At 57.9% G+C, this 57,671-nt stretch carries 51 protein-coding genes (1 of these 51 only partly in view); 19 read left to right on the top strand and 32 right to left on the bottom strand.

Features of this window, described 5'->3' with window-relative positions; all coding sequences use genetic code 11:
- Positions 1-53: 53 nt before the first annotated feature.
- From ribB to ACA047_RS05900, 4 genes are all read right to left on the bottom strand, one after another.
- Positions 54-1,196, bottom strand: coding sequence for a 3,4-dihydroxy-2-butanone-4-phosphate synthase (ribB, locus tag ACA047_RS05915; RefSeq protein ID WP_497357526.1), 1,143 nt, complete (start codon positions 1,194-1,196; stop codon positions 54-56).
- Between the two features lie 118 nt (positions 1,197-1,314).
- The gene (locus tag ACA047_RS05910; RefSeq protein ID WP_497357524.1) at positions 1,315-2,814 is read right to left on the bottom strand and encodes a carbohydrate porin; all 1,500 of its coding nucleotides are present in this window, start codon (positions 2,812-2,814) and stop codon (positions 1,315-1,317) included.
- 330 nt (positions 2,815-3,144) lie between these two features.
- Entirely contained in the window at positions 3,145-4,650 is a 1,506-nt protein-coding gene (locus ACA047_RS05905) for a carbohydrate porin (protein ID WP_497357522.1), read from the bottom strand.
- 364 nt (positions 4,651-5,014) lie between these two features.
- Entirely contained in the window at positions 5,015-6,481 is a 1,467-nt protein-coding gene (locus tag ACA047_RS05900; RefSeq protein WP_497360238.1) for a carbohydrate porin, read from the bottom strand.
- 524 nt (positions 6,482-7,005) lie between these two features.
- On the opposite strand from ACA047_RS05900, the gene ACA047_RS05895 reads away from it, so the two are divergent.
- The 4 genes from ACA047_RS05895 to ACA047_RS05880 are packed head-to-tail and all read left to right on the top strand — an operon-like array spanning position 7,006 to position 11,268.
- Entirely contained in the window at positions 7,006-7,941 is a 936-nt protein-coding gene (locus tag ACA047_RS05895; RefSeq protein ID WP_497357520.1) for a VOC family protein, read from the top strand.
- 36 nt (positions 7,942-7,977) lie between these two features.
- On the top strand, positions 7,978-8,904 hold the full coding sequence (locus ACA047_RS05890; RefSeq protein ID WP_497357518.1) for a fumarylacetoacetate hydrolase family protein: 927 nt from the start codon (positions 7,978-7,980) through the stop codon (positions 8,902-8,904).
- Positions 8,904-10,358, top strand: coding sequence for an aldehyde dehydrogenase (locus ACA047_RS05885; RefSeq protein WP_497357516.1), 1,455 nt, complete (start codon positions 8,904-8,906; stop codon positions 10,356-10,358). Before ACA047_RS05890 ends, ACA047_RS05885 begins: the two co-directional genes overlap by 1 nt.
- 25 nt (positions 10,359-10,383) lie before the next feature.
- Entirely contained in the window at positions 10,384-11,268 is an 885-nt protein-coding gene (locus ACA047_RS05880) for an acetoacetate decarboxylase family protein (protein WP_497357514.1), read from the top strand.
- Positions 11,269-11,955: 687 nt separating this feature from the next.
- Here the strand turns inward: ACA047_RS05880 and ACA047_RS05875 are convergent.
- From ACA047_RS05875 to ACA047_RS05865, 3 genes are all read right to left on the bottom strand, one after another.
- Positions 11,956-13,326 carry an MFS transporter gene (locus ACA047_RS05875; RefSeq protein ID WP_497357512.1) on the bottom strand — a complete coding sequence of 457 codons (1,371 nt, stop codon included), beginning with the start codon at positions 13,324-13,326 and terminating at the stop codon, positions 11,956-11,958.
- A 285-nt stretch (positions 13,327-13,611) separates the two neighbouring features.
- Complete coding sequence (locus ACA047_RS05870; protein ID WP_497357510.1) at positions 13,612-14,136, bottom strand: nuclear transport factor 2 family protein; 525 nt, start codon at positions 14,134-14,136, stop codon at positions 13,612-13,614.
- A gap of 4 nt (positions 14,137-14,140) precedes the next feature.
- The gene (locus ACA047_RS05865; RefSeq protein WP_497357508.1) at positions 14,141-15,439 is read right to left on the bottom strand and encodes an acyl-CoA dehydrogenase family protein; all 1,299 of its coding nucleotides are present in this window, start codon (positions 15,437-15,439) and stop codon (positions 14,141-14,143) included.
- Positions 15,440-15,846: 407 nt separating this feature from the next.
- Between ACA047_RS05865 and ACA047_RS05860 the strand changes: the two genes are divergently transcribed.
- Positions 15,847-16,488 carry a TetR/AcrR family transcriptional regulator gene (locus tag ACA047_RS05860; RefSeq protein WP_497357506.1) on the top strand — a complete coding sequence of 214 codons (642 nt, stop codon included), beginning with the start codon at positions 15,847-15,849 and terminating at the stop codon, positions 16,486-16,488.
- 114 nt (positions 16,489-16,602) lie between these two features.
- Here ACA047_RS05860 and ACA047_RS05855 read toward each other — a convergent pair whose 3' ends face one another.
- From ACA047_RS05855 to ACA047_RS05845, 3 genes are all read right to left on the bottom strand, one after another.
- Entirely contained in the window at positions 16,603-18,093 is a 1,491-nt protein-coding gene (locus ACA047_RS05855; protein ID WP_497357504.1) for an MFS transporter, read from the bottom strand.
- Between the two features lie 94 nt (positions 18,094-18,187).
- The gene (locus ACA047_RS05850; protein WP_497357502.1) at positions 18,188-19,468 is read right to left on the bottom strand and encodes an acyl-CoA dehydrogenase family protein; all 1,281 of its coding nucleotides are present in this window, start codon (positions 19,466-19,468) and stop codon (positions 18,188-18,190) included.
- Between the two features lie 227 nt (positions 19,469-19,695).
- Complete coding sequence (locus ACA047_RS05845; RefSeq protein ID WP_497357500.1) at positions 19,696-20,217, bottom strand: hypothetical protein; 522 nt, start codon at positions 20,215-20,217, stop codon at positions 19,696-19,698.
- A 347-nt stretch (positions 20,218-20,564) separates the two neighbouring features.
- Here ACA047_RS05845 and ACA047_RS05840 point away from each other — a divergent pair, with 347 nt between their 5' ends.
- From ACA047_RS05840 to ACA047_RS05825, 4 genes are all read left to right on the top strand, one after another.
- On the top strand, positions 20,565-21,203 hold the full coding sequence (locus ACA047_RS05840) for a TetR/AcrR family transcriptional regulator (protein ID WP_497357498.1): 639 nt from the start codon (positions 20,565-20,567) through the stop codon (positions 21,201-21,203).
- 372 nt (positions 21,204-21,575) lie between these two features.
- On the top strand, positions 21,576-22,622 hold the full coding sequence (locus ACA047_RS05835) for an HlyD family secretion protein (RefSeq protein ID WP_497357496.1): 1,047 nt from the start codon (positions 21,576-21,578) through the stop codon (positions 22,620-22,622).
- Positions 22,623-22,624: 2 nt separating this feature from the next.
- Positions 22,625-25,366 carry a ribosome-associated ATPase/putative transporter RbbA gene (rbbA, locus tag ACA047_RS05830; protein WP_497357494.1) on the top strand — a complete coding sequence of 914 codons (2,742 nt, stop codon included), beginning with the start codon at positions 22,625-22,627 and terminating at the stop codon, positions 25,364-25,366.
- Position 25,367: 1 nt separating this feature from the next.
- Entirely contained in the window at positions 25,368-26,492 is a 1,125-nt protein-coding gene (locus ACA047_RS05825) for an ABC transporter permease (protein ID WP_497357492.1), read from the top strand.
- Positions 26,493-26,693: 201 nt separating this feature from the next.
- Here the strand turns inward: ACA047_RS05825 and ACA047_RS05820 are convergent, their stop codons facing one another.
- From ACA047_RS05820 to ACA047_RS05775, 10 genes are all read right to left on the bottom strand, one after another.
- Complete coding sequence (locus ACA047_RS05820) at positions 26,694-28,097, bottom strand: 3-oxoacid CoA-transferase (protein ID WP_497357490.1); 1,404 nt, start codon at positions 28,095-28,097, stop codon at positions 26,694-26,696.
- Between the two features lie 6 nt (positions 28,098-28,103).
- A complete protein-coding gene (locus tag ACA047_RS05815) occupies positions 28,104-28,523 on the bottom strand; it encodes a Zn-ribbon domain-containing OB-fold protein (protein ID WP_497357488.1) in 420 nt (139 codons plus the stop codon).
- Positions 28,520-29,674, bottom strand: a complete 1,155-nt coding sequence (locus ACA047_RS05810; RefSeq protein WP_497357486.1) for a thiolase family protein — start codon at positions 29,672-29,674, stop codon at positions 28,520-28,522. The genes ACA047_RS05815 and ACA047_RS05810 overlap by 4 nt, the downstream gene beginning before the upstream one ends.
- Positions 29,675-29,933: 259 nt before the next feature.
- Entirely contained in the window at positions 29,934-30,467 is a 534-nt protein-coding gene (locus tag ACA047_RS05805) for a VOC family protein (RefSeq protein WP_497357484.1), read from the bottom strand.
- 33 nt (positions 30,468-30,500) lie between these two features.
- Positions 30,501-31,058 carry a carboxymuconolactone decarboxylase family protein gene (locus ACA047_RS05800; RefSeq protein ID WP_497357482.1) on the bottom strand — a complete coding sequence of 186 codons (558 nt, stop codon included), beginning with the start codon at positions 31,056-31,058 and terminating at the stop codon, positions 30,501-30,503.
- A gap of 2 nt (positions 31,059-31,060) precedes the next feature.
- Entirely contained in the window at positions 31,061-31,891 is an 831-nt protein-coding gene (locus ACA047_RS05795) for an SDR family NAD(P)-dependent oxidoreductase (RefSeq protein ID WP_497357480.1), read from the bottom strand.
- Positions 31,891-32,616 (bottom strand): dienelactone hydrolase family protein, encoded by a 726-nt coding sequence (locus tag ACA047_RS05790; RefSeq protein WP_497357478.1) that lies wholly within the window; start codon positions 32,614-32,616, stop codon positions 31,891-31,893. The genes ACA047_RS05795 and ACA047_RS05790 overlap by 1 nt, the downstream gene beginning before the upstream one ends.
- A complete protein-coding gene (locus ACA047_RS05785) occupies positions 32,613-33,362 on the bottom strand; it encodes a carboxymuconolactone decarboxylase family protein (protein ID WP_497357476.1) in 750 nt (249 codons plus the stop codon). Before ACA047_RS05785 ends, ACA047_RS05790 begins: the two co-directional genes overlap by 4 nt.
- Positions 33,363-33,373: 11 nt before the next feature.
- Positions 33,374-34,627, bottom strand: a complete 1,254-nt coding sequence (locus ACA047_RS05780) for an acyl-CoA dehydrogenase family protein (RefSeq protein ID WP_497357474.1) — start codon at positions 34,625-34,627, stop codon at positions 33,374-33,376.
- The gene (locus ACA047_RS05775) at positions 34,624-35,886 is read right to left on the bottom strand and encodes an acyl-CoA dehydrogenase family protein (protein WP_497357472.1); all 1,263 of its coding nucleotides are present in this window, start codon (positions 35,884-35,886) and stop codon (positions 34,624-34,626) included. The genes ACA047_RS05780 and ACA047_RS05775 overlap by 4 nt, the downstream gene beginning before the upstream one ends.
- A gap of 486 nt (positions 35,887-36,372) precedes the next feature.
- On the opposite strand from ACA047_RS05775, the gene ACA047_RS05770 reads away from it, so the two are divergent.
- Entirely contained in the window at positions 36,373-37,158 is a 786-nt protein-coding gene (locus ACA047_RS05770) for a helix-turn-helix domain-containing protein (protein ID WP_497357470.1), read from the top strand.
- 295 nt (positions 37,159-37,453) lie between these two features.
- Here the strand turns inward: ACA047_RS05770 and ACA047_RS05765 are convergent, their stop codons facing one another.
- Positions 37,454-37,885 (bottom strand): SRPBCC family protein, encoded by a 432-nt coding sequence (locus tag ACA047_RS05765; RefSeq protein ID WP_497357468.1) that lies wholly within the window; start codon positions 37,883-37,885, stop codon positions 37,454-37,456.
- Positions 37,886-38,298: 413 nt separating this feature from the next.
- Between ACA047_RS05765 and ACA047_RS05760 the strand changes: the two genes are divergently transcribed.
- Positions 38,299-39,933 (top strand): carbohydrate porin, encoded by a 1,635-nt coding sequence (locus ACA047_RS05760; RefSeq protein ID WP_497357466.1) that lies wholly within the window; start codon positions 38,299-38,301, stop codon positions 39,931-39,933.
- Between the two features lie 450 nt (positions 39,934-40,383).
- Here ACA047_RS05760 and ACA047_RS05755 read toward each other — a convergent pair whose 3' ends face one another.
- The 5 genes from ACA047_RS05755 to ACA047_RS05735 all read right to left on the bottom strand — a co-directional run bounded on the left by ACA047_RS05755 (position 40,384) and on the right by ACA047_RS05735 (position 45,352).
- Positions 40,384-41,136, bottom strand: a complete 753-nt coding sequence (locus tag ACA047_RS05755) for a maleate cis-trans isomerase family protein (RefSeq protein WP_497357464.1) — start codon at positions 41,134-41,136, stop codon at positions 40,384-40,386.
- Positions 41,137-41,193: 57 nt separating this feature from the next.
- Positions 41,194-42,684, bottom strand: coding sequence for a bifunctional 3-(3-hydroxy-phenyl)propionate/3-hydroxycinnamic acid hydroxylase MhpA (gene mhpA, locus ACA047_RS05750; RefSeq protein WP_497357462.1), 1,491 nt, complete (start codon positions 42,682-42,684; stop codon positions 41,194-41,196).
- Between the two features lie 66 nt (positions 42,685-42,750).
- Positions 42,751-44,175 (bottom strand): MmgE/PrpD family protein, encoded by a 1,425-nt coding sequence (locus tag ACA047_RS05745; RefSeq protein ID WP_497357460.1) that lies wholly within the window; start codon positions 44,173-44,175, stop codon positions 42,751-42,753.
- 23 nt (positions 44,176-44,198) lie between these two features.
- Positions 44,199-44,732, bottom strand: a complete 534-nt coding sequence (locus ACA047_RS05740; protein WP_497357458.1) for a carboxymuconolactone decarboxylase family protein — start codon at positions 44,730-44,732, stop codon at positions 44,199-44,201.
- 134 nt (positions 44,733-44,866) lie between these two features.
- Positions 44,867-45,352 carry a flavin reductase gene (locus ACA047_RS05735; protein ID WP_497357456.1) on the bottom strand — a complete coding sequence of 162 codons (486 nt, stop codon included), beginning with the start codon at positions 45,350-45,352 and terminating at the stop codon, positions 44,867-44,869.
- On the opposite strand from ACA047_RS05735, the gene ACA047_RS05730 reads away from it, so the two are divergent.
- From ACA047_RS05730 to ACA047_RS05710, 5 genes are all read left to right on the top strand, one after another.
- Positions 45,341-45,718: a hypothetical protein gene (locus ACA047_RS05730; protein WP_497357454.1), complete on the top strand. Its 378-nt coding sequence runs from the start codon at positions 45,341-45,343 to the stop codon at positions 45,716-45,718. The genes ACA047_RS05735 and ACA047_RS05730 overlap by 12 nt on opposite strands.
- A gap of 145 nt (positions 45,719-45,863) precedes the next feature.
- Positions 45,864-46,775 (top strand): fumarylacetoacetate hydrolase family protein, encoded by a 912-nt coding sequence (locus tag ACA047_RS05725; protein ID WP_497357452.1) that lies wholly within the window; start codon positions 45,864-45,866, stop codon positions 46,773-46,775.
- Positions 46,776-46,817: 42 nt separating this feature from the next.
- Positions 46,818-47,453, top strand: coding sequence for an NADPH-dependent F420 reductase (locus ACA047_RS05720; protein WP_497357450.1), 636 nt, complete (start codon positions 46,818-46,820; stop codon positions 47,451-47,453).
- Between the two features lie 395 nt (positions 47,454-47,848).
- The gene (locus ACA047_RS05715; RefSeq protein ID WP_497357448.1) at positions 47,849-49,177 is read left to right on the top strand and encodes an MFS transporter; all 1,329 of its coding nucleotides are present in this window, start codon (positions 47,849-47,851) and stop codon (positions 49,175-49,177) included.
- A gap of 177 nt (positions 49,178-49,354) precedes the next feature.
- Positions 49,355-50,131, top strand: a complete 777-nt coding sequence (locus ACA047_RS05710; RefSeq protein ID WP_497357446.1) for a helix-turn-helix domain-containing protein — start codon at positions 49,355-49,357, stop codon at positions 50,129-50,131.
- 376 nt (positions 50,132-50,507) lie between these two features.
- Here ACA047_RS05710 and ACA047_RS05705 read toward each other — a convergent pair whose 3' ends face one another.
- The 3 genes from ACA047_RS05705 to ACA047_RS05695 all read right to left on the bottom strand — a co-directional run bounded on the left by ACA047_RS05705 (position 50,508) and on the right by ACA047_RS05695 (position 52,708).
- A complete protein-coding gene (locus ACA047_RS05705; protein ID WP_497357444.1) occupies positions 50,508-50,741 on the bottom strand; it encodes a hypothetical protein in 234 nt (77 codons plus the stop codon).
- 65 nt (positions 50,742-50,806) lie between these two features.
- Complete coding sequence (locus tag ACA047_RS05700; protein WP_497357442.1) at positions 50,807-52,000, bottom strand: MFS transporter; 1,194 nt, start codon at positions 51,998-52,000, stop codon at positions 50,807-50,809.
- A 3-nt stretch (positions 52,001-52,003) separates the two neighbouring features.
- Positions 52,004-52,708 carry a type 1 glutamine amidotransferase domain-containing protein gene (locus ACA047_RS05695; RefSeq protein ID WP_497357440.1) on the bottom strand — a complete coding sequence of 235 codons (705 nt, stop codon included), beginning with the start codon at positions 52,706-52,708 and terminating at the stop codon, positions 52,004-52,006.
- A gap of 154 nt (positions 52,709-52,862) precedes the next feature.
- On the opposite strand from ACA047_RS05695, the gene ACA047_RS05690 reads away from it, so the two are divergent.
- Positions 52,863-53,771 (top strand): LysR family transcriptional regulator, encoded by a 909-nt coding sequence (locus ACA047_RS05690; RefSeq protein WP_236188265.1) that lies wholly within the window; start codon positions 52,863-52,865, stop codon positions 53,769-53,771.
- A gap of 45 nt (positions 53,772-53,816) precedes the next feature.
- Here ACA047_RS05690 and ACA047_RS05685 read toward each other — a convergent pair whose 3' ends face one another.
- The 3 genes from ACA047_RS05685 to ACA047_RS05675 are packed head-to-tail and all read right to left on the bottom strand — an operon-like array spanning position 53,817 to position 55,554.
- Positions 53,817-54,656, bottom strand: coding sequence for an MBL fold metallo-hydrolase (locus ACA047_RS05685; protein WP_497357438.1), 840 nt, complete (start codon positions 54,654-54,656; stop codon positions 53,817-53,819).
- Between the two features lie 21 nt (positions 54,657-54,677).
- Positions 54,678-55,004: a hypothetical protein gene (locus ACA047_RS05680; RefSeq protein ID WP_497357436.1), complete on the bottom strand. Its 327-nt coding sequence runs from the start codon at positions 55,002-55,004 to the stop codon at positions 54,678-54,680.
- Complete coding sequence (locus ACA047_RS05675) at positions 54,997-55,554, bottom strand: sugar ABC transporter (protein WP_497357434.1); 558 nt, start codon at positions 55,552-55,554, stop codon at positions 54,997-54,999. The genes ACA047_RS05680 and ACA047_RS05675 overlap by 8 nt, the downstream gene beginning before the upstream one ends.
- A 158-nt stretch (positions 55,555-55,712) precedes the next feature.
- On the opposite strand from ACA047_RS05675, the gene ACA047_RS05670 reads away from it, so the two are divergent.
- Positions 55,713-56,615, top strand: coding sequence for a LysR substrate-binding domain-containing protein (locus tag ACA047_RS05670; protein ID WP_497357432.1), 903 nt, complete (start codon positions 55,713-55,715; stop codon positions 56,613-56,615).
- Between the two features lie 771 nt (positions 56,616-57,386).
- Positions 57,387-57,671, top strand: partial view of a M24 family metallopeptidase gene (locus tag ACA047_RS05665; RefSeq protein ID WP_497357430.1) — the 5' portion only. It continues 579 nt past the right edge of the window; the window shows 285 of its 864 coding nt (coding positions 1-285); its start codon is at positions 57,387-57,389; its stop codon lies off the right edge, out of view.

Below are 57,671 nucleotides of genomic sequence, written 5' to 3'. Positions count from 1 at the left end.
TAAGCGATGGCGCCAGGAAGGCACGCTTTCCGGGCGCTTACTCCACTGGAGTCTTACTGCGCAGCAATATCGATAGGACGCTCGTCGAGAACCGTTAGCCCGTACCCGGAGACGGCAACCAGACTGTGTCGATGGTTAGATAGCAGGATCACTTGCTGAACCCCAAGCTCAGCAAGCACCATGGCACCAGTGCCATAGTCGCGAAGCTCCCTGACTTCCGCGTCCCGATCGTCTTGGCCGCGAAACTGAACGGTTGCAGTAAATGCATCGGATCGTGGCTTGTTGATGATCACCACAATACCTGCCCCTTCTTCAGCGATCATTTCCATAGCCCGGGCAAGATAGGATGATTGCTCACAGACTTCACCGAACGCATCGGCAAAGATAGAGAGCGCATGCATTCGCACCAGCACCGGCCGGGTGGGGTCGATAATTCCCTTGACCAAGGCAATTTGCTCGCTCTTGCTGGCCTTATTCCAAAAGGCATAGGCCAACCATTCCCCTCCCCATTTGCTCTTGAATGTCGTGGTGGCCTTGCGCTCGAGCAAATGGTCATGGCGCAACCGATAGGCGATAAGGTCCCGGATCGTGCCGATCTTCATATCGTGCCGTTTTGCGAAAACGATCAGGTCGTCCATACGAGCCATCGTGCCATCGTCCTTCATGATCTCGCAGATCACACCCGAAGGATTCAGCCCGGCAAGACGCGACACATCCACGGACGCTTCGGTGTGACCGGCTCGAGTCAGCACGCCACCATCGCGGGCACGCAGGGGGAAAACATGCCCTGGGGTGGTGATATCTGCCGGACCGTTGGCAGCACCAATGGCGACGGAGATCGTACGCGCCCGGTCGCTCGCCGAGATTCCGGTGCTGACGTCTTCGCGCGCCTCTATTGATACGGTGAAAGCGGTTTCATGGCGTGTTCCATTGGAACGACTCATCGGTTCGAGTTTGAGTTGCTCGATCCGTTCTTCCGTCATCGCAAGGCAAATCAGACCTCTGCCATGGGTCGCCATAAAATTGACCGCATCGGGCGTAGCCATCTGGGCAGGGATGACAAGATCACCCTCGTTTTCCCGATCTTCATCATCGACCAGGATGAACATACGACCATTGCGCGCTTCGTTGATGATCTCCTGAGGCGAAGAAATGTAGGAGCGCGATTGAGCAGGCTGATTTGTATTTTCTTGCATTGTAGATTCTCCGTCGGCAATCCCCTGTGGAGGATGTTTGCCTGAAGTTCGGTGACATCGGAAACAAAAAAATGCTGCTCACCGGTTATGACCGGGGAACAGCGTATTTTTCATGCATTTAGAATGAAATCATTAGCTTTTCATTGAGGATCAGTGCCGCTGGAAGCTCGTCATTCGCTACTGTTCCTGGGTTAGTGACGTAAGAGGCGCTCGACATGAAATAGATGCCCGGACTCACGCGATAAGAGTATGCAATGGCTCCTTGAGTGGAAACTCTCGACGTGTTCTGAGCGCCTGCCGCTGCTACAACGTCCTGCAACTCTGGACTCTCCCAAGTTTTACTGAACCCAACCGAGGCCATATCGAATGGTCGGCTATCAAACGGCCCCACATAAAACAGATTAATCGCGAAATCCTTAGTAAAAATATTGCGATCCGATGGCGCAGCATCGACTTTAAAATCGAGATTCAGCCCGCCAGGGTTAGTGGCATTTTTGGTAAGCTGCACCGTAATACCAGCATAAGCTGCGTAGTTGTCGTCCGCGATTGACCCGTCGTATTTTTCATAGTCGGTGGTATTGTAGATGACGCCGGCCCTGGCCCAGACGGGCAAGCCACCATCGGCTGTCAATCCGGTTCTATAACCCGCTTCGTTGATATATATCGGCCCTGTGTCGTCGGTACCCCACCTCAAACCGGTAGGGTTTTCGTCCAACTCGACGATGGCACCGGAAGAGCTGATACTTCGCGCGACGGCGGAGTGAAGATAAAAATTCTTCGTCCATGGATCTCTGAATTTAATCTCTACCGTCGGTGTGGGTGTGTACACGCTCATACCCACCAGCGCTGGGATTGAGCTCTGCAAACCTTGCGTGGTAGATCCAGCGTTCCCAGTAAGGTTCATACCCACAAAATCTTGAATCGTCAGCAAATAGCCGGCTTTGAGCTCAACCTTGTTATCAAACAAGGGGACATCCACGCCCAACGTGGTCACCGCCGGGTCCATATCCGGCACCTCACCCTGCCCACCGCTGGAAGACATTTGAGAAATGATGCCGGTAAACTGAGAGCCTAATGGAAATCCGTTGCGGCCCAAATCATAGGTGATATAGACCGTGGTGATTTCATAGGCGCTAAGATTTTGCCCTGCATATTTTTGACTATTACGACTACTCGTACCCTGTCTATTCTTAGCATCGTAATCTATGACGGGAGAAAACGAACCGCGTATGCCCCAACCCGCGTCAGACAGCCCATCTCGAAGTCCGAATAAGGTTGGAGAAACACTATCGCACGTCGATGGCAAATAGATCGTGCTCATGATACGGGTGTTATATTGATCGTATTTTTGACAATCAGCACTGAGCGGCGCAAGTGCAACTCCCACAACGGCGGCCGGTGGAGGTGGCGTCTGCGTGCCCTCCTCTGTTTCTGCCACTGCCATGCATTCGGATGCCCCAAGGAAAGCAAATAGAGATGCCTGCGAAATCACCTTAAACGTAAATGGCGACCGTATGACTGCAAGGCAATTCTGGACCACCGTCTTCCTCATACTATTGATTTCGACCACAGTATTCTCCTTATTATTATTTGTGTCGTAATGAATACGAGCACTCATAATCCGCTCTGTGCCCGTAAAAAATAGGTGCATCTTTCACAAATAAGGCACATCAGATGGCTCTTGTCCGTGGGCGGCAAGAAAAGACTCGTTACTTCAAGCTGACGGGCCCGGTCAGGTCCAATGTTGTTCCGTGGAATGCACGCTTGCAGGCACGATACGTCCCCCTTCCGGCCGAGAGAGAACGCCTCGCGGCTTGATTGTAAATTCGCCGTCGCAAGCCATCGCCGCTGCCATCAACACGCGATGCGTCTGCATCGGATCGCGGTTCTTTTTCGATGAATGCTGCTCACTGGTTGTAACCGGCGAGCAGCCTGTTTTTTCATGTATTCAGAATGTAAAGATCACCTTTTGAGTGAGGATCAGCGCCGTTGGAAGCTCATCTTCTGCCACCGTCCCCGGGTTAGAGACTAAAGAGGCGGATGAGATCCAATATATACCGGGACTGACGCGAAAGGAGTACGCAATTGCCTTTTCAATGGAAATTGTCGACGTATCCCGAGCGCCACCTAATGCTACAGCATCTTGCAACTCGGGACTTTCCCAGACTTTACTGTAGCCCACCGAAACCATATCGAATGGCCGACTCTCAAAGGGCCCAACATAAAACAGATTAATCGCATAATCCTTATAGAAAATATTGCGATCCGATGGCGCGATATCAAACTTCATATCGAGGCTCAGCCCTCCCGGATTACTGGCATTTTTTGTGAGCTGCATTGTAAGGCCCGCATAAGCTGCGTAGTTATTGTCCGACATGGTCCCGTCATATTTCGAATAGTCGGTTGTATTGTAGATTGCGCCAGCCCTGGCCCAGACCGGCAGCCTACCTGGTCCAGGTTCGGTTTTATAACCAAATTCGTTGATCACCATCGGTCCTGTATTTTTTGTGTGCAACTTGAAACCGGTAGGGTTTTCGTCCATTTCTGCGAGGGCACCGTCAGGACTGGTACTACGCGATACACCAAAGCGGTTATAAAAGTTCTTCGTCCATGGATCTCTGACGGTAATTTCCGCCGTCGGTGTTGGCGTGTATACGCTCATACCCACCAGTGCTGGAATTGAACTCTGCAAACCTTGGGTGGTGGATCCGGCGTTTCCAGTAAGACTCATCCCTACAAAATCTTGAGTCGTTAGAAGAGTCCCCCCCTTGAGTTCAAGCGTATTATCAAACAAGGGAACAGTGATGCCAGCCGAGACCAACGTAGGGTCCATAGCGGGCGGCTCCCCCTGTCCACCGGTTGAAAAAATCTGGGTAACGGCGCCGCCAAACTGAGAACCCAATGGAAAACCGACTCGGCTCAAATCATAGCTAAAATAAACAGTGGTAAGTGCCGCAGCGCTCCAAACTTGCCCGGCGTACTTTTGCGTTGTCGAAGAACTGTACCTATTTTTAATGTCGTAATCCGTGGTGGGCATAATCGTACCTCGCAATCCCCAACCAGCATTTGCAAGCGAATCGCGAAAACCAAATAAACCTGGGGTAAAGCTATCGCACACCGAGGGCAAATAGGCCGTAGTCATCATGCGGGTATTATATTTATCGTATTTTCGACATTCCGCATCACCCAACGCAGCCCCCTCCAAAGCGGGGGCCACCGGAAATAGCATTGATTGCGCCACGGAAACTTCTGACGTCTGTACACCCCCTGTTTGTGCCTCCGCCATGCATTCGGATGCCCCAAGGAAAGTAAACGGAGAAGCCAGCAAAATTACCTTAAACGTAAACGGCCACCGTGTTGCTGCAAGACAATTCTGGACCACTGCCTTCCTATTGATTTTGATCACAGCGCTCTCCTTATTATTATTTGCTTCGTAATGAATACGAGCGCTCATAATCCGCTTTATGCCCGCAAAAAATAGGTGCATCTTTCACCTAATGCATTTCCGACGGCTCTTGTCCGTGGGCGGCATGAAGGAAGGTTCGTTGCTTCAAATGGCGAGGCAGTCAGGTCCCAAACGTTAATCAACGCAATTACGCTGCGTGAATGCAGGCATTACATGCGCCCCGCGGCCCCTTGCAGGCACGACACGCGCGCCCCTCTGGCCGAGAGAGGTCTCCTCAAGACTTGTTTGAACATTCGACGTCGCGGGCCATCGTCGCTTCCATCAGCGCGCGATACTCCCGCATTGGATCGTGTTTTTTCGATGAAGGCTGCTCGCCGGTCATGACCGGCGAACAGCCTGTTTTTTCATACAATCAGAAGTTAAACATTAGCGCCGCATTGACAATCACAGCCGCGGGCATCTCCTCTTCCGACACCGTTCCTGGGTTGGTGACGTAAGAGGCGGTCGAGATGAAATAGATACCCTGGTGCAGTCGATAAGCGTACGAAAGTGCTACTTGGCTGGTCTGTCTTGACGTGTCATGAACCCCAGTCGCTGCTACAGCGTCCTGCAACTCAGGACTCTCCCAGGATTTACTGTACCCCACCGAAACCATATCGAATGGTCGACTCTCAAACGGGGCTACATAAAACAGGTTAATCGCTACGTCCTTGGTATAGATATTGCGATCCGATGGCGCACTATCGACTTTCAAATCGAGGTTCAACCCTCCAGGGTTAGTGGCATTTTTGGTGAGCTGCACCGTAAGGCCAGCATACGTTGCATAGTTATCGTCCGACATTGTACCGTCGAATTTTGAATAGTCGGTTGTATTGTAGATGAAGCCGGCCCTGGCCCAGACAGGCAAGTCACCATCTGGTGTCATTGCGGTTTTGTAGCCAACTTCATTTATATACATCGGCCCTGTATCTTTGGTGCCCCACTTCAAACCAGTAGGGTTCCGGTCCAACTCCACGAGGGCACCTTCAGAACTGGTACTGTTCGTCATCCCGGAGTGAAGATAGAAATTCTTCGTCCATGGGTCTCTGATTGTAATCTCCGCGGTCGGCGTTGGTGTAAATACACTCATCCCCACTAACGCTGGAATTGAACTCTGCACGCCTTGTGAGACGGTTCCGGCGTTCCCTGTAAGGTTACTTCCGACAAAGTCCTGACTCACCAAAAAGTAGCCGGCTTTAAGCTCCAGTGCGTTATCAAGCAACGGCACCGTGACGCCCAAAATGGCTACTGTCGGGTTCATATCAGCCGGTTCGCCCTGCCCACCGGAGGAGTTAACTTGCGTAAGACTGCCGGTAAACTGGGAACCCAACGGAAATCCGTTTCGGCCCAAATCATAGGTGACATAAATGTTGCTGATTGTATAAGCGCTAAGATTTTGTCCGGTATATTTCTGCGGCGTAGAAGAGCTGTATCTGTTTTTAACGTCATAATCTACGGCGGCACTCACCCTGCCCCGTATACCCCAACCCGCGTCAGTAAGCGCGTCTCGAGTACCAAACAAGGTTGGCGAAATGGTATCGCAGGTTGTCGGTAAATAAATCGTGCTCATAATACGGGTGTTAGTTTGATCGTACTTTAAGCAATCAGAATTGACCGGCGGAAGCGTCGCCCCCTCCAAAGGCGGAGGGCTGACGATTTGTGTTGATTCTACCGCGGGCGCTACTGGCGTCTGTATACCCCCCTGTGTTTGCGCCTGCGCCATGCATTCGGATGCTCCCAGAACGGTGAACACAGTCACCAGCAAATTGACCTTAAGCGTTGACCGCGACCCTGTTGCTGCAAAGCAATTCTGGACCGCTGACCCCTTTTTTTCGTTCATTTGGACCACAGGTTTCTCCTTATTATTATTTGAGCAATGCACATTATTATTTGCTTGAGTAATGCACACTATTGCTTGAGTAATGCACACTATTGTTTGGGCAATGCATTATTGCTTGAATAATGCACATTTAAATAATGGCGAGTACCGCGCCCCTTCATAATCCGCTCTATGTTTCCGAAAAATAGGTGCAACTAATCACGACATTCGTCTCAGACGATTTATTCCTCATGAACTATAATTTTATTATAAAAAGGAGAGACTCTTTACTTCGCTCCGGCTGAGATAACGTCGAGAGAGCGACACTGTCGTGCAAGCCATTGATTTCGCTGCTGCCCGCGCTTGTTTTCCGATCCCGTTGTTTACGGAAAAACGCGCTTTCGCCAGCAGTATTGATACACCTATATCCCATCGATATTTCGATGCCTAATCGCTATTGGCGACCAGCAGAGTCATGGGATTCAGTTGCAGCCAGCCAGGTGAGACCTGGCGTGCTAGCTGTAACGTGTAACGAAAGGAGGTGAGTGTTGATTACCGTTAAAGACATTTCATTTGTGCGCTACCAGGTCACCGATCTGGAGTCCATGGAACAGTTTTTGGTCGACTTTGGCCTGCATCAGGTTGTGCGCACCGAGCGCGCCCTGTACATGCGGGCCGCTGGCGCCGAGCATCATTCGCACATCAGTGAACTCGGCGACAAGAACGCTCCCGTAGGCTTCGGCCTGAAGGCGCAGTCGCTCGCCGATCTGGAGCGACTCGCCGCGCACCTGAATCTGAGCGTCGAGGACAACCCCGAGCCCGGTGGAGGCAAGCGTGTGCGCTTCATCGATCCTGCGGGATTCGTGGTGGACGTGATTCATGGCCAGGCGCGCCATGCCCCCTTGCCGGCGCGCGAGCCATTGGCGATGAATCCGGCGGTGCAGCGCCAGCGCTTCGGCCAGAAAGTGCGCGTCGCATGCAGGCCGAGTTCGGTCATGCGCCTGGGACACGTTGCGGTGCTCGTGCCGAACTTTCAGGAAATGCTCGCGTTCTATCGCGACGTGCTCGGCTTCCGCATCTCGGACACCTACTGGGCCGGCGTTCAGCAGAACACGATCGCCGCATTTCTGCACTGCGGCCTCGGCGAGCAGTGGACTGATCATCACACGATCGCAATGGTGGCTGCGCAAGACGGCGTGGCGCGTTTCGACCATTGCGCGTTCGAGGTACTGGATCTGGACGACCTGTTCCAGGGCGGCGAATACCTCAAGGCACGCAACTACAAACATTCATGGGGTGTCGGCCGCCATGTTCAAGGCAGCCAGATCTTCGATTACTGGCGTGATCCATTCGGCAACAAGATCGAGCACTGGACCGACGGCGACCTGGTCAATGACGGCATGCCCGTGGGCCACGCTGAAATCTCCAACGACGAAATGAGCCAGTGGGCTCCGCCGTTGTTACCGGAATTCTATGAGTGACCGTATTGCCGGTTATTTTCTTCAGGAGACACATTCATGAAGCTTGCACGCTATACCCACGGCAATACCACCCACGCCGGTATCACGACCATCGGCGTTGTTGTTGACGAGCGCGTCGTACCGCTCTCGGCGCTCGATCCGGCGGCGCCTGATACGATTCGCGAAGTGCTTGCCAAAGGAGCGACCTACATCGAGTGGCTTTCGCAGCGACTAGAAGGCATGAGCAGCGGAGTGCCGCTCGCCGAAGTTCGTCTCGAGGCGCCGATCCCCGATCCACAGAAGTACCTCGCCATTGGCATGAACTATCACGATCACGCTGAAGAGGCGGAGCGGGCCGGCATCGCGATACCGAAGAATCAGCTGTGGTTCAACAAGCAGGTCAGCTGCATCACCGGGCCGTACGATCCGATCTACAAGCCCAGCGTCTCGGACAAAATGGACTACGAAGCCGAGCTGGGCGTCGTGATCGGACGGCGCTGCCGCCATGTGTCCATCGAAGAGGCCGCAAGCGTGGTTGGCGGCTATTTCGTCGTCAACGACGTGACCGCGCGCGACTGGCAGTTCAAGAGCCAGACCTACACGCTCGGCAAGTCCTTCGACAGTCACGGGCCGATCGGTCCCTGGATCACGACCGCCGATGAGATTGCCGATCCCCACGCCTTGCAGATGAACCTGTGGGTCAATGGCGAACCGCGCCAGAGCACCAGCACCGGCGGCATGATCTACAACATCTGGGAGCAGATCCACGAGCTCTCGCAAGTAATGACACTGGAGCCGGGTGACCTGATCGCAACGGGCACCTGCGCGAACGTTGGCATTGCGCTGGGCAAATTCCTGCAGCCCGGAGACGTTGTGCGCGTGGAGATCGAGCGTCTCGGCTACATCGAGAACACCGTCGCCGACGAACCGGTTGGAGTCACGCTTAGCGATACGCACCTCGCTTCCGCGCAAAGGACCCGATGATGTTTGAAGTCAAATTGCTGATAGACGGAAAGGCATCGCCTGCCTCGTCCGGTATCACGTTCGAGCGACGCAATCCGCTTTCCGAGCAAGTGGTTTCGCGCGCCTCTGCGGCGACGGTGCAGGATGCCCGCGCCGCGGTCGATGCCGCGGCACGGGCCTTTGTCACATGGTCGCAGACGGGACCCGGCGTACGTCGCCAGCTGCTTCTAAAGGCTGCCGATGCGGTTGAAGCGCGAGTGTCGCGGTTCATCGAAGCGATGGCTGCGGAAACCGGCGCGAGCGTCTCGTGGGGTGGTTTCAACGTCCAACTAGCGGCAGCGATACTGCGTGAAGCAGCCGCGTTGACGACCCAGGTCAGCGGCGAGGTGATTCCTTCGGACCAACCGGGCAGCCTCGCGCTGGCCGTGCGACAACCGGCTGGCGTCGTGCTCGGCATGGCGCCGTGGAACGCCCCGGTCATTCTCGGCATGCGCGCAGTCGCCCTGCCACTCGCCTGCGGCAATACGGTGGTGCTCAAGGGATCGGAGCTCTGCCCGCGCACCCACGGCCTGATCGTGGAGGCGCTGAACGAAGCAGGCTTCCCCCCCGGCGTGGTGAATTTCGTGATCAATGCGCCGGCAGATGCCGCGGCAGTGGTGGAAACGATGATTGCGCACCCCGCCGTGCGACGCGTGAACTTCACGGGCTCGACGCGCGTGGGCCGCCTTATCGCCACCACCTGTGCTCAGCACCTCAAGCCCGCGGTACTGGAATTGGGTGGCAAGGCGCCGCTCATCATACTCGACGACGCCAATCTCGACGCCGCCGTGGACGGCGCGGTCTTTGGAGCGTTTGCCAACTCCGGCCAGGTTTGCATGTCGACCGAGCGCATCATCGTCGACGCGCACATTGCCGATGATTTCGTTCTGCGCCTCGCGGACCGGGCCCGGGCATTGCCCCTTGGCGACCCGCGCGGCGAGGATCCGGTGGTGCTTGGCTCTGTGATTGATATGAGCACTGTCGAACGCTGCAATGCCATGATCGACGATGCACTGGAGAAGGGCGCAACGCTGCTGTGCGGCGGCAAAACGAGCACTACGCTGATGCCTGCCACCTTGCTGGACCATGTGACAGCAGACATGCGGATTTACCATGAGGAAGCCTTTGGGCCGGTGAAGCCGATTGTGCGTGTCAACGGTGTCGAGCAAGCAATCGCCTGCGCCAACGACAACGAATACGGGTTATCTGCCGCCGTGTTCGGCGGCGACATTGCGCGTGCACTGGAAGTGGCCAAGCGCATCGAATCGGGCATCTGCCATATCAACGGCCCGACGGTGCATGACGAGGCCCAGATGCCGTTCGGCGGCGTCAAGGGCAGTGGTTACGGCCGTTTCGGCGGTCGCGCGGGCATCCATGAGTTCACCGATCTGCGCTGGCTGACACTGCAGACAACACCGCGCCACTACCCATTCTGAAACCGATAAAAACAGGAGACGTCCCATGACGTTCGAATTCAAGCCTGGCGTGCGCTATCGCATGCCTGCAGTGTTCGGGCCCGCACCAGGCCCGCGCCAGAAACCCGACGGCACGCTTTGGAGCCTGGAAGAGACTGGCACGATGAACGCCCAGTGGATGACCGTGAGCTACCGCACCGAGCGATCGAGCGTGGAACGCATCCTGCCCCCCGGCTTCGCCCTGCGCGGCGAGCCAGAGGTTCATGTTTCGCTAGCCTATTTCCACAATCTTTGGTGGTTGGCCGGTCGGGGCTACGGCATTCTCAACGTGGAAATACCGGTCGTTTACACCGGTGCCACGGAAACGATCGAAGGCGCGTTCTGTCCGGTCCTGTTTGAGGGCATTCCAGATGCGATCATGACGGGCCGTGAGGAGTTAGGCTTTCCTAAGTTGTTTGCCGATATCCCGCTGCTAGACATCGATCACGGCGCGGGTACGGCTAGCGGCGCAGCCTCGTGGTTTGGCTTCAAGTTCTTCGACATCGAATTGAACGGCCTTACCGAAACCTCCGGCGACAAGCGCCTTCCCGGCCCCGGCGGCGCAACGCTGTTTTATAAATACATGCCGCGCACCGGTCCTTTGGGCAGCGGCGGCTGCGATATCGCCTATGCAACCACTTCGCAACCTTTGCCGGGCGCGACGGGCGATACCTCGCCAATCAAGTTCACCGACGCGAACTTCCGCAAGTGGAAGGGAACGGGCGGCTCAGTGAAGTGGAATCGCGCAACGTTCGAACAGTTGCCAACCACCTCCCATGTGATCAACGGCTTGGCGGATCTTGAAATCCTCGAATACCTTGGCGCAGAGATGATCGAATTTTCCGGACCAGGTATCGGTGTCAGCGCCAATGTGATTAGGCCCGTGGAATAGGCTGTGGTCTGAGCTTACGCATATCGATGATTGGATTGCTGTTCATGGAAAAGCCCGCTTTTGCGGCAATGCTCTTCACTTAAGGCTTGAATCGTTGTGGCAGGGAGCTTGCTCCCGTTCGGGGCTGCGTAGCAGCCCCTTTTTTTTGAGTGCTTCGCACTGGAGCGCCAGCCCGGTCACCCGCCCGGTCAAACGGGAGCAAGCCCCCTCGCTACGCATTCGTTGCACTTGCTCAATGAACAACATGGCGCTTTGCGCAATGCTGTTCACTTAAGCGGTGACCGGAGGTTTCTTGATCTTCCGTTCCGAGGCATAGGTATCTATCTTTTCCGGGCGGGATTTCAGGAGTGATGTGTCTATCCATTTCTGCGACAACGGCGGCTGGCGGTTCCGCTCTTACAGCGGGTTACTCTTGGAAGAGCCGGAATGCCGGACCAGCTAAAAGCGCTTTGGTTACTTTCGCGCTTTTCGAAAGTGACCCGCCGTAAGGGCGGAACCTTAAGTCGCCGTTACCGCGAAAATGGATATGTACCCCAACCCAGCTCCAACTCAGCCCAGAAAAAAACGGCGACTTCCCTCCAGGAAAAAGCGCCGTTTTCCTTAAGTGAATAGCATTGGGCGCTTTGTGGCGAGGGAGCAAACTCCCTCGCCACAATGGCTCATCATTCACGCATGAATACGGGTTGTTTACTTTGCGTATATGTCAACGGGGACTGGCCACTCCGGCGGGTAATCCGGTAGGAGCGCCGCCAGCATCACCGCGATCATCATAAGCCCAGTCAGGACTGCAAACGGGATGAAGTAACTTCCGACCTCTAGCGCTACTGCACTGGTAATGAAAGGCGTCAGGCCAAAAGACAGCGAACAGATTGCCAGCGTTAAACCCTGAAGTTGTGCAAAGGCTTTGGGTCCGAAATAGCGAGCGACCAGGTAGGGACCAAGTGCTGACTCCGCGCCGGTGGCAAACCCCAGTGCGCCCATTGCCACATACAACAAAGGCACCGAGCCTTGATTGACGTAAGCGATGGCCACACCGATCGGAACCATCGCGAGCAAGGGCGCGATGATCCAGGGCCGACGACTGCGATCGAGGACCGTGCCACCGATAAACAGACCCAATATCGAAGCCATGAATAGAATGGATTGCGAAAGTGCGATGTCGCCTAAATCAAAGCCACGTTGCTGGAAGAAATCAACGGAGTTTTGTCGGACGGTCATCGGACCCGCCGCCGTGATCGCCAGAAAGAATGTGATCGATAGCCAGGTCCTTGTTTTGATGGCGGCCCTGAGGGGTATGCCGGGCGCATCATTCTTACGCAGTGACGGTACGGGCATGGGAAGGAGCTTGTCAGGCGATCGGCCGGTGGGCTCTGAGATAAGAAAGAGCCCTGAGGGAATGCCCAGCCCAGCGATTAAGCCGGCCATTACGAAGTAGGCCCCGCTCCAACCGATGCCACCGAGTTGGCCGAGAGCAGAAACCAATCCGTCGCTCCCCGCGCTCCCATATATCAACCATTGGAACAATGGCGAAAATACTGCCCCGGTAAAACTTGAAAGGATGCCAATCAGCGCAAATCCGATCCCCCGATGCTCTGGAAACCAGCCGGTTATGACTTTGAAGACCACGGCGAGGCTGCACATGAAACCAAACATCGCCGCCAGGATGATCATAGGCGCCAGAAACCACAGCGTTTCGCCGACGAGGGGGATCAGCGCCGTGGTTGCCGCGTATAGAATCACAGCCGGAATCGTGACGGCTCTCGCCCCCCAGCGGTCCACCCATGCGCCTGCAATCGGCAGGATGAGCGGACCGAGCAACAGCGGCATCGCAACGAAAATCAGAATCGCTTCAGATTGTGCTCGATGTGTCGCTGCCGAAAAGGCAGCAGTCACGAAGGGGGTAATTGCCGAAAAACCTGCAGGGCTAATGACCATCAAGATCAGGGATCCCACCAAAGCCATACGGGCTTGTCTGGGTGCCCCAACCAGGTCCGCAAAATAGGCCCGCAATGTTTTTTTTTGAAACGCAGAAGTAGAAGAAATCTGTGCCTGTCCCATGGAACGTTGTTCCTTTTTTATTGGTTTTTATTAGTTTTATTAATACACGCCTTCAATTGCACGAGAGACTGATGAATCCGATGCAGGAAACGCATCGTTACTTCTGGTTCGTTACGGGTTCGCAAACAGCTATTGCGGGCCCCACCGACGGGTAGCGACATTACGGCGTCGACCTATATTGAGTTCACCGCCCTGCTCTTCACCCTATTCTCAGATGTTGCAGCAGGGTCAGGCAGACTATCGCCAGGTCTGACCGTAAATGTCGCGTTAGGCCGCCGACTTCGCTTAGGCCGACGGTTTCGGAATCATGGGCGCCATCATTTTCTGGAAGGCACTCCAGTGCTCAACGAGCTTTCCACCCCGTACCCGAAAGACGGTGAGGATGTACCAGTCGTAGGTCTGCCCTGGCGCAACGGGGTCTGGCATCGGATGCCTAAACATTACATACCCCAGTTCCCCTTCGACGGTCACATTCACCACCGGAGGGGCCGTGCCTCTATCCAGAGGTACCTTTCGGAAATGTTCAATCAGATTGTCCCGCCCATTGCCGAGAGCATTGGGATCATGTTGGATATACTCGTCGCCGATGTATTTCGTCATGATTGCGGCGACATCTTCCTCGACCGTCTTGGCGCGAACCATCTTGGCAAGATCAACTTGGAAATCAATGAGCAGGCGTTTTGTCGCGGCGACTTGCGGGGATGGCGATGCCGACACTGCCGCCAGATAATCTTCCCTGTCCAACCAGGTTTCATAGAGCTTGGGGTCGTGGATCTGTGCGATGCCGTCAATAATGGTGAAATCACTCATGTCCTTACTGCCCCTTTTCTTCAGTATTGGAACGTTCCGGCACCGCGCCGGCGAACATGGGGAACGGTTTGAGACCCAACAGCCGCCGTCCATTGACCTCGGCTTGCGGATCCAGTCGGACGGCGCCGTGCGAACTCAGGACGCGAACGTCGCGGACGAAGCGCTGGATTGGGTTGCTCAGCGACACGGTCGATGAACCGATTGTCTTTTGCAGCAGGTTGATGGCGTCTTCGCAAAGGCTGGCAACGTAAGCGAGGTTCAAGCTGATTTCCGAGTCTTCCTCATGCGTAAAGTCGAGGCCTGCTGCTGTCCTGGCATCAACCTGATCGGCATAGCCCTCGATCACGGCCGCGGAGACGTTGATCATGGCGAGTGCCTTGCCGGCAGCGACTTGCGCCGACGCCATGTCTGCGATTGTCGGATAGGGAAGTGTAAAAGGCTGGCGTTTCTTGGCCTGCTCCACGAAGCAGCTGAGTGCACCGCGGGCCATGCCGAGGGCAATCGACATGTCGCACAAGGAAACAGTCGTGAGCATGGCGAGCCCGCGCTGCTGATAAGCGGTGCCCTGATAACGGGTGTGCAGATGCTGAAAGCGCACAGGGTATTCGGACAGGTCGAGGAAGCGATGATCGGGCACGAATACTTCTTCGGCGATGGCCAGGCTATTGCTGGCGCTGCCCGCCAATCCCATGACATGCCAGTCGTCGATGATTTCATACTTCGAACGATCGACGACGACGACGCCACGCCCGGTGCCGCCTGCGGTCTTCGGATCGTACGTGATCCCCAACATCGCCCACCTGGCGTGCTTGCATCCGCTGCCGAACGCCCAGCGGCCTTTCACCATCCAGCCGCCGTCGACCTTGCGACCATCGCCGACTTTTGTTGCGAAAACGGATGCGCCAACGACGGTCGGGCCGACCCAGTCTCGCGTATCTTCAAGAACTTCGTTGACAACCTCGGCATCGAGAGCCAGCAGGTTTTTCACCCCTACCGCGACGAAGCCAGCCCATCCGGCTGATCCGTCTGCTTCGCCCAGCACCGAAATAATCTCGACCAGATCCCGCGTTCCCAGCGCGTAGCCGCCACAGTCAGTGGGCATAGCCATCTTGTAGATGCCGATAGCTTCGAGCGCATTGAGAACATCCGGCGTCAGCGCACCAATCTTCTCGCCTTCGCGCGCCTGCTCCCGAATAAGAGGAATAAGTGCCCTGGCCTTATCCCGGATCTCGCGGCCCAAAGCGGTCAACCATTGCGACTCGACCGGCCCTGCTGGAGGAGGCGGAGGCATACCACCAGGCATTGGAGGCATTCCTGGAGGCGGCATACCACCGGGCATTGGAGGCATTCCTGAGGGTGGCATCCCGGAGACATTCGGCCCACCGGGAATAGGTGGCATACCGGGAATAGGCGACAAATTGCTAGACATCTGTGAGCTCCTCTTATTTTTTTTGACCAAGAACTTCAGCCAGCCCTAGACTGTACTGTACAGTACAGTTGTGTCAATTGCTTTTTGCCGAAGCTAAGGAGATTGCGTTTCTCTGAAGGGCGCCCATGGGACTAAGCTTTTGATTCGCCCTTGCTTATAAGCTATAAGGCCGGTGACGGTCGGCGCTCTCTGTGAGCGCCTTCCCAATGCGACATTCATGTAGGACCTGAATAATGCCCCACCCGCCAATCCAGACTTCCAGATCAAAACGAGAGCTGATCATGGCCGCTGCCGTCGATCTCCTTTTGGCCAACGGGTACGAGCGAACGTCCATGGACGCAGTGGCCGCCAAGGCCGGCGTTTCAAAAACGACGGTCTATGCGCACTTCTCGGATAAGCTCGAGCTATTCCACGCCGTCATGGCAGAGGCCGCTTCAAACTTCGCGCTCGACCTGGGCAGCGTGGTCGAAAGCCGATCGGTAGCCGACCCGCAAGAGCAACTCATCATTGCGTTGATCGAAGTGGTCAAGGCTGCATCGGCCCCTCAGTTGACCGCCTATTTCCGTGTCCTCATTGCCGAGCTTGATAGACGCAGCGAGTTGCAGGCCATTTCTGAGCAGATTCAGTCGGGAATGCCGGACGTGATCCGGATCTTGGCGTCTCTCATCGTCGAGGTGGCCAATACCCGCGGTTATCGTGTCGAAGACCCAGAGCGATATGCCGCACTGCTGATCCGACTGACAGCGCCGGGCACCCAATTCGATACCCTGGTCTCGAACTTCCGCCCGCAGGACGAACTGTTGGCGGCGCATGTCAGGCTCATCGTAAGCATCTTCTTCGATGGGATAGGGCCGAAGGACAGCGCCGAGAAAGTCGCAGCACTGCCCTATACCTACATCTATCCGATCGGCCCTAACCTCTAGGCCATCGACTCGTAAAAGCTTCAATGCCGAACGGGCCTCAACAGCACCGCGCAAGAAAGCACGCTGGTCTGCCGACACCGCAGGCGGCTGGATCCCTCCAGCCGACCGTGGCGGTTATGAGGTCGTTGTCATCCGATCAGGCACCGTCTCCCCCTGAGGCGGTTGGAGCCCCCATGGTTTGGGGAACTTCGGGAGCATCGCCGCGAGAATGACCGCGATCACACCGGCTGCGATAAGCATCAGGAGAGGAACGGTGTAGCTGCCGGAACTTGCCTTGGTCGCACTGACGATGAAGGGAGACAGCGCCAACGCCGGCGAGGTGATCGCGAGGGTCAGACCCTGCAATGCGCCGAAGGACTTCAGTCCGAAGTACCTGGCGATCAATGTAGGAGCCAGTGTCGATTCTGCGCCGGTTGCGAAACCGAGCAGCGCCATGGAGACGTAGAGGAGCACAACAGAGCCGCTATTGACGAGCGCGAGCGCCAGACCAATTGGCACTGCTGCGAGGAGCACCGCCGCGACCCAGGGACGGCTCGCTCGGTCGAGGACAGTCCCGGCGGCGAGCAGCCCGAGGACCGACGTGCTGAAGAGCACGGACAGCGCGAGAGAGACCGTTGCCGAATCGATGCCGGCCTGGCCGTAGAAGTCCACTGCGTTCAGGCGTAGCGCAATCGGTCCTGCGGCCGCTAATGCGAGAAACAGCGTGATGGAGATCCATGCACGCGTCGAAACCGCCTTCTTGAACGGCACGCCGGGCAGACTGGCATCCACGGTCTTCGGCATGACCGCTGCTGCGGCTGTCTTCGGTTCGCTGATGAGCCACAGGACAGCCGGGATGCCGATGACGGCGATCGCGATCGCAATCACATAGTAGGTGCCGTCCCAACCGAATCCGGCAAACACAGATGGGTCGACGGCGGGAATCGCGCCTACGGGAAGTTCACCCGGCGGCGCGCCGGCGCTCATACCCGGCATCATCGGGGGCAGCGCCGGTGCATTGCCGTTCACGAGCCACTGGAACAGCGGGGAGAAGACGGCGCTGAAGAGGCTGGACGCTACGCCGACGAGGCCAAAACCGATCCCGCGGTGCTCGGGGAACCACCCAGAGATAACCTTGAATGCTATCCCCAGGCTTGCACCGAATCCGAAGGTCGACGCGAGAATCAGGAGTGCTCCCAGCAGCCAGGTCGTCCCCACAGCCAGGGGGATGATCGCCGTGGTGATCGCGTACAGAATCAGCGCCGGGAGAGCAACCCGCTGAGCCCCTAGCCGATCGACCCAACGTCCGGCGATAGGCAGGACGAGCGGGCCGACGAACAGTGGCAGGGTGACGAAGAGCAGGATCGCTTCCGGCGGCGGCGTGCCTGTCTTCATTGCAAATGCTGGCACCACGAACGGTGTCAGCGCCGAGAGACCGGCCGGCCCCATAGCCACGAGAATCAGACTGCCGATGAGTGCAGCCTTGGCTCGACCGGACGACCTCATGAAGTCGGCAAAGTACTGTTTCCAACTAATCTTCGGTGCGCCGTCGCGCGTCGCTGCTGCCCCACCTGGATACGGCGTAGCGGGAGATCCCGTCGTTACAGATAGATTCGCTTGAGACATAGGAACTCCTTGAACTCAATGCACGCGGGCGTCGGTGATGCCGCGCTTCAGTTATTTTTATTGGTGATTGCGTTTGAGCACGATCGCAGCGGATCTAAGGACGAGGCGGCATCCCTCCAGGCGGCATACGAGGTGGCATTCCCGCTGACGGCGGAACCTGCGGCGAACCGGCACCCGGAGGAGGAGAACTGAGGGCAACCATCATCGGGAAAGGCTCAAGACCGAACAGGTCCCGTCCAGTGATTTCAGCCATCGGATCAATGCGGAACGCACCATGCGTCGCCAGCACATGGATGTCGCGTACGGCGCGCTGGAGCGGATTGCTAAGGGCGACAGCGGATGAGCCGAGTGCGAGCAACAAGCCGTCGACCACGCGCAGGCACTCATGGATTTGATGGACCAGGTCCATCGTGATCTCAGGCTCATCCCACGGGAAGAACTCCTCCTGTGCGACCGCCCGCCGGTCGATCTCGTCGGCATGACGCCAGAGCACCGCATTGGCCCCGTTGATGACGGCACGGGCCTTGCCAGCGACGACTTGGATTGTCGCCATCTGCGACATCGTCTTGTACGGGAGGTTGAAGGGTGGCCGCTTCGCCGCCTGCTCAAGGAACGAGTCCAGGGCACCCTCTGCGATACCGACCGCCAGTGCAGCGAAGGAACACGTCATGGCGACCATGCTGCCAATCGTGCTGTGCTTGAAGGCCATTCCGGCGTACTTTCCGCGCAACGCTTCCGTCAGTCGCGGCAGGTCGTTCGTGTGGACGGTGCGGTAGTCCGGCACGAAGACTTCCTGATCCGCTCGGACGCTGTTCGAGTTCGTCGCCTGCAGACCCATGACATGCCAGTCGTCGACGATCGTATACTGGTCGTGCGAGAGTATCCCCATCGCGCGGCGGCGTTCTCCGCTTGCCGCATCGTCGTATTCAAATCCGACTGCGCCCCAAGCTGCATGTTTGCTACCGCTGCCGAAGGACCATTTCCCCTTCACCATGTAGCCGCCGTCGACTTTACGGCCGTCGCCGACCTTCGGTGCGAAGACTGTGGCGCCAAACATGATTGGCCCGACCCAGTCGCTGATGCAGGCGAAGACTTCATCGCGAGCCTTCGGGTCGAAGCCCAGCGCGTTCCTGGCGGCGCTCGAGACGATCACGAGCCAGCCCGCCGAGGCGTCGCCCTGACCGAGCGCTTTCACGATCTCCGCCGAGTCGCGTGCGCCCAGTGCGGACCCTCCAAGCTCGATCGGGATCGTAATCTTAAAGGCACCTACGCGGTGGACGGCCTCAAGGGTGGCTGGCGCCAGCGCCCCGAGTTGCTCGCCTTCGGCCGCGTGCTTGCGCAACAGCGGCAGCATCTCGAGGATTTCATCGCGCATCCGACGCCCAACCTCGCTGAGGTAAGGTGACTCGGAAAACTTCGGCTGGCGGACCGAAGGCCCTCCCAGCGGCGGCAATCCCGAAGGGGGACCTCCTACGGGTGGTGTAATGTCCAAGGTCATCAGTTTTACTCTACGTTGTTATTGTGGTTGAGAGTCAGGCTGGGTCAGGGACGAGGTCCTGGCGCTAGACCGAGTGCACGACGGTTCGTCCGTAGACCCTATTCTCAATTTCCCATCGGGTTCTGTCCGGGCACCACTTTGCGGAAGGTGCTCCAGTGCTCGGCGATCTTGCCGTTGTGGACCCGAAAGACGGTGAGGATATTCCACTCGTAGGTTGCGCCAGGCACGACTGGATCGGGTGCGAGTTCGCGCATCATGATGCAGCCGACCTCTCCGTCGAGAATGACACTCACCACGGGCGGCGGTGTCGAACCGGCTATGGGCACAAGCCGGAATTGCTCGATGAGTTTGTCACGGCCGTGGCCGAACGCGTTCGGGTCGTGCTGGATGTAATCCTCGGTGATGTACTTGGTCATCACCTCGGCGACCCGCTCTTGCACCACATTGTCACGGACTATTCGGGAAAGGTCGGCTTCGAACTCGATGAGCAACCGCTTGATCGCGGTGCGCTCTGGCGACGGGTCGGCCGCGACAGCGGCTTTGAACTCATCGTTATCAAGCCAATTCATATAGATGGCGGGATCACTGATCTCAGCGATGCCGTTGACGATCTTGAATCCGCTCACTGTTGTGGCCCTCCCTTCGGACCACTGGACGCAGGCGGCATGCAAAGCATTGGCGATACATTACTGGACATCTTCAGCTCCTCTTATTTTTTTGATCAAGAACTTCGACTAGCCCAAGACTGTACTGTACAGTACAGCCCTGTCAATTGCTTTTTGCCGAAGGTGAGGAGATTGCGTTTCTCTGGAGCAAGGCTGTGGATTAAGCCTTTGATTCGCCCCCCGCTTAAGCTATAAGGCCGGACGGTCGGCGCTCTCCGTGATGTCCTTCCCAATGCAACACTCATGCTAGGACCTGAATAATGCCCCACCCGCAAATCCAGATTTCCAGATCAAAACGAGAGTTGATCATGGCCGCCGCCGTCGATCTTCTTTTGGCCAACGGGTACGAGCGAACGTCCATGGACGCAGTGGCCGCCAAGGCAGGCGTTTCAAAGACAACGGTTTATGCACACTTCTCGGATAAGCTCGAGTTGTTCCACGCCGTCATGGCAGAGGCCGCTTCAGACTTCGCGATCGACCTGGGCAGCGTGGTCGAAAGCCGATCGGTAGCCGATCCGCAAGAGCAACTCATCATCGCGCTGATCGAGGTGGTCAAGGCTGCGTCGGCTCCTCAGCTGACCGCCTATTTCCGTGTTCTCATTGCCGAGCTTGATAGACGCAGCGAGTTGCAGGCCATTTTTGAGCAGGTTCAGTCGGGAATGCCGGACGTGATCCGGATCTTGGCATCTCTCATCGTCGAGGTGGCCAATACCCGCGGTTATCGTGTCGAAGACCCAGAGCGATATGCCGCACTGCTGATTCGACTGACAGCGCCGGGCACCCAGTTTGATACCCTGGTCTCGAACTTCCGTCCGCCGGACGAACTGTTGGCGGCACACGTCAGGCTTATCGTAAGCATCTTCTTCGATGGCATAGGACCGAAGGACAGCGACGAGAAAGTCGCAGCACTTCCTCCCGTCTACGTATATCCCATTCGGACGTTATAGACCTCGACCTTCGCCATGCGCATCGTCTTGATCGTTGCGAGGCCGCCTGGTATCCGCACCGATAAATTCCCGACACTTTCTAGCTATATTCGCAAATGCCTTACTCAGTAAGAATAACTCGTCGAAACCCCGATAACGCCGCAGCCGACCATGACGCCATGGCCAGCCCAGATACAGCTCAATTGATTGATAAAGATCAACGCTATGCCCGGCGGTTAATGGGCAACATCCCATGGAACAGACTGACTTGGGTATTCACAGGACACCGTTGACGAAAACACGCGATCCGATTTCCTTCCCGCAGCTCGACAGGTACATGCGCGCAGCCCAATAAACGCTTAGCGTGCCCACTCCACGCCCAAGGATTCGATCGTGACGACCATCCCGAGTAACGATGCAAAACCTGTCAGACGGCGTATTTCCGCCAGGGTCCTTATCCTCCTTGCAATTGCTTTGGCAGCCGGTGTCGGTGGCGCTTGGTATTGGTGGCAGAGCCAGCAGGACAAGGTGCCCGAGGGCCTGGTATCGGGGAACGGGCGCATCGAATCCGACCAGGTCGACATCGCCGCGAAGTCGGCCGGGCGCATCCGGGAAGTGCTAGCCCAGGAAGGCGATCTCGTCACGGCGGGACAAGTGTTGGCGCGCATCGATACAGCGGAGTTGCAGGCCCAGCGCGCCAAATACGCCGCCGACGTGGCTTCAGAGGAAGCCTCTATGCTCGAGGCGAAGGCGACCGTCACTCAACGGCAGGCAGAACTGATCCTCAAGAGAGCAAATCTTCGCCGGGCCCTTAAGCTCGTCGAAACCGGAGCGATCAGCCAAGAGGACCGCGATCAGGCGCAGAGCGAACACGATTCCGCACGCGCCGTCCTTGAAGCCGCGCAGAGGATCGTGACAGCGCGCGAGCGTTCGGTCACGGCCGCACAAGCCCTGGTCGATCAGATCGACGCCCAGATCGCCGACACCATCCTCCTGGCGCCGGTGCGGGGTCGCGTCCTCTATCGGCTGGCCAATCCCGGGGAAGTCCTTTCGGCGGGTGGCAAGGTCCTGACGATCATCAATCTGTCGGAAATCTACATGGAGATCTACCTCCCCTCCGAGCAGGCCATGCGCATACCCATTGGGTCGCAAGCGCGAATTCAGTTCGACGGTACCGATTTCGCCGTCCCAGCTAAAGTGAGCTTCGTTTCTCCAGAAGCTCAGTTCACGCCCAAGCAGGTCGAAACGCGCAGTGAGCGCGACAAGCTGATGTTCCGGGTCAAGCTGCGCATACCGCCAAGCCTCGTCGAGCGTCACGTCGAACAGGTGAAGACGGGCGCACGTGGCCTCGGCTATGTGCGCCTCGATCCGAACCCGCCCAATTGGCCGGACAACCTGCAAAAGCGTATCCAGGATGACCCTGTTGATGCGGGAGATTGACGATGGTGGCTTGCGTAGCACCGATCGCCAAGATTTCCGGCATGACCCATGTCTACGGCAAGGTCTGCGCGCTCGACGATGTGTCGCTCGAACTGCCGAGCGGCCGGATGGTGGGCGTCATCGGCCCTGATGGCGCCGGCAAGTCCACGCTTCTGGGCCTGATCGCCGGAGCGCGGAAGCAGCAGACCGGATCGATCGAGGTCCTCGACGGCAGCATGGGAAATGCACGACATCGCCGTTCCGTCTGCACACGCATTGCCTACATGCCACAAGGACTCGGCAAGAATCTCTATCAGGAAATCAGCGTCCGCGAGAACCTGGCCTTCTTCGGAACGCTCTTCGGTCTGTCCGCGTCGGAACGTGAAGCGCGCATTCTTCGCCTAGCGGCCGCAACCGGCCTGCTCCCCTTTCTCGATCGGCCCGCCGCAAAGCTGTCGGGCGGCATGAAGCAAAAGCTCGGGCTGTGCTGCGCGCTCATTCACGATCCCGATCTTCTCATTCTCGACGAGCCGACGACCGGGGTCGATCCGCTGTCGCGCCGACAGTTCTGGAATCTCATCGGTGATCTGCGGCGCGAGCGGCCGACGATGAGTGTCGTCGTCTCCACCGCCTATATGGATGAGGCGAGTTATTGCGATTGGCTCATCGTGATGGATCACGCAAAAGTACTCGCCTGCGGCACAGCGGATGATTTACGAGAGAAGACCGGCGAACAGGACCTCGAAGCAGTCTTTGTCGCCCTGCAGCCAGGACAAAAATCGGCGCCTGAGCGCCTCGTCATTGCGCCACGCAAACCGAGCACAGAGGCACCGGTCATTGTCGCGAAAAATTTGACCTGCCGTTTTGGCAGTTTTACCGCGGTCGATCGCGTCAGCTTCGCCATCGAGCGCGGAGAAATCTTCGGTTTCCTCGGTTCGAACGGCTGCGGCAAGACAACAACCATGAAGATGCTGACCGGGTTGCTGGCGCCGAGCGAGGGAGAGGCCCAGGTATGTGGAAAGCCGGTCGATGCCAACGACCTGTCGATCCGCCAGCGCGTTGGCTTCATGTCGCAATCGTTCTCACTCTATGGAGAACTCACCGTTCAGCAGAACCTCCTTCTTCATGCCCGCCTTTTTCATCTGACCGCGGACCACATTAAGGACCGTATCGCTAAACTCCTGGTCGATGTCGGTCTTGTCGATTATGTCGACGCTGAAGCCAATTCGCTGCCGCTCGGAGTGCGGCAACGCCTTTCTCTGGCCGTGGCGATTGTGCACGACCCCGAGCTGCTGATCCTCGATGAGCCCACCTCGGGTGTCGATCCGCAGGCACGCGACGAGTTCTGGCGCCTGCTCGGCGATCTGTCGCGAAGCCGCAATGTCACGATCTTCGTCTCCACGCACTTCATGAGCGAGGCGATGCGTTGCGACCGCATCTCATTAATGCACGCGGGGCGCGTCCTCGTATGCGACACGCCGCAGAACGTCATCGCTTCCAAAGGCGGCGCGGATCTCGAAGAGGCGTTCATCGCCTATATCGAAGACGCCGTAGCCTCTTCGTCCACGCCCGAATCGGCGACGGCCCAGGTGCAGATCCTGCAGACAGTCGAGGTTTCGTCGCCCGGCCGCTCGACCTTCATGCCGCTGCGACGCCTCCTCGCCTATGCCAAATGCGAGACGCTGTCGCTTATGCGCGATCCGGTGCGGCTCATCTTCGCCTTCCTCGGCTCCTTTATCATGCTGTTGATCTTCGGCTTCGGTGTCTCCAGCGACGTGAACAATCTCACCTACGCGGTGTTTGACCACGACAACACGCCGCAGAGCCGGGCCTATCTCGCCAATTTCTCGAGTTCGCAATATTTCACCGAAAAGACGCCGATCCGCAGCGTCGATGAAATGCAACAGCGCCTGAAGTCAAACGACATCACGCTTGCCATCGAGATTCCACCGGACTTCGGGCGCCTGGTGAAACGCGGCTCGGATTGGCAGGTAGCGGCCTGGATCGATGGCGCCAATACCTCGCGAGCCGCCACCATCGAGGGCTATGTCGAGCAGGCACACAATGCCTTCTCCGAACAGCGAGACAGGGAGTCCAGCGCCCCGACGAGCTCAGCTCCGACGACCAGCCTCGAGGTCCGCTACCGTTATAACCCGACGGCCGAAAGCATCTATTCGATCGGGCCGTCCGTGCCGGCGATGCTGCTCATGATGTTTCTCGCCATTCTGATGGCCGTCAGCGTCGCCCGCGAAAAGGAGATCGGCACAATTACGAACTTTTACGCCACGCCCACAACGCGGCTGGAGTTCCTGATCGGCAAGCAACTGCCCTATATCGGCGTCGGCATGATCAACTTTTTCATCATGACCGCGACCGTACTGTTCCTCTTCGAGGTCCCGCTCAAGGGCGACGGTCTCACGCTGACCCTCGGCGCGCTTCTCTATGTCGCGGCGGCCACCGGCTACGGGCTGTTCATCTCGACCTTCACGTCGAGCCAGGTGGCAGCGGTGTTCGCCGCAGCGGTGCTGTCATTGCTGCCGACCATGCAATTCTCCGGCATGATGCAGCCCGTCTCGACGCTGGAGGGTGGTGCACGCCTCATGGGGTCGTTTTGGCCCACGAGCTACTACATGCATATGAGCGTCGGCGCGTTCACCAAGGGGCTTGGCTTCAGCGACATGGCTACCGATCTGCTGTCGCTGGCCCTGTTTTGCCCGGCCTTCCTGTTGCTGTCCGCGCTCCTCTTGCGCAAACAGGAGAAATAACGTGCGCAGCCTCTACAACATATTCTGGCTCGGCACCAAGGAACTGCGCACCCTCTCGAAGGACGTGATGATGATCCTCTTCATCGTCTGGTCCTTCGGCTTCAGTATCTATATGCAGTCGACTGGAGCCGGCGAGACCGTCAACAACGCCGCCGTGGCAATCGTTGACGAAGACAATTCCAGCCTCTCGCGATCGATTGCCGGACTTTTCTATCCTCCTTACTTCCAGACGGCCAAAATGATCAGCGCCGCCGATATCGATCGCGCCATGGACGAAGGTCTCTACACCCTCGTCGTCGTCATTCCTCCACGCTTTGAAGCGGACGTGCGTAAAGGACGCGATATCGAAGTTCAGGTTAACGTGGACGCCACCGCCGTCCAGCAGGCGTCCTTGGGCGCCGGCTATATCCAGAGCATGGTGACCGACGAGGTCGAGCACTACCGGCAGGAGACGGAGCAAACCACCGGTCTCTCCTCCGATCTCGTCATCCGCCGCGCCTTCAATCCGAACGGCACGCAATCCTGGTTCCGTGCGATCGTCGGCCTCGCCGATCAGTTGTCGATGCTGATCATTATCCTGACCGGCGCGGCGCTCCTGCGCGAGCGGGAACACGGCACAATCGAGCACCTGCTGGTGATGCCGCTGACGGCCTTCGAGATTGCGCTCGCCAAGGTGTGGTCGAACGGGTTGGTGATCATCCTCGGCTTCATCTGCTCGCTTTTATTCGTGATCGAGGGTCTGCTCGACGTTCCGATTGCCGGCTCGCGTGGTCTGCTGGTGCTTGGAACCGTCATCTACGTCTTCGCCACAGCGGCGATCGGGATTTTCCTCGGCACACTCGCCCGCACCATGGCGCAATTCGCGCTTTTGATGATTATGGCCGTGATGCCGATGATGATGCTATCGGGCGGCATGTCGCCGATCGAGAGTCAGCCGCAATGGGTCCAGTACGTGACATGGTTTTTCCCGTCACGGCACTATGTGAGCTTCATGCAGGCGATCGTTTATCGAGGTGCGGACCTGAGCATCGTCTGGAAAGAGTTCCTGACGGTCCTGGTGATGGGAGTGACATTTCTCTCGGTGAGTCTGGTGCTGTTCCGACGGTCCGTTGCAACCTTGCACTAGGGGGACGGACCGAAGTCATTCCCACTCGATGGTCAATCGTTCGGCAAGCGCGCCTTGTCGACACTCGGCGTGAAGAAAACCAGCGTGCGGACACCCTCTAGAGGGTGTCCGAGGCATGGGCAAAAGCCGAAATGAAATTCAAAATCGCCGCTATCCGTTGCCTTTGCCACAGCAGCATTGCACCGCTGCGGCGAGGTTGCATCACACAGGTTTGGCGTCAGGCTGCATGACGCGAACGTTGTCCGCGATCAACAGTTCCATATCGGTCAACTCCTGGATTTCAGCGACGGAGAAGCCCGGAGCGATTTCTTCGAGTACAAACCGGTTGCCTCGACGCACCAGCAACGCGAGGTCAGTCACGATCACATCGACACACTGAGGCGCTGTAAGCGGATATTTGCATTCACGTACGAGCTTGGAGCGCCCCTTGCTGTCGCTGTGTTCCATCACAATGATGAGCTTACTTGCGCCAGCGATCAGATCCATCGCGCCACCAATGCCACCTCCGACCTGACCCGGTACGCTCCAATTGGCGAGATCGCCGTTTTGTGCCACTTGGTACGCGCCTAGAAGCACAGCCGAAAGCTTGCCGGAACGGGCCACCTCGAACGACACAACACTGTCAAACAATGCGCCACCGGGCCGCATGTCAATGAAGCCGCCAGCGGCGTCGAAAAAATCAGGATCAGGTACCCCGGAGTCGTCGAGCAGCTCATAGCCCAATGCACCGTTCTCAGCGTGGAGCGTGATGCTGCGCCCGCTGATATGTGAGGCCACTAATGTCGGTAAGCCGGAGCCTAAGTTGACGTAACCGTGCTCCGGCAACAGCGCTGCGGCTCGTTGAGCAAACTCCAGCCGCGAGAGCGCTGGCTTGCCAAAGTACTCACGCCGGGTGTCTGGGGCCCGACGCCCTAGCGCCCCCTTGGGTATCGCCACTTTCTTGGTGGCGACCACGACCCGAGACACGAAGATGCCAGGCAAGCCCACTCGCTCCGGTGGGATAGCTCCCACTTCAACAATTTCATCAACCTCCACAATGGCAACACGCGCGCCCTTTGCGAAGCTCGGATGAAAATGCATGCTGCTGCCGCGAAACTCAACGTTGCCATTGGCGTCCGCACGGAAACCCCGCACCAGGGCGTAGTCAACCGGCAGTGCTTTTTCAAGCACGTACGCTTTGCCGTCAAACTCGCGCAACTCTTTGCCGTCTGCCAACGGAGTGCCCACGGTCACTGGACTGTAGAAGGCTGGCAGCCCGGCACCCGCCGCGCGCAAGCGTTCAACGAGAATCCCTTGCGGTACCATTTCCAGCTGCACGTCACCGGCAGAGGCGCGTTGCTCCACGAGAGAAGGAAGGCCGGGGCGCGCCGAAAAAGACAGAACGACCTTACTGACTTGCCCATTCTCAAGGAGCAGTTCCGGCCGGTATTCACCGGCACCCAGGGAGTTGGCGACCAGGCACAGGTCGCGCGCGCCCTGGTCTCTCAGGGCAATCACCAGGCTGTTCGGATAGCTATGTCCCACGCCAAAGCCGGCAATGGCGACGCTGGAGCCGTTCGGAATATCGGCTACGGCGGCCTCGGGGGTGGAGAATATTTTTGTCATTGATACTTACTCAGTAAGGAGGGGGCGGAAACGCAACAACGCGGCTGAATCTCCCGCATCGCAGAACACTGCGCTGACGGACTGACCAATCTGAAGTTGCGCGGGATCGCAGTCGATGATGTTTGTCATCACCCGTGGGCCTTCTTGAAGGTCGACGAAGGCGAGCACATAAGACGGTGTCTCGCGGTACGCGCCTTCGCCACGGCGAACAATCGTGAAGCTGTAGATCGAGCCGCGTCCGCTTGCCTCAAACCATTCGACGCATGTGTGTCCACACTCCGGGCAGAATTGCCGCGGATACCAAATGACAAAGCTGCACTGTTGGCAGCGCGGCAGCATCAGCCGACCAGCCTTCGTCCCATCCCAGAAAGGTTTGGTTTCCGGGACAACGAGCGGGGAAGGCGCCGGCAGTTCAGAGCCATTCATGCATCACCTCGACCAAGAATTAATGTCGCACTGCACAGGCGCGAGATGCCGCCGCCCGTACCGTGCGCCAGTGCCAGTTTGCAATCTTTGACTTGCACTTCTGGATGGGCCTCGCCGCGAAGCTGTCGAACAGCTTCGATGATTTTGATCATGCCGCCTTGATAGCCGGGGTGGTTGTTGCACAGGCCACCGCCATCGGTGTTGATCGGAAGTCGCCCCCCCACGCGCAACGCCCCGTCAGCCGCAAACGCGCCACCCTGCCCTTTCTTGCAAAATCCAAGATCTTCCAAGGTCATCAACACCGTAATGGTGAAGGAGTCGTAAATGGAGGCGTAATCGATGTCAGCCGGCGTCACGGACGCTTCCTTGAAGGCCGCTGGGCCCGACCACACCGCGGCGGTGTAAGTCATGTCCAAACGTCCACTCATGGTGTGCTTGATCGCTTCGCCATGACCCAGGATCTTGACCGATTGGCGCTTCAGATCGGCTGCCACCTCCGGGGTCGTGACAATCACCGCGCCGCCGCCATCGGTGACGACACAGCAATCGAGCCGACGCAGCGGATCGGCGACGAAAGGTGAAGCGAGCACCTCGTCGATGGTGACCGGTTTCTGCAGCAGGGCGTTCGGGTTGAATTGAGCGTGAAACGAAGCGGCCGCCTTCACTTCAGCGAGTTGGCGCGCCGTCGTTCCGTATTCGTACATGTGCCGCCGCGCGGCCAGGGCATAGATCCCGATGTTGGTTTCACCGTAAGGCGCCTCGAAGGCATACTCGGGCGTGTCCGGCGGCAACTTCGCACTGCGTACGATGCCGCGAACCCGCGCGCCTTGTGTCACCAATGCGATACGGCACTTGCCGCTTGCCACTGCGAGCGCTGCGTGGCCGACATGACACAGATAGGACGATCCGCCGGTAAAAGTCGAATCGGTATAACGCAGGTTTTTAAGGCCAATATATTCGGCTAGCGAGATGGCCCCAAACCCGAGCTGGCCGGTGCAAAAAAAGCCATCGACATCCTCTAGCCGAAGCCCGGCGTCGGCGAGCGCGCCCAACGCCACCTCCGCGTGAATCTGCTGTGCCGACCGATCCGGTAAGTCTCGGCCAGGGTGCTCATACGCACCTATGATTACCGCCTTTGCGTTTAAGCTCACGAACTACTCCAGGACTCATTGCGATGTCCCTACATTAGAGGCCATGGAGCCGAGCTGCCAGGCACGCCGCGCAAGTGTCCGCAGTGTGAATCTATAGGCTCTTGAGTGTTGAAACGGCGTGCCAAAAACCAGCGGCTTAAGGCCAAAGCCGCCGATGATCAGAAGTAAAATCTTGATGAGAGACTGGAGACGACGGCCGTAAGTATCTACGGCTGCCGCGCTGCGCAGGCTTGGCCGACGCTCGTCACCGTCGGCAAGGTTATTGAGCCTTCGCTGCCTCGAAGCGCTGAACGAGCTTGAGCCGCCATTGCTCAATGCTCTGAAACCCAGGTAGCGTACGGCACAAGTCCTCTGTCCCTTGACGCAACACTTGCTCGGGTTGATCCAGATCGATCGGTGCCCGAAAGGGCTGGTCGACATACCACGGCGTATCGACAAACGCCTCCGCCCGATTTCCCTCGGGGTCGCGGAAATAAATCGACCATGCCGTCCCATGAGTGATGATGTCGAGGTCCTCGATCGCCTCGCGCTTGAGAGCGGTACCGATGCGTTTCAACTCGGCAAGGCTCGACACGCGAAAGGAGATCTGATTGATGACTCGCGAATGATCATCGGCATCCCGACCGTTGGCGATGACGAACTGGTGATGCACCTCGGGCTCTGACGTCAGAAAAACAATCGACCGCTCCGGGCCGCGCTTAATGTCACTGATGACAAAACCGAACACGCGCTGATAGAAGCCCAGCATGGCTTCGAAATCGCGCACATGAATACCCACGTGTCCCAAGTCCATCGTTATCCCCCTTTTCTAATGGAATTTTGCACTTCACTCGTTACGGGCAGGAAGCGGAAAGCGCTCCAGATACGTCATGAATTCCGGCTCCAGATCGATCTCAAGAGCCGCCATGATTCGAACCATGCCGTTGTATTCGCCGATGGCGATGAGTAAGTCGATGAGCGATTCGGCATCCAGCCCTTCACTTAAAACCGCGAACGTTTCATCACTTAAGCTCAGCTGCTGCGTCATCTCGCGCGTTGCCTGCAGGACAGCGCGAGCGAGCGGATCGAGTGACGACTCCTGCCCGGCACTGTCGGCGGCGATGGCCAGAATGTCCGCCTCACTGACACCAAACGACAACGCGACATCGACATGGTGGGCGTATTCGTACTCACTGCCCGTCGAGTACCCCACCTGCAAAATCGCCAGCTCGCGCAAGCGCGGATTAAGCTTGCTCTCGTGCCGCAGGTACATCCCGGTGCCGGCCACATGCCGGGCACCCCGTGGGCTGTTGGCGAGTGCACGTGTGATGTTGGATTTCATGCGTGGCATGTCCTGATATTCAGGTGCCAGGTCCTCTCGATCGAGGTAGCGTACACGCGCCATGATCAAACGCTCCCGCTGACGATCAGCGCCAGTGGATCGAGGCCAGCCTGTGCAAACTCGACGATCTGCTCCTCATGGCCGACTTGCGAACTGATCAGGAATTTCTCCTGGCGCAGCCCATCAATCAACACGGAAGCGGCGAACTCTGGGGTCGCGGGTTTACCGCGCCGAGGGTCCACGCCATCGAGAAACTGCGCCATGCTCGGGATCGCGGTACCTGAAGTGGTCAGGCTCTGACCGCCGGGACGATCCGACGTAGCCGTAATGCCGGGGCAGAAGACCGACACACGCACGCCGTGCGGTTTCAACGCGTGCGCCAGGCCGTAACTCATCGCCAGTTGCGCACCCTTCGTTGTCGTATAGGGAATCTGAAAGCGCGTGGGTGGATCGGGCAGGATGGCCAGTGATGACGCGGTGTTGACCAGGTAACCACTGCCGCGCTCCATCATGGCGGGAAGTACGGCGCGTATCATGCGCACATAGCCAAGCACGTTCACTTGCAGCGCGGTGTCCCACGCCTCGAACGGAATATCTTCCACTCGCCCGGCGATGGGCGGCATCGAGGCATTGTTGATGAGCACATCGACCGGGCCGTATTTGGCACCGATCGTCTCCATCAACGCCGCGACGTCTTCATCCCGGGTGACGTCGCAGCGCACGCCTATCACGTCGCCGCCTTCGGCTTGAATCGATGAAGCCGCTTCCTCGGCCTTCGCACCGTTGAGATCGGCGATGACGACACGGCTTCCCAGCCGAGCCAACTCTTTAGCGGTCATGCGGCCAATACCGGTCGCCGCTCCGGTGATGAGGACAACTTTATTCGCGAATTCCATCAGTCTTTTTCCATTTCAAAGATCTCATTCAGAAATAGGCACAGCGCCGCCCAGGAACGGCGGTCGGCTGATGCCGAGTAGCCGAAGCCGGGGCGTGGATTGCTGCCTGCCTCGGGACTGGTAAAACCGTGGCCTGTGCCGCCATAAAGGTGGACCTGCCAATCAATCCCCGCCGCAGACACTTCTTCAGTGAAGGCGCTAATTTGCTCCGTAGGCACCAGGGGATCGGACGCACCCGAGCAGACCAACACCTTTCCCTGAATCCGGCTCGCGGTATTTTCCTGCGTCGGCGTCAAGGCACCGTGGAAGACCCCGACGCCTAGAAGCGGTGCGCCAGTGCGAGCCAACTCCAGCGCGCACCAACCGCCAAAGCAGTAACCGATCACCACCATTCGCTCCGGATCCACCTGTGGCACTTGAGCGAGCGCTTGAAGGCTTGCTTGCAGACGCTGGTGCAGCCGCTCAGGTTGGCTTTTGAGCAGATCAATGCCTGCGCGCATGGTCGTGGGGTCGTCGAATAACATGCCATCCCCGTGCACATCGGCGGCGAGAGCGACGTAATTCATCTGGGCGAGGGCCGCAGCGCGGCGGATCACATGCGGGCCGACGCCCGGCGCCTCCGGAAAAATCAGAATACCGGGCACCTTGCCCTGCACATCCGGGCATGCCAGTTGGCCGCAGAAGGTGCGGCCGTCGGCGCTATAGCGAAGAGGCGTTGTACTCAAGATGGCTTCTCCCACTCGTCAATCAGCACCGGAACGGGCAGCACGACCGCATGCACACCCATGCTTGTGATCAGCTTGCACACATCCATGATTTCGTTTGGGGTGGCGCCATTCGCGAGCGCCGCACGCATGTGTTGTCGCACCCCTGGGCCCGACAGCTGCGTGCACTGCGCGTACGCGGCCAAGGCGATTAGATGGCTGTCCTTGGGCGAGAGCAGACCGTTCGTGTCAATCGCTGCCTCGGCAAAGTTCAACCATGCCTCATAGAACGCAGGATCGACATTAATGGCGGCATCGACCTCGGGCAGTGCTGCGCCGAGCAGCTGAAGGTGCCTCTTGTGCACCGCCTGGACATGAGCCTTATGGTCGCTTGAGGACAGTGCGCCTGGCACAAGCTCCTCAAGGGCAGCTGCCCCGAGCAGATAGGTCTGCACACCGACCGTACTGACAATCATGGCCACCGCGATCAGTTCCTCGAGTGAGGCCCCGAATTGCCGGGCGAAACGTGCGTGCTGCCGCACGCCACGCTCGAAGAAATGTGTGGGCGAACAGTTGGTGGCCACATAGATCAACTCGCGCGTCTTGGGCGAGAGACTGCCGCGCTCAGCCGTGTAGGCGGACAACTCCAGATACGCCGCCACATAGGCTGGGTTGCTCTGCATCAGCCGTTCCCACTCATCATTCCAATAGCCGCGTCGCTGTTTGAAACTCTCCCGGATACGGGATGCTATTTCTTCGGAGGACATGATCGCATTCCTCAGAAAGGTGACAGGGGCGCGAAACCGAAATGGATGCGCGCAAAGTTCACGGCCGTTCGGTCCATCTGCTGGGTGAAGTGCGTGCGCTGAATCGCCAGGTCGCGGTAGTGACGCCCGAGCATCGACTTGCTTTGGCCGATCTGGGTGCCTGCCGTGGTGAAGAGGCGATCCGCAGCTTCAAACGCAAGACGGGTAGCCTGCTGCACCATCAGGAATATCCGACGGTCCTCCTCCTCGGAGAACTCGATACCCTGCTGCGACTGTGCCGTGCAGGCATCCATGTAATCCTGCGCCGCTTTGAGAAGCGCCGCGTCGGCATTGTCCATTAACGCCTGCGCCACACCGAAGTAATGTTGAAACTCGTGGTGTTCCATAAGCTTGGTTTTTGGCGCGAAGCGCATCGATTTAGTCCGCAGTAGCTCGTCGTATAGATCGAGCATGCCGCGCGCAGTACCCATCAACACGGCACCGCCCTCGATCATGAAGAACCCGGCCTTACGGCCGTTATACATAGGATTGGCATGCACCTTCTCGCCCGTGATACCCACCCACATCGCCAGCGGGGCCACTCGGTGTTCCGGGATGAACAGGTTTTCAACGACTACGCGGCGTGACCCGGTGCCTTGCATGCCCAACATGTTCCAGTTATCAATGATCGAATAATCTTTGCGATCGATCAGCATGAGCACCGGCTTGGGCGCGGCCCCCTCCTGAGGAATCAGGCCGCTCGCCATGATGTGAGTTGCAATGTCGCAGCCAGAGGCGAAATCCCAGAACCCCGACACAACATAGCCACCCGGCACGCGCTCCACGGGGATGGGCGAGCCTAGGGATGGGCAACGGTATTCTCCGTCGCTCCCATACGCTTCGATCTGAGCTTGCTCAGGGTGATCGGCGAGAATGATGGGATGACCCGAGGTCAACGCGAGCACCCAGCCACTTGAAGGACAGCCTCGTGCGACTTCGCTCATGACCCTGACATAGGTCGGGAGGTCGAATTCGTACCCGCCAAACCGACGCGGTTGCACCACGCGGTAAAAGCCGGCCTTGACGAATTCATCGTTGGTTTGCGGCAGGATGCGACCTGCCGCTTCGGTGGCCGCTTGCCGATCACGTAATGTGTGGCGCATTGCCGTGGCACGGCGGATCATTTCCTGCGGCGTCAGATCGACCTCGGGCGCTGGGATTGCGCCGCCAGCTATCGACACAGTGTGCGATCTCTGCCGATCGCGAGCTTGCTCAGCATCGATCACGGCTGCTTACTCCCTTGGAGTTGGTCGCGCTCTGCGAACAGTTGCCGGGCCAGATCCGCCGCTTTCAGCTCGAACTGCAATCCTGGGTTGGTGCGTGCCATGGAGATATCGCGGAAGTAGCGCTGCATGCGCGTTCCATTCTTCGCCGCGGCGCTGGTAGAGGCCGCGCGATACAGCATGTCCACGGCCTCGAACGACAGTTGCGCCGCATGCTGCAGCCCTGCCTGCAGACGCTGGTCATCCGAGCGTAGGTAGGTGCGTTTCCCTTCCATGCTCCAGCGTGCCAGGTCCATATATTCTTGCGCCGCGCCCACCACCGCGTGACGCGCCGCTTCGAGCTTGCCGAGTGCTATCCCGTAGGGACGCTGGTGATCCGGGTGTTCGGATTGCAGCACCGCATTAGGCCCGAACGCCTTGCGGCCGCGAATGATGCTCTCGTATTCATCCAGCGCCGCGTACCCAACGCCGACCATGATGGAGCTGATCTCGGTCTGGAAAAATCCCAGTGTTCCGCCGGCGTACATCGGATTGCCATGCAGCCGAGCACCTTCTGTACCTTGGGAGATGTTCGGATTGAAGAAATCCTCCCGCACCAGGTAGTGCTCCGGTATCCAGGCGCTTTGCATCTGCACACTGTTGGAACCACTGGCACGCATGCCAATAAAGTCGCCCCAGTTGTCCAGCATCGTCCATTCCGATCGCGGTACCAGCGCAACCCCTGCCTGCGGCGCCCCGCCCTCTTCGAGGATCCTCACACCCACCATCACGTGAGTTGAATACGGCACTCCTGAACAATAATCCCACGTGCCTTCCAAGCGCCAGCCACCGTCAGCGCGGATCGCAGTCCCTGAAGGAATGGCCCGTGCCGCCGCAGCAAAGTGCCCATCCGGCCCAAAAGCCTCCGCTTGCGCGCTCTCGCCAAACAGTTGCGCCACGTTAAGTGCATGCCCTGCCGACAAAGCCAGGCACCAGGCACTGCCCGGACAGCCGCGCGCCACTTCCATCACCATTCGCGCGAATGTCGGCACGTCGAACTCGTAACCGCCATAACGTCGCGGTTGCAAGGTCCGATAAAACCCCGCTTCCTCAAACGCCTTGTGCATCTCTGGCGAGTACGTCCCGCGATCCTCTGCCGCGGCCTGCCCTTCCAGTAACGCTGGGCGCAGTGCCACCGCACGCGCGATCAACTCTTGCGGACTCAATCCCGGCTCCGGCGGCGCCATCTCACCGGCCATTTTTTTCTGAAGCGAACTAACCATCGTTATCTCCTTAGCATTATTCTGTGGATGGCTACTCTGAGCATCCACAGTAGCCCCCGCGTATTGAGAGGGACAAGACGCGGTTGATGGCTGTCCGGCCTGTGTATCTGACGCCAGGATTGGACAGAGCAAGGGTGGACATAACGGTCGCAGCCGCGCTGAACCGACACCGAGCGACACGCATTCAAAATGCGCAGGAACTGGCATGTTTGGGTGAATGCAAAGGTGAAGAGGTTCTCATCTTCGACGAAGGGGGCGAAGGCTATGGCAAGGGCACCGACGTTGCCTCGTTGAATCAAGTCGTCAGGACCGCTGGGCGGCGCCTCGATTTACCACCGCTCGTTTCTTGTATAACCTTGATCATAGGTGGTGGATCCCGCTGACGGGTTGTTGCTCTCGACGAGCAACGTTCACAGCTAAACCTGCACTGCCTTCAAATGCCTGCTCATCCCGCACACAAAAATCGACAATAACGGGAAAACGCTCATGACTTATAAAACGATCTGCTCGTTGGAACGAGGGCTCAAAGTGCTTGAGTACCTCAATACAGTTCGCGCCTCAACCGTGCACGATATCGCTACAGAGCTCAAACTCCCACGGCCTACCGTGTATCGCATCCTGGAGACGCTGGAGGACCGCGGTCTGCTCTACCGCAGTGTCTCGGACAGCGTATTTCGCTTGACCGACGCCGTGCGTCACTTGAGCGAAGGATTCGCCGATGAAGAATGGATTCGGACCCTCGGGGCGCCGCTGCTGCAACGTTTGGGCGAGAAGGTGCTGTGGCCAACCGACCTTGCGACCTTTGAAAACGATGCGATGATCATTCGAGAAAGCACCCATAGCTTCAGCCCCTTCTCAGTCGATGTGGGCATGATCGGCCGCAAGCGCCATCTGCTGAAGAGTCCTCTTGGGCGAGCGTATCTCGCGTTTTGTCCCGACGAAGAACGCAAGGACATTCTGGCCTCGCTACAGCGCTCACAGGATCCGGACAACGCCTTGAGTCGTGACGACGCATTCCTGGAGAAAATGATCAGCAGTTCGCGCGCCAATGGCTACAGCAACTGTCGGGAGCTGGAGCACCCCAAGTGCGCAAGCATTGCAGTACCCGTCATGTACAACCAGCACGTAATTGCCTGCATCAACATTGTTTGGGTTGCCACGACCCTGGATTACGACGAGGTGGTTACCCGTTACCTGCCAGAGCTCGTGCAGACCAAACTCGATATGGAAGCAGGCCTGATCAAGATGGATTTTGAGCGCTTGCGGGCTTAACCGCGAGTTCAGCTGGGGCGCCTGCCACTCGAGCTCAGGCGCCCCGGAGAATATCGGACGCTGCCGGGCTTGAGTCACACCGCCATGGCGTACTCAGGGGTTTGTGAATATTGGCGAGGGGGGATGTTGCTGATAAATTCCAGCAGCCGCCTGTTGCTGAACCAGTCGACCCATGGCAATGGCATATACCGCCTTGCTCCCATCGGGGGACTGCCACTGTCCCCCGACATGAACATCGATCCGCCCGCGAATAAATAGATTCTCGCGGGGACGGACCGTCACTCGGTGCGAACGCTTAGCGACCGAAGTGCGCCTCCAGACCTGCCAATGCACCATCAATATCCGAGCCGATGCCCTTTGGAGCCATCTCCACCATGGCCTCAGGAACATCAGCCTCAATGGTGTAGGTCACTTCGGACCCCGAGCCGTCAGCGGCCACCACAAAAGTTGCATCGAGGCTCTTGATGACCGGAGCGCCGGGTGGTGTTTCCTGACCGGGCACGAGCTCGTAGGTCAGCGTCATGGCTCCATCATTGAGGTGCTTGATGCGATCAAGCATGGTGTTGCCACGCTTGAAGAACACTTTGCGATCGCCATTGGGAAGCATCTCAACTGAATTGATGTGCGGCTGCCAGGAGGCGAAGCCGGCAAAGTCCTTCACGAATTCCCAAACATCCGACGCACCCGCGTTCAATTTGACGCTCTTGCTCACTGTGACAATCGTCATCGCTCTACTTCCTCTCTCGGTGGATAGTCTGCGACAGGCAGCCGCATACGATACTTGGCAATCGCGATCGCATTATTGAGTCAGCGCGACTGCCGGCAAACTTCTAGAACGTCTGGATAAAGACGTGCCTCAGTCTAACGCCTGCCCCATACGGGTGATCGTATCTCTCGGCTTATGTCCGCAGGGTGTATCAGCCGGCAATCGTTTCATCGCGCCCAGGCGTCTCGTTCATAAACGATCTACCGGCAACCGACACCCAAGTGCCCCTCCCCCGCGCCCAGTGCAGCTCAACCCGTGTTCCAACAACCGCGCCCATACACCCTGCGGACAGAAGCCAGCAGATACGGCCGCTCCTTTGGCTCGCTCGTTAGACTGCGACGCGTTGACTCAACAATAAATACAATGGAGGAAACATGAAACACGTTATCGGTCTTGCGCGTCATGCAAAAACAGTTGTCGTCGCACTGGGATTCTCGTCGCTTACCGCGATGGCTACCGGCGCGGACCTGCAGACTCCCACTGCATGGACTGACACAACAAGTAGCACACAGGGTGGGAGCGCTTCAAACGCCGCCAATAGCTCGCCCGACCCCAATGGTCTCGATCCTACCAGCGCTCCAATCACTGCAGATAGTCTCGATCCCGCCAGCGCTCTAATCGCCGCCAATAGCTCAATCGATCCCGCCAAAAAGCCCATCAAAGGCGTGTTCCTGCAAGCCCAGACTGAAACCGGGCAGAACCCACCGGGTGTCGCGAGCGTCAGCGTACGACCTCCGTCCGACATGACCCCTCCCAGCAGGAAGGGGCCGCTTAGCGAGATAGGCAATGCACTTGAAGAACAAGGGGTCACTCTCGGCCTGTTTTTTACCAATGGCTATTTCACCAACCCTTCGGCGGGTATCAAGCCGGGCAGTTCAATGGACTCCCCCGCACTGTTCATGTCGGTCAACGCCGACCTTGCCAAGCTTATCGGGGTTCCCAATACACAACTGCACATCACGGAGGCGTGGGAGCCACTTTCTCAAAATAACGGAGACTACTCATATAAAGTCGGCTCTTCCCTTGCACCGTTTCCCGCGACAACCACGAGTTCAAATCTCGTCAAGCTGACACTGTCGCACGACCTCTTTGATAAACAGCTTCACGTTGAATATGGTCGCATGAACCTGGGTGATGATTTCATGGTCGCAACAATGTGTGCCGGATGCATCACATCAACCCCGCTCATAACCGTGGGCGTGCCCCCCTTCGATAAATCACTTTGGGGGGCACGGTTCGCATACAAACTGTCTCCCCATACCCGCCTGGGGCTCGGCGTGACCGAAGATAACTACGGCCTTTTCAGCCAGTCATCCGGGTGGGATTGGACCTCGAACACCAGGAAAGGCTGGATATGGCTGGGGAATGTGTCGTACACAAGTGACTTCTCCGACAGCCGATATCCACTGAATGCTGAAGCCGGTGTGTACCACAACACGACCCCGTACACGGATGACCTTTACAATGAGGACGGATCGACTCAGTCGCAAAATCCTTTTGGCACGGCGGTTAAACATGACAGCGGCACGTCGGGCTTTTATGGCCAGGCAAGAAAGGTCATCTGGAGCAAATCAGACGCGCAAGGCATCGTTCCCCCTAACGTTGCCGTCTACGGGGGCGCATTTGTCACCCCAGGCTCCGGTCAGTCATTTCCCCTCGAACTGTATGCGGGCACCGAATATGGCGGTTTTGTCAAAGGCAACCCGGCGGCACTGGTCGGCTCAACTGTGCGCTACCTCCAGCTGAGCAAGGGACGCGCTTTAAACGAGCAACAGACCAGCGAGGCAAACGGCTGGGGTGACGACAGCGTTCACCGAGACACCTTCACGTTCGACGTGCACGGTCAGTATGGACTCGCCCCCGGAGTGTTGGCCAATGCCTCGGCCCAGTACTTTCTGAATCCAAACAGGCAAGGTCCAAACGCTTTGGTAGGACCTACTCAAAGCGGCTGGTTGTTCGCCCTGACTTTCGCCATCGATATTGGCCGCATCAGTGGTCTGTCGAGATGAAAAACGTCGACACTCTCGCTACGCCAGGTCCTTTCTGAAAAACCGCGTAAGCCCAGTCCCCCACGCACATCGTCGTTGGTCGGTTGGAGGAAACGCTCTAGACGCGCAAGGCGTTTAGTTGTGAGTTCTGACGTCTAGTTTGCATGGATTGCTCGCTCTGTATATCGGCAGTTGCATTAGCCAGCCAGGCCCTGAGTGCGCGCGTTAATGCCGCTCGTGAACGACAACACGGGCGGCAGCGACGTGATTAATGACCAGGTATAGATCCCCGCCTTCGAAGTCACGGCAACGTCTTGGATGATCGGGGCGGAAAGAAGAGTTCTGTTGGCACATGGAGGTGACCATTGGATTCCAGGTCACATCCGAGTGCGGCAGATACTTGAAGAGGTAGAACGCGAAGCTGGTTGATTGCCGCAGCGGGCCGAATTGACCCGCGCGGGCTTCAGGCTGTCATGCCATCTCGAATAGCTTACCGAACCCACGGACAGGTTCGTTTCGCCCCAGAAGGCGCAAGCAGTGCCACAACATGGCCTGGTTGCTCGTTACGACCGGACGGCCCAACTCAGACTCCAAGGTTTCGATAATCGAAGAGACGTTGATTGCGGTGCAGCTGAGAAAGTAAATGTCGGCCGAATCGTCTCGACGGCTTCGTGCGAGATCAAGCCACTGGGCGGGCGACACCGCGGCCATGCTTGTCCCTTCAAGCAAGCCTAATCCGACCTGACTCACCACCTCGTAACCGTGATGTTCGAGGAAGTCGACTTCGCGAAGATTCACCTCCTCGATGTAGGGGGTGATCAGTACCATGCGCTTTGCCCCCAGCACCTTGAAGGCAGCCAGCAGCGCATCCGACGTCGCCGTCGCCGCAAGCCCGCTGACGGTAGAAATCCGCGATGAAATTTTTTCCCCCATGCTTGGATCAAATGTCGAGACAGCCGTGCAATTGAACACGATCAGGTCCACAGCGGCGTCGGTAAGCAGGCCGGTCGCTTCCTCGATTTTCTCCGTCATCCCCATCAGCGCAGCCGGTGTCGAACCAGCAAGTTTCAGCCTGGTCGTCAACACGGTTACGCCAGTCGGCAGCATTCGTTGAATCTCGGGTTCTGCCATTGAATTGCTCGATGGGAGCAACATGCCAATTTTTTGCGGCCGGCTGGCCGACACAGGCGCTAGGGTTTTTTCGGGGGCGGCGTTGGTGCTCATTTTTGTCTGCTCCTGGGATGAGGTTCCGCATCTGGCGATGCAATATGTTCAAACAAGCTACTGGGCCGTGTCGGCTCGGTTTGCCGGGAGATAGGCTGAGGCGTCATCCAGCTCCTCGGTGCTATTGGCGACCGACAGGATGTATCGATCGGGACGGATGATCACCGCTCTGGCGTTCAGTTCGTCCAGGCACGTCTTCGCCTCGTCTGGCAGACATACGACGCCATTGATATGCCAAAGCGCCTTCGTGGCCGACGAGACAGAATCGAGCAAGTCACGATCTCCAATGACAGCGAAATTCGAACCGACGAATTCGTCGAGAGGCTCGCCGGACTCGAGTATTGGCTGCGCGAAAATCGAGCCGGCAGGAAGGTCCGCGGCCCGATGAAGACCTGCCCCGAGCCGAGGCGCGATAGAGCTCATTTGCCGTGAGCCTTGGCCCAACTTGAAATCTCTTTGCCGGGCTTGCTCGGGGTCGATCGTCTGGATGATTTCCCCGACTTCAATGGCGTTCACGATCGTGGCGCGAACGTGTGCAGAGCGCTCCTCTTCATAGGTGTCGAGAAGATCCGACGACGCGCGACCCTTGATGACCCAGTCCAGCTTCCAGGCCAGGTTGGATGCGTCCCGAACACCTGAGCACAGTCCCTGCCCGAGGAACGGAGGCATCTGGTGAGCAGCATCCCCCGCGAGCAATACCCGCGATTGGCGCCACGGGTGCGCAATGACCGCATGGAAGACATAGGGCACGGCGCGTTCGATTTCCGCGTCCTCGGGGGTTAGCCACGGAGACAACAGCTCCCAAACACCTTCGGGTGTCGTGAGCGTTGTGACGTCATCGCCAGGCATGACCATAAACTCCCAGCGTCGCCGCTGGCCAACGCACCGCATGTAGGTCGTGGGACGACTGGGGTCGCAAAATTGAACGGTTCCATCGGTGAGCCCCTCGACCTCCCGTTTCATGATCAGGTCGACGACCAGCCACTTTTCGTGGCTGCCCAGATCTTCCATCGGTACGTCGAGCATGCTCCGAACCGACGACCTGCCGCCGTCGCAGCCGATCAAATACTGCGCATTGATGACTTCTGGCGTTGTTTTGCCTCGGGCCACGAATCGAGCCTGGATCCCGTCATCTGCCTGCTGCACGGACAAGAGCTCGCATCCGGTCATGACTCTCGTATCCGGAAATCGGTCGAGCCCGTTTCGCAGGACGGCTTCCAATGCGGGCTGATGAAACCGATAGCTCGGATGCCAGTTGTGCGGGCCGACGTTGCCCGGTCTTGGCCAACTCAGAATCACCTCACGATCCAGGTTGACAAAGGTCATGCCGGGATTCACATGGGTGAACGGCAGGATCTGTTCAGCCAATCCGATCGACTGGAAGACTCGCATGACCTCACCGTCGAAGTGCGTTGCCCGCGGCAGTGGAAAAGTCTCGTGGGCGGCTTCTATTACCGTGACGGAGAGTCCAAAGGTCGAGAGCAGATTGGCAAGCGTGGCTCCCGTAGGCCCGAGTCCGACAATAACGACGTCTGAATAGTTGCTCATGATAGTGCTCATGGTGATGTTGTGTTTGAACCAGATGTCTTCGCGTCCCTGTGATGCGAGGCCCAGCTAGCGGCGAAGGTGAGTCAATTCCAACAAGTCCCGTTCCGACTGGCGTCGGTCGATGCTCGCGAGACGTTTCCACAAGCTGGCGCGAGCGTGCGGATGATGCGCGAGGTCCAGGCAGAGGTTCTCGATCTCCAGGGCCGCGCCCTGCTCAAGCAGGTCTCTCGTTAGCCGGCGAAATTTTTGTCTGGCATCGTCGATTTGAAAGGGCAGCTCTGGATCGCCCCAGGCTTGAATGATCGTCCTGGAAGCAATCATCTGGTCACCCACGAACAGATCAACGGCCGCCGGGTAGGATTGCGGCGTGACACCTCGCAGCTGCTCGTCAGCGACCGCTTCGACCTTGCCTGCAAGTTGCATCATCTCGACACTGCGAAGCGGCTTCGCACGCTCGATGTCGAGTAGGTCATCAGGACTGACGCCCATCAGCGCGAGGTTGTATCCGCAACTTGTAATACGCGACAGCCTGCTGATCTCCACGTCGTAATGCGCCACCATTTTCGCGTGCGACGCAGGCAATCGAACGCGGACTTTGGTCAGCGACTCGTGTGCAATACCTTGATCCAGCAGTTGCCTGAAGCCAAACATGGCCGAGATGTTGTGCTTCGCCGCGCAGTAAGGCTTGATGCTCGTTCTCTGGAGCGCAGGACTGTCCTGCAAAATGCTCGCGATGCGATTGTGCGAAAGGGCGATCCCCTGCATCGCAGACGCCCGATTATTCTCAAGTAAGGCCCGGTCGCCCGTGAAACCCGCGGCGGCGCTCATCGCAGCGGCGCAACCGGTTCTAGCCGCCATTCCAAAAAGTAGCCATCTGGCAGAGGTCCCTTGAGCCGATGCCACTCCGGCACTCGCATTGCCGCCTGGCCGACCATTGGACGAGGTCAGTGCAATCGACAGCGCGTGAGCCGTGCGCTCCGCGTCCAGGTTCAGGAGCTTGGCGGTGACTGCCGCCGCCGTGACCGGGGCAAGCAGGAGGCTCGGCCAAACGCCCTGGTGCAAAATTTCTGGTCCTGAGACCGCTTCCCCCAGGCAGGTCATCACGTCATAGCCGACGTGAAGGGCCTCTGCGAAACGATCCTGGCCGCGCAATCCGGGCGGTGCGTGAGCGGCCAGGGCCAACGCTGTCATGACGACCACGGCGCCCGGCGTAGTGCACGATGCCATGTGGATATCGTCGACCTCGGTCGATCTCGTTGTGGCAGTGAGCAGCCCTATCGTGTCCAGAAGCGACGAATCGAACGGTGCATGGATCGCGGCCGTGCCGCCTCGCAGTCCGTAGAGGAGCTGTCCCTCACGGGTCGCACGCCCGGCAATCCAGGCGCCAACCGTATCGAGCACGTGGATCGAAAGCGCTTGAGCCGCCGACTCCACTACGTCGCTGGAAGGGCCAGCGGTAATCCGTTGAGCAATCGTGTCAATAAGGGTCATCGAAAACGTTCCTCGACTGACCGTCACTTATGGGCAATCGCAAGGGCAACGAGGAACCGGGACACCATGTTGTAGGCGGCAATAGTCGCCACCAACTCAACGACTTCCTGCGCATTGAATTGCACGTTCATACGTTCCATCAATTCGTCCGGCACGGTCACTTCTCGCGTCATCTTGTCCGTTAGTTCGATGACGAGCAGCTGGCTCCCGGTAAACAGCCTCGCGTCGAGTGCCCTTGCAGTTCGAAGGGCTTCGATGGCTTGCTCAGAGAGGCCGGCGTTGAGTGCGTGAGGCACATGCGCCTCGAACTCATAGTCGGCATGATTAAGCACAGCGACTCTCAGGATGGCGAGTTCCCGCAGGTCGCCTGGAATCGAGCTCCGATTCCGAACGGCTGAAAGCATTTGCTCCCAGCCGCTGGCGATGGGGGGGCTATTGAGAAGAACCTGGTAGAGAAGGGAAATTTTGCCGCCGCGTTCCTTTTTGATCCTCGCCTCAAGATCAGCGATCTCGGGCCTTGTCCCTGGCGTGACAACGGGAACTCGAATCTTATTCATGATGAACCTATGGTTTGATTGTCGACTGAGCACTCGCCCACACGAGTTCGACCCTATGGGCCCGCAATTGCGCAGGGTCAGGGGCGGACACCCAGGACAGGTGTCCGTGTTCGCGGGTCAACTTCCTCCTCTCGCTACTGCGCCGCGACGGGGTGGTACTTGCGCCCGTAATAAGCCAAGCCCGGATGGGCTTCCGGCTCTATCCGTACCGAGACAATGGCGCAGAGGAAAATACTGTGCGTGCCTGCCTCGATGGTTTGGACGATACGGGTATCGAAATTAACCAGCGCGTTTTCCAACGCGGGCGCGCCAGTTTCCAGCACGCTCCACCGGTCAACCTGAAATCGCTCCTGAACCGTTGCTGCGCCCGCAAAAGTCCTGGATATCGTTTCCTGGCCTGCCGTGAGCAGGTTGACGCACAGCACTGCGTTGGTACTGAACACGTGATGCTGGCGACTGTTACGATTCATGCAGACCAGCAACATGGGAGGATCGTCCGTCACACTGCATACCGCGGACGCCGTGAAGCCGCCCGGGCCGGCAGGACCATCTGTGGTAATGACGGTTACCGCTCCGATGAGCCGAGACATGGCTTCACGAAAGTTGAGTTGATCGATCATCTTGTCTCTCTGTTATTAGGGTTTCAGCAATGGATGTCTCTTGCGCACAAAGCATGCGTGCAAAGCATCGACCAAGCCCGCTCGGGCAAAATAAGACTAGTGCGCGGCAAGGCCGCCGAACAAGCGCGCTACTTGTTCTGTCCGGTGTGTGTATCAGGGCATGCCGGGGAGTCTCAGGTACTCAGTTGCTGGCGGGATTCCACAACGCGTCGGCGTGCGCATTACGCCGAAATCGGCATGACGTTCACCGCCATCGACCGGCTTTTAAGTCACTCGACAATCTTCGCCAGCACCGTAGGTAACGCCTTATCGAGTGCTGGCCGGCTTCTGGGCAGCACCTCCCCCTATTCAGCAAGCAACCCGTGAAGGCACTCCATTGGTTGCTGACCGGCCGTGCTGCCTGACGCCCTGGTACACAGACCGGACAGAACAAGTAGCGCGCTTGTTCGGCGGCCTTGCCGCGCACTAGTCTTCTTTCAGCCCGGGCGGGCTTGGTCGATGCTTTGCACCCATGCCTTATGCCCAAGAGACAGCTATTGCCGAAACCCCCATAGAGAAGAGAGAAGAGACAATGAAGCTCCTGAGTTTTGAAGTTGATGGTTCGCAGAGATTCGGTGCTTGGGTCGAAGGCGCAGTAGTCGATCTGACACAACGTCTCGGCGGCAAATTTCCTGATCTGCTGAGTGTGTTGCAAGCGGGCGCGCTGCCCAAGATCGCCGAAGCCCTAAAGGACGCGAAAGCCGACTTCACCCCTGAGCAAATCAAATTTCTGCCAGTGATCCCTACACCGCCAAAAATTATCTGCGTCGGGATCAACTACGAAGAGCACCGTTCAGAGACCCAGCGTGAGCCAACACTCAAGCCGCCGATCTTCGGTCGTTTCAGCAACTCACAGGTGGCTCACCTGGGAGTGATTCCGCTGCCACCCGAGATCGAGAAACTCGACTACGAGGGCGAAATCGCCGTCATCATCGGTAAGGCCGGACGACGCATCCCTGCCGATCAAGTCTGGAAGCATGTCGCCGGTTATGCGCCATACAACGATGCTTCGGTTCGCGAGTGGCAAGGCCATACTCACCAGTGGACGCCCGGCAAGAACTTCCTGAGCACCGGTGGGTTTGGGCCCTGGATGAGCACCGCTGACGAGTTCGGCGACGATCCCGAGCTTCATCTCTGCACACGATTGAATGGCGTGGAAGTTCAACGCGCAACCAGTCGGCAAATGATCTTTTCGATTGCCGAGCTCATTACGTATTGCTCTACGTTCACACAGCTCGAGCCAGGCGATGTGATCGTTACGGGCACACCTGGAGGCGTAGGTGCACGTCGCAAGCCACCACTTTTCATGAAGCATGGCGATGTGGTCGAAGTGGAAATCTCGGAAATCGGCGTGCTGCGCAACTTCATCGAAAGCGAAGCGTAACCCGTGCTCACCCCCACGTTAACAGTGAAGGATTAGAACATCATGATGATAGGAATTTTGGGCGCAGGAAAAATGGCGCAAATGTTAGTACCGAAACTGGTGTCGGGTGGTCATCGCGTCATCATCAGCAACTCCAAAGGTCCCGAGTCCCTGCAACCGCTGGTCGAGCAAATGGGTCCGGGCGTGAGTGCGGCGCAATCGAAGCAGATGCTCGCTGACGCCGACATCGTGATTCTCGCCACGCCATGGGAAAAAACGGCTGCTGCGATTGATGCCGCAGGTTCCTGGGCTGGGAAGGTTGTTATCGACGCCACCAACAATCGCCGCGGTCCACGTCCAGAGGATCTCATCGATATTGGCGGTCAAGGTTCCAGCGAGGTCGTCGCGCAGATGCTTCCAGGGGCGCATGTGGTGAAAACGTTCAACTACGAACCGATTCCCATTTTTGCCGCAGGCCTTCCGGCAGAGGGTGACAGTGGCTCGATCTTCTTTTCGGGAGATGATGCCCAAGCCAAGGCGAAGGTGGCTCAGCTGATCCGCGACATCGGTGGTGAGCCGATAGATGTGGGCTCGCTGGCTGAGGGTGGGAAATTGCACGGCATGGGCGGCCCGCTGTCGCTCAAGTTGAAATTGCTTGCACCCAGAGAAGCGAAGGCGCTGCTCAGCACCGCTCGCTAGGTTCGTAAATGACAAGCGGGCGTGATCGAGGCTCATCGTGACTGTCGGCGCGGCCTTCGTGGTCTTCCCACCAAGCGCCGCGATCACGAGGATCGCGCCCCGAGCCTTGAGGCGTTCGCGTTCCGGCGTACTCACGCCCTCGCGCTCGCCGCTGTCGACCTCATCTCGTTTGACCCACCCCGGCAATGTCCGGCTCGTGTTCATGGCTCCATTTTCTCAAGCGTTAGAGCTTGCCCCCACCTCGGGACGGTTCAACCCGGTCCATCGATGTACGCAGCGCGGACAATCTGATTGGGTTCGTGCGGCGGTTTTTTTTGCGTTGTAGTCTCACTCAATAACTCACTCAGTCATGGCTGAGTGATTGGACAGACCTCAGTTTTTACTGGCAGATCCTCATGACAACAATAAAAACAAAGACAAGTTCGCATTCTCGTTGGGTTGTACTGGGCGCGCTCGCGTTCATGATGTGCGTCAGCATGGCTCTACCCATCTACGGTGGCAGCGTGCTCGGCACATACATGACGGCTGAGTTGCACTGGGAACGCAGCACCCTAGGACTTCTTATAGCCGCCAACATGGCCGCCAACGGTCTGTGTGCCCCGTTGGTGGCTGGGTTGGTTACAAAAATTGGTGTGCGCTGGTGCCTGATCATCGGCTGTATTTTCATGGGAGCAGCATCGATTGTGCTCGCAACCTGGGTGACCACGCCGTGGCAAGCTGCACTGACATTTGGGGCGATTGGTGTCGCTGCAACGTTCGCCAGTGTGATCCCCTGCCAGACTGCAGTCGCAGCGTGGTTTGGTCACCGTCGCCCCTTTGCCTTGTCACTGCTCTATGCCGCCATGGGTATCGGCGGGTTTGTCTTCGTGTGGCTAGTGACTTGGGCAATCCAAGGTTCGGCAAGCGGCTATCGCATGGGATGCTGGGTGTTCTTCGGCTTCTCGGCGTTGGGTCTCTTGGTCGCCCTGCTCTTTGTGCGCGACAAGCCCGACGCCGAACAATTTGAAGCGTGGGAAAGCGCTGATAGCCAACGACACTCCGCACAGGAGCTTGCGCCTCCCATCGCGTCGAACGGAACTGATCTGCGGTTGCGCGACGTACTGTGGTCACCGGCATTGTGGGTGATCTATTTCAGCATGTTTGCTACTACCTGCGGGTCGGCCTTCGTCATTGCGCATGCCCAGGCTCATTTGCGCGATATCGGACATTCACCCATGGCCGCTGCCGCGACCATTTCGATCATTTCTGCGGCGATGGTGATAGGCAATTTTGGTATCGGATCGGTCGCCCAGCGTGTCGGCCCCCGACGCGCCTACTTCGGGGCCCTGGTGCTATTTGCTATCGGCCTTTTCACATTGATTTACGCAAATGGCGAAGTGGGCTTGTACGGCTACGCGATCTTGTACGGGCTGGGTTTTGGTGCAGCTCAAGTAGGTCCCATGGTGCTGTTGAGTGGCTATTGGGGTGTCCAGGTGTTTCCGATGCTGACCGCCCTCGGGCTGCTGATTCAAACGGCGGGTGCCGCGGTCAGCCCTATTGTCGCGGGCATCTATTTCGACAGCTCTGGTCGCTACCAACCGGTCATCCTCGTCATTGTCATCATGACTTCGATCGCGATGGTCTTGCTACGCGTGATCGGCCCGCCGAAGCTCAATGGCGCTCAAGGATGGATGCAACCCTCCACCCCGGAACGCATGAAGCATCCATCCCGGCCGAACGCCTGACGCACCCGCTCAGCCTAGTAACGGCGGGGGAATATCAATGCCCCCCGCCTGACACTTCACGTCATAAGCCATGAATTGAGCACAGCGTACGGCCCGTCGACCCGATTCGTCGCGAGCTTGCGAAGGCAAGGCTTGTGTGTATAGATTGATGTAGCTTGACTTGTTTGGAGGCGCGCAATGGCAACTCGACTGCGAACCCTTGATCGGGGCCTTAACGTTCTGGGTTATCTCAATAAAGTACGGACCGCCTCGGCGCAAAATATCGCCAAGGAGCTCAAGCTACCCTTGCCAACTGTGTATCGGATCCTCGAAACGCTTGCCCATGGTGGTTTTGTCGAGCGAGTGAATCCCGAAGAAAACATCTATCGACTGACAATAGCAGTGCGTCGTCTGAGCGGTGGAATGACCTGCGAATCCGTATTCGTCTCGGTGGCCACACCGGTGCTTTTTGGTCGCCGGCAACAACTGAAGTGGCCAAGCGCAGTCTCTACTTTTGAGGATGACGGCATCGTCGTGCGCGAAAGCACCGACCGCTTCAGTCCACAGTCGATTGGATTGGGGGCTGTCGGCAGGCGGATTCCGATGTTGTCTACACCGCTGGGATGGGCCTATCTGGCGGCTTCGCGCGACGAGCAGCGACGTGAGATTTTGGCGCACTTGCGCAAGTCCCAGGCGCCGGAAGATAGTGTGGCTCAGGACTCACACCACATCATCCACACGATCCGATCGGTTCAGGTGAAGGGGTACTGTTCGTCCGATGAGGTCCCATACAAACGTTGCAACAGTATTGCGCTGGCGGTGCTGTGCCGGGGCCGGGTGTTCGGATGCATCAGCACAGTATGGCCGTCCTCGCTGATCTCCCAAGAGGCAGCCATCTCGCGCTGTCTACCCGTACTGCGCGAAGCCAAAGCAGAAATAGAACATAACCTCGAAACGGCAGAAATCGTTTGGTGATTGCGAGTTAAATCTACAGGCCATTGCGAGATTGCGAGCCGAATCGGCTCGCAATGGCTAACAGCCTCATGTTTTTTAACGGAAAAACATGAAAAACCAGACTTCCAGGAACGACTTGGGAGCGGCCTGGCTCATTCCCACTCTATTATCAACAACAAATAAAATATCATTAAAATCAATTAGTTATAAAAATATATAAACTCATAGACCTTGAGATATACCATCCCAATCATGACTGGTGCTTGCATGCCTCCCGGTCGATGCAGAAACGCCTGTCGATTGCCAAGGTTCATGGTCACCTCTCAACATGCGACGCTCACCGGCGATCAGTAGCTGGCTGGCCGTGCCGACGGCAATTCGATAGGGCCTCTCATCGCTATATGCGGTTGACATACTGATCAGGCGCGAAATAGAGAGCGGTGTATTTTTTTAACGCCAATCGCCATTTACTGCCATTGGTTTTGCCCTCCCCTTTTTTCGATTCCAGCACGCGGTAGGCGTGGCTGATATCGTGATCCAGATAGAGCATGTTGCCCTTCACCACGTCCCGAGCTTCACAGCGGGTCACATACACCGTCCGTCCGCCCCCGTCGGTCATTTCGATCAGCACCGGCTCACCACACCCCTTCGGCTACGGCCAGGAAGCAGCGAAGATGCCGAAGATCCATCGCTCACCTATTTTTGAGTTCTTGCGCACTGGAACGTGGGACGCCGTATCTGCCAGAGCATCCAGACGATCCCAAGGCCCACGGCAACCGCACCGACCCAGGCCGTGCTGGTCAGACCCATCGCTTCCAGGCTGGCCCCGCCTAGCAGCGAACCCAACGCGATGCCGCCATTGAAGCCGGCGATGTTCAGCCCAGCCGCCACTGCCGGTGCCTGCGGCGCGTGGATGTGCGACAACCCGATCACCCGCGCCTGCAAGGCAGGCACCGCCGCATAGGTCAGTGCACCGAGCAGGCCCGTCAGCAACACCATCAACGGCAACGACGGTGCCGATGCCCATATCGCCAACAGCACGACAGCCAGACCGACCAGCACAGTCATCACCGCAAAGTCGGCACCCTTGCGGTCGGTCAGCCGCCCGCCCCACACATTGCCGATGGCGGCCATCACGCCGTAGCCCAGCATCAAAAGGCTCGCCGTGCTTTCACTGACGTTCGTCACTTGCAGCAGGATCGGCGAAATGTAGGTGTAGAGCGCGAAGGACCCCGCATACGCCAACACGGTGATACCGGCTCCGGCCAGCAGACGCTGATTGAACATGGCTTTCAGGCCATCCATCGCATTGGCCTGCGCCGAGGCATCGTTGCGATCTGTCGGCATCAGGGCCAGCAGGCCGACGAACCCAATGGCACCACTTGCGGCCACTGCCATGAAGATGACCTGCCAGCTCAACACGCTGCCCAGGTAGGTGCCGAGCGGTACGCCCAGCGCCAGTGCCAGCGTCAGGCCGCCGAACACCACGGCCACCGCCGCACCGGCGCGATGTCGGCCCGCCAATTGGGTTGCCACGCTGGATGCTACGGCGAGAAATACCCCATGTCCCAGGCCGGAGGCGAAGCGGGCCACCAGCATGGGCGTCAGTGCATCGGACAGACTGACTACAGCGTTGCCCAACGTGAACAGCCCCATCGCCACCAGCAGCAGGCGCTTGCGCGGCCAGCGGGTCGCCAGCGCGGTCAGGCCCGGCGCACCAATCACCGCACCCATCGCGTAGGCCGTAACCGCCGTGCCGACCTGGCTGACGCTGGCATGCAGATCAGCGGAAATAGTGGACACCAGACCGATGGTGACGAATTCGGTAAAGCCCAGGGCGAACGCGCAAAGCGCGAAGACGTAGATGACGAAAGGCATACGTGGATTCATGGTTCAGGCTCGCTTCTCGGCTGTCACCGCTAATAGGGGCAGCATCGCTTCCGCGACGCCCTTGGCCGAGGCCGGGTTCTGCCCCGTCACCAGGCGCTCGCTCACCACTACCTGCGCCTGGAAATTCGCCGCAGGCACATGCCGGGCACCACGTTCCTGCAAAGCATCGGCCAGCAGGAACGGCACCGTGTCGTACAGGCCGACCGCACGCTCCTCCTCATTGGTGAAGGCCGACACGTCCTTACCCGCTACCAGATAGCCGCCATCGGACAACTTGAGGTTTACCAGCCCGGCCGGCCCGTGGCACACCGCCGCGACCACGCCTCCACGCTCGTAGATGAACGCCGCAATGGCCGCCAGTTCGGCGTTGTCCGGGAAGTCCCACATCGTCGCGTGGCCGCCGGCGTAGAAGATCGCGGCGTAGGCATCGGGATCGACCTGCGTAGGTGCAATGGTGTTCTCGGTGGCGCTTCTTAGCGTCGCATCGTTCCAGAACGCGGCATTGATCGGATCGTCCAGATCGAGTCCATCGACGTGCGTCTTGCCGCCCTTGGGGCTGACGAAATCGACCGCATGACCGGCGTCTGCCAGCACCCGATGCGGATGCGTGACCTCGGACAGATAGAAACCGCTGGGCGCGGCATCGGCGGCGCCGGCCGGTCCCTTGCGGTCGTGGCTGGTCAGGACGAAAAGAATACGTTGGGTCATCAGAAGCTCCTGCAAGCGAATCGAGCACACCGCCGGACACCTCCAACGGAGGCATGCGCGTTGCAGCGTGGGAAGTTGGGATCTTCATTCTGGTGAATCCGGTATATCCTTTAAATGACCAAAATCGACAAACACTTTCCCCGGAATGACCCAAATGGCCCTGCGCAATCTTGATGACCTAGCGGTGTTCGTGCATGTTGTGGAGCGCCATAGCTTTTCCGCCGCCGCACGCGACCTGCACCTCGCGCCTAAGACGGTCAGCAAGCAGATCGCCCGGCTGGAACAGGCGTTGGGCACCACACTGTTCGAGCGCAACACCCGTAACTTGCGCATCACCAGCGAAGGCCGCGCCATCGCCGAGCGCGCACGGGTTGCCTTGGCGGTGCTGGAAGAAGTGCAAGAACTGGCGACTGGCGGCAGCCAGGAACTGAGCGGCACCATCCGCTTGACCGCGCCCACGCCGTTCGGGCGCAAGTTCGTGGCCCCGGCTATCCACGATTTCTGCCGCCTGCATCCCAGGGTCGGTTTCGACCTGCGCCTGTCCGATCAAGTGCAGGATCTGTATAGCGGCGACCTCGACCTGGCGATCCGCATGGGCGAGTTGGCCGATTCGCGTTTGGTGGCGCGGCGTGTGGCCGACAACCGGCGCATCCTGGCGGCGTCTCCCGCCTACCTGAAAGCGCATGGCAGTCCCGCGCAGCCGGAAGAACTGGAACGGCACAACTGCCTGGTGTTCGCCTATCCGGGCCTGCTGCAAAGCACCTGGCCGCTGCGCAAGGGCCACCGGGAGAAGCCTGTCGCGGTCAGCGGTACGCTGTGCAGCGACAACGGCGACGTGCTACATGCGTGGTGCCTGGCCGGGTTGGGTATCTCGCTGCGCGAGACCTGGGATATTCACGAGGAACTGCGCGACGGGAGGCTGGTGCGCGTGTTGCCAGAATGGGAAGCCACGCCCTCGAAGATCAGCATCGTGCGGGCGCGGCGCGAACCCGTGCCGCGCCGGCTGACGGCGTTCAGCGATTTTCTGTTCGACCGCTGGCAGGAGGCGCCGTGGGATCAATGACCTCATTCGCCGTAGCCGACGCATCGTAGGCATCTCGAACAGCCGCTAAGTTTCGTAGGAAATTTTGTAGGTCTTGCCTAGCCGCTCGACATGTGCAAATCCGAGTTCGCCAAGGTGCATACCAGCGATAAGAATCTTATCCGAGCTAACAACATTCAATAGTTTGGATCGTGTTTCGGCGGAAAGAAGCGGATCTTGGTCGAATGCAATGGATACGTCGGGACGAGCAATCTGAATTTGGGGGAAATGAACGATATCCCCCCAAACCAGCAGACTACGACCATTGGAATCGAGACGATAACCGGAATGTCCTGCGGTATGCCCCAGAAGGGGCATCGCACTAATGCCAGGGAGAACTTCGCTATCAGTAAACAGGCGCGTCTTCTCCCGATACTGATCGAACACCTTCCGAGCAAACAGGAAGTTGCCACGAGCACGCTCACTCGCTCGACTGAGATTGCCATCGTCCTCCCAGAAAGAAACCTCAAGCTGGTGAACGACTAGCTCTGCATCGGGAAAGGCTGCTTCCCCTGAAGAGTCAAGCAGCCCCCCAACATGGTCGGGATGTGCATGGGTCAGAAGAATGGTGTCAATGTCAGCGGGTTGCACGCCAGCAAGCGCGAGATTCGCCTTTAGCTTGCCGCCCCACTGCTTGAAACCACCAGCCCCCGCATCGATGAGGATCGTGCGGCCCCTTCCACGCACCAGGTAACAGTTGATGTGGATCGAGGATGGATCGCTCACGCCTGCGTCCTGCTGCAACTTGGACGCCTCCGTAGGATCGATATTGGAGAGAAGATCTAGACTTGCGCAAAGGTATCCGTCACTGATGGCCGTAATCGAAAAGTCGCCGATCTGCTGGCCCGGAAATTTCATGTCGTTCATTGCGGCACTCCTTGCGGATCATCAGTTCCGCGCGTAGATGGTATCGGCTGGATAGCCAAAGCAACGGATGCGCGCCGTTAGCCCCGCATGGCGTTTTATTGCCTCATCCAGTCGCGCCATGAAATCGTCCATGACCGATGGCGTTCTGAACGGTTCGAGGCGGTACTTGATTTCCGCGTAAGCAGGATGCCCGCGCCCCTGGCGGGCAGCGACATAGATGACATGCACGTTGTCCAGCGCCGCCCGGAGGACGTCCGTGCAAAGCCGAGTGCATTCTTCAGTGAGTTCCAAAAGATACGCTTGGGACGGCATCTTTTCCGCCTGGATGAAGATCGTCAGGTTAGGCATGGTTGTACGCCTGGGTCTGCGGCACTGTGCCATCGTGACTCGTCAATTGCGCGGTCATCGGGGCATACAGATGCACGCCCTTGGGAAGCGCATCCAAACCGAGACTCGTGGAGCTATCCAGCTTCGCCAGCCACCTGTTTTCAGGACACTTCTCCAATGCCACGGCCCACATCTGCTCAGGCGTGAGCCCCATCTCGATGAGCGGCTCGGGACCGACTGCGCTCACGATCAGATGTTCGCCTTCACCGATGGCAGGCGCACGCTCAAGGCCGCCGTAAAGATTGCGGTGCCAATCGGTGATGTGCTGCTGCCAGCGTGCGAAGTTGCCCCCGCCCTTTTGGCGATACTCATCGCCCTCAAGCACAGCCAGACCGTCGATCGAGTGCATGGCCAGGTACACAGGGCAACCAGCGCTAAACGCCTTGAAGCGCTGCGAAGTATGGAACCCGCTCACGGAAATAAGCGCGGGTAGCTTTTCCAGGCTATAGAAATCATTCCACTCTGCTTCGCTGGCTGGGTCGGCAAAGCTGCACTCGACGGTGTAGATCATGGATCACTCGCTACCGGACTTCTTGTACGTCCGGCCCTCTTTATTGATGTCTCGTCATGGTATGACCTTGATCTCGCCGTATAAAACGATTATTCAGTATGCTTCAGTGACAAAAGATCAAGCTAAGCTGGATCGCCATCTTCAGAACGGGAACGCTCATGCGAAGGAAGATCCCCAGCAGCACGGCACTGACAGCATTTGAAGCCGCCGCCCGCCACGGCAGTTTCGCGCGCGCAGCAGAGGAACTGTCTTTGACTGAAGGAGCTATCAGTCGCCAGATTGGCCGGTTGGAAGCCTTCCTCGGGGTCACGCTGTTCGAGCGGGTCGGCAATCGTGTCCGACTCCTTCCTAACGGAGAGCGTTACGCGCTCCAAGTTCGCGAATCGCTTGACCGCTTGGATCGGGACAGTCAGTACTTAATGGGGCAGCCGAACGATGGCGCAAGCCTGGACATTGCCACTATCCCGACGTTCGCGATGCGATGGCTCATTCCTCGCTTGGGACGATTCCAGCAGAAGCATCCGAACATTACTGTGCATTTGGCCGAGCGCATGGAACCCTTTGTCCTGGCCGGGAGCGGATTCGATGCTGCCATCCATTTCGAGCACCCAGCGTGGACGGGAATGCGGACTCACGAACTGTTGCATGAAGTGCTGGTTCCGGTTTGCCATCCTAAACTTCTGACAGGACGCAATCGAACAACCGCACTGGACGAATTACCGCGCCTTCACCGACGACAGAACCCTGAAGCTTGGCAACACTACGCCCAGGAGACGGGAAGCCCGCTGACCAATCCTGCAATTGGCGCACGCTTTGATCTCCATGGAATGTTGATAGAAGCCGCATTGGCCGGCCTCGGCGTTGCGCTAGTACCGCGCCTGTACGTTGAAACCGAACTTGCGTCAGGAAGCCTGATCGCCCCGTGGCCGGAGGGAAAAACCATCTCCAAAACCTTCTGCCTCATCCTCCCTGAGCCCATCGGATTGGGTAGAGAGCCAATACAAGCTTTTGCTCAATGGCTGCTCGACGAAGCGAAGAATGGAACAGCGGTTAAATCGTAGGAAAGATCTTTTCTCTATTGTTATCAGATAGAGGGGCTACGTTGCCGCCCGATCTCCCAACGAGAGTGTTTTTAATCCAGCCTCGATTCTTACCGCCAACGTTACCGTCAATCTGTTTTGCTAGCCGGCGATATGCAGACACGCCTGCCCACTGACAACGCGCCATACCTGAGCACATCTGTTGACCGAATTTATGAAATTATTCCCCGATCAAACGGACTGACTGGAGATACCGGTGCGACGCTCGATCATTCCTATCGCCTTCATAACCCTTGCAGCCTGCTCGAGCCATCAGGCGCCAGAAGACAAACAGGCAGTGCTGCTTGAACAGCCCTTTACCCCGAACAGCGTAATGCGTGAAGGTGACGTGATTAACTTTCAGGTAGCCGACCCGACCGACTCAGGCCCGCCGTTCTGGAGTTCCTTCCGGTTTTCGGCCACAGCTCACAGCCGCAGGTGAATCTGGTCTACTCGTTCAACTACAGGCGCTTTTATCCCGGCAATCTCGGCTACTACACCCCGGCAACTCCCCTCCCTGCGCAATACTATGCCACGCTGATGGACAATCGTGACTTCACTCGCGCGTGTAAGAATCTAAGACAAAAGCTTCACTTCCCTGGATATGCATCTAGAAAATGCGAGGTAATGCATCGTATCGAGCGGCCACAACATTACAAACACTACCCCTGTATGTTGCCGCTGTTGCAATGTTTGACCGACCCAAATACTCAGCGGACACCTTTAATTAATTCGCGTCCAGGGCGCCACGTTATGAAAAAAATCGGACTACTTCCATTATTTTTTTTTATAAGTGCTTTCGCTACAGAATCGCAGTACGACCGCTACGCCGCAGGCAACAGAGAGCTTGGGGCCAGGATTGCTCAACTGGATAGCGAGATAATTTTAGCTGATGAGACTCGGATCGCGCCCCTTGCCAGTGACATGCTGCTTAAGGTCAAACCGATGATCCGCCAGGGTGGAAGCGGTGTAGCGATCCAAGAGTTTTTACTGAAGCAGTTTTTGCAGTATGGCTGGCGGCCAATGTTAATAGGCTAC

The organism is Pseudomonas sp. LBUM1664, assembly GCF_059695895.1.
Note: the sequence above shows the minus strand (reverse complement) of the source record. Positions and strands in the feature narration are given on the sequence as shown.

Bases quoted from the DNA above. Each gene is read 5' to 3' on its own strand.
- ACA047_RS05695 (WP_497357440.1), bottom strand. From the start codon at position 52,708: ATGACCCAACGTATTCTTTTCGTCCTGACCAGCCACGACCGCAAGGGA.
- ACA047_RS05850 (WP_497357502.1), bottom strand. From the start codon at position 19,468: ATGCGCGATGAAATCCTCGAGATGCTGCCGCTGTTGCGCAAGCACGCG.
- ACA047_RS05745 (WP_497357460.1), bottom strand. From the start codon at position 44,175: ATGACCCTTATTGACACGATTGCTCAACGGATTACCGCTGGCCCTTCC.
- ACA047_RS05870 (WP_497357510.1), bottom strand. From the start codon at position 14,136: ATGAGTGATTTCACCATTATTGACGGCATCGCACAGATCCACGACCCC.
- ACA047_RS05795 (WP_497357480.1), bottom strand. From the start codon at position 31,891: ATGGAATTCGCGAATAAAGTTGTCCTCATCACCGGAGCGGCGACCGGT.
- ACA047_RS05710 (WP_497357446.1), top strand. From the start codon at position 49,355: ATGGCAACTCGACTGCGAACCCTTGATCGGGGCCTTAACGTTCTGGGT.
- ACA047_RS05720 (WP_497357450.1), top strand. From the start codon at position 46,818: ATGATGATAGGAATTTTGGGCGCAGGAAAAATGGCGCAAATGTTAGTA.
- ACA047_RS05760 (WP_497357466.1), top strand. From the start codon at position 38,299: ATGAAACACGTTATCGGTCTTGCGCGTCATGCAAAAACAGTTGTCGTC.
- ACA047_RS05800 (WP_497357482.1), bottom strand. From the start codon at position 31,058: ATGGCGCGTGTACGCTACCTCGATCGAGAGGACCTGGCACCTGAATAT.
- ACA047_RS05680 (WP_497357436.1), bottom strand. From the start codon at position 55,004: ATGCCTAACCTGACGATCTTCATCCAGGCGGAAAAGATGCCGTCCCAA.
- rbbA (WP_497357494.1), top strand. From the start codon at position 22,625: ATGGTGGCTTGCGTAGCACCGATCGCCAAGATTTCCGGCATGACCCAT.
- ACA047_RS05675 (WP_497357434.1), bottom strand. From the start codon at position 55,554: ATGATCTACACCGTCGAGTGCAGCTTTGCCGACCCAGCCAGCGAAGCA.
- ACA047_RS05890 (WP_497357518.1), top strand. From the start codon at position 7,978: ATGAAGCTTGCACGCTATACCCACGGCAATACCACCCACGCCGGTATC.
- ACA047_RS05785 (WP_497357476.1), bottom strand. From the start codon at position 33,362: ATGTCCTCCGAAGAAATAGCATCCCGTATCCGGGAGAGTTTCAAACAG.
- ACA047_RS05670 (WP_497357432.1), top strand. From the start codon at position 55,713: ATGCGAAGGAAGATCCCCAGCAGCACGGCACTGACAGCATTTGAAGCC.
- ACA047_RS05880 (WP_497357514.1), top strand. From the start codon at position 10,384: ATGACGTTCGAATTCAAGCCTGGCGTGCGCTATCGCATGCCTGCAGTG.
- ACA047_RS05820 (WP_497357490.1), bottom strand. From the start codon at position 28,097: ATGACAAAAATATTCTCCACCCCCGAGGCCGCCGTAGCCGATATTCCG.
- ACA047_RS05885 (WP_497357516.1), top strand. From the start codon at position 8,904: ATGTTTGAAGTCAAATTGCTGATAGACGGAAAGGCATCGCCTGCCTCG.
- ACA047_RS05770 (WP_497357470.1), top strand. From the start codon at position 36,373: ATGACTTATAAAACGATCTGCTCGTTGGAACGAGGGCTCAAAGTGCTT.
- mhpA (WP_497357462.1), bottom strand. From the start codon at position 42,684: ATGAGCAACTATTCAGACGTCGTTATTGTCGGACTCGGGCCTACGGGA.
- ACA047_RS05715 (WP_497357448.1), top strand. From the start codon at position 47,849: ATGACAACAATAAAAACAAAGACAAGTTCGCATTCTCGTTGGGTTGTA.
- ACA047_RS05700 (WP_497357442.1), bottom strand. From the start codon at position 52,000: ATGAATCCACGTATGCCTTTCGTCATCTACGTCTTCGCGCTTTGCGCG.
- ribB (WP_497357526.1), bottom strand. From the start codon at position 1,196: ATGCAAGAAAATACAAATCAGCCTGCTCAATCGCGCTCCTACATTTCT.
- ACA047_RS05875 (WP_497357512.1), bottom strand. From the start codon at position 13,326: ATGGGACAGGCACAGATTTCTTCTACTTCTGCGTTTCAAAAAAAAACA.
- ACA047_RS05805 (WP_497357484.1), bottom strand. From the start codon at position 30,467: ATGGACTTGGGACACGTGGGTATTCATGTGCGCGATTTCGAAGCCATG.
- ACA047_RS05740 (WP_497357458.1), bottom strand. From the start codon at position 44,732: ATGAATAAGATTCGAGTTCCCGTTGTCACGCCAGGGACAAGGCCCGAG.
- ACA047_RS05840 (WP_497357498.1), top strand. From the start codon at position 20,565: ATGGCCGCCGCCGTCGATCTTCTTTTGGCCAACGGGTACGAGCGAACG.
- ACA047_RS05905 (WP_497357522.1), bottom strand. From the start codon at position 4,650: ATGAGCGCTCGTATTCATTACGAAGCAAATAATAATAAGGAGAGCGCT.
- ACA047_RS05735 (WP_497357456.1), bottom strand. From the start codon at position 45,352: ATGATCGATCAACTCAACTTTCGTGAAGCCATGTCTCGGCTCATCGGA.
- ACA047_RS05685 (WP_497357438.1), bottom strand. From the start codon at position 54,656: ATGAACGACATGAAATTTCCGGGCCAGCAGATCGGCGACTTTTCGATT.
- ACA047_RS05755 (WP_497357464.1), bottom strand. From the start codon at position 41,136: ATGAGCACCAACGCCGCCCCCGAAAAAACCCTAGCGCCTGTGTCGGCC.
- ACA047_RS05690 (WP_236188265.1), top strand. From the start codon at position 52,863: ATGGCCCTGCGCAATCTTGATGACCTAGCGGTGTTCGTGCATGTTGTG.
- ACA047_RS05860 (WP_497357506.1), top strand. From the start codon at position 15,847: ATGGCCGCTGCCGTCGATCTCCTTTTGGCCAACGGGTACGAGCGAACG.
- ACA047_RS05865 (WP_497357508.1), bottom strand. From the start codon at position 15,439: ATGCCTGGTGGTATGCCTCCGCCTCCTCCAGCAGGGCCGGTCGAGTCG.
- ACA047_RS05910 (WP_497357524.1), bottom strand. From the start codon at position 2,814: ATGAGTGCTCGTATTCATTACGACACAAATAATAATAAGGAGAATACT.
- ACA047_RS05725 (WP_497357452.1), top strand. From the start codon at position 45,864: ATGCCTTATGCCCAAGAGACAGCTATTGCCGAAACCCCCATAGAGAAG.
- ACA047_RS05765 (WP_497357468.1), bottom strand. From the start codon at position 37,885: ATGACGATTGTCACAGTGAGCAAGAGCGTCAAATTGAACGCGGGTGCG.
- ACA047_RS05775 (WP_497357472.1), bottom strand. From the start codon at position 35,886: ATGGTTAGTTCGCTTCAGAAAAAAATGGCCGGTGAGATGGCGCCGCCG.
- ACA047_RS05900 (WP_497360238.1), bottom strand. From the start codon at position 6,481: ATGAACGAAAAAAAGGGGTCAGCGGTCCAGAATTGCTTTGCAGCAACA.
- ACA047_RS05855 (WP_497357504.1), bottom strand. From the start codon at position 18,093: ATGTCTCAAGCGAATCTATCTGTAACGACGGGATCTCCCGCTACGCCG.
- ACA047_RS05815 (WP_497357488.1), bottom strand. From the start codon at position 28,523: ATGAATGGCTCTGAACTGCCGGCGCCTTCCCCGCTCGTTGTCCCGGAA.